General features: G+C 33.7%; 39 protein-coding genes and 1 tRNA gene (2 of these 40 running past the window's edge). 33 read left to right on the top strand and 7 right to left on the bottom strand.

What is annotated here, in order from left to right; genetic code table 11:
• On the top strand, window positions 1-58 hold the end of the coding sequence (locus AW729_RS01665; protein WP_112123451.1) for an RNA-guided endonuclease TnpB family protein. 1055 nt of this gene lie to the left of the window's left edge; only the last 58 of its 1113 coding nucleotides appear in the window; its start codon lies off the left edge, out of view; it ends in the stop codon at window positions 56-58.
• Window positions 59-383: 325 nt separating this feature from the next.
• Here AW729_RS01665 and AW729_RS01670 read toward each other — a convergent pair whose 3' ends face one another.
• Entirely contained in the window at window positions 384-569 is a 186-nt protein-coding gene (locus tag AW729_RS01670; protein ID WP_162685727.1) for a tyrosine-type recombinase/integrase, read from the bottom strand.
• Window positions 570-1721: 1152 nt separating this feature from the next.
• On the opposite strand from AW729_RS01670, the gene AW729_RS11380 reads away from it, so the two are divergent.
• From AW729_RS11380 to budA, 4 genes are all read left to right on the top strand, one after another.
• Window positions 1722-1943, top strand: coding sequence for a hypothetical protein (locus AW729_RS11380; protein ID WP_204355187.1), 222 nt, complete (start codon window positions 1722-1724; stop codon window positions 1941-1943).
• A gap of 485 nt (window positions 1944-2428) precedes the next feature.
• A complete protein-coding gene (locus AW729_RS11620) occupies window positions 2429-2551 on the top strand; it encodes a hypothetical protein (RefSeq protein WP_257791406.1) in 123 nt (40 codons plus the stop codon).
• Window positions 2548-2673 (top strand): hypothetical protein, encoded by a 126-nt coding sequence (locus tag AW729_RS11625; protein WP_257791407.1) that lies wholly within the window; start codon window positions 2548-2550, stop codon window positions 2671-2673. The genes AW729_RS11620 and AW729_RS11625 overlap by 4 nt, the downstream gene beginning before the upstream one ends.
• Before the next feature lie 439 nt (window positions 2674-3112).
• Window positions 3113-3913 (top strand): acetolactate decarboxylase, encoded by an 801-nt coding sequence (gene budA / locus AW729_RS01680; protein WP_112123453.1) that lies wholly within the window; start codon window positions 3113-3115, stop codon window positions 3911-3913.
• A 302-nt stretch (window positions 3914-4215) separates the two neighbouring features.
• On the opposite strand, the gene AW729_RS01685 is transcribed toward budA, so the two are convergent.
• A complete protein-coding gene (locus AW729_RS01685) occupies window positions 4216-5964 on the bottom strand; it encodes a hypothetical protein (RefSeq protein ID WP_112123454.1) in 1749 nt (582 codons plus the stop codon).
• Between the two features lie 759 nt (window positions 5965-6723).
• Between AW729_RS01685 and AW729_RS01690 the strand changes: the two genes are divergently transcribed.
• Window positions 6724-7029 carry a nucleotidyltransferase domain-containing protein gene (locus AW729_RS01690; protein ID WP_112123455.1) on the top strand — a complete coding sequence of 102 codons (306 nt, stop codon included), beginning with the start codon at window positions 6724-6726 and terminating at the stop codon, window positions 7027-7029.
• On the top strand, window positions 7022-7390 hold the full coding sequence (locus tag AW729_RS01695; RefSeq protein ID WP_162685728.1) for a HEPN domain-containing protein: 369 nt from the start codon (window positions 7022-7024) through the stop codon (window positions 7388-7390). The genes AW729_RS01690 and AW729_RS01695 overlap by 8 nt, the downstream gene beginning before the upstream one ends.
• A gap of 1064 nt (window positions 7391-8454) precedes the next feature.
• Here AW729_RS01695 and AW729_RS01700 read toward each other — a convergent pair.
• Complete coding sequence (locus AW729_RS01700; protein ID WP_112123457.1) at window positions 8455-9273, bottom strand: DUF4013 domain-containing protein; 819 nt, start codon at window positions 9271-9273, stop codon at window positions 8455-8457.
• A gap of 174 nt (window positions 9274-9447) precedes the next feature.
• On the opposite strand from AW729_RS01700, the gene AW729_RS01705 reads away from it, so the two are divergent.
• From AW729_RS01705 to AW729_RS01715, 3 genes are all read left to right on the top strand, one after another.
• A complete protein-coding gene (locus tag AW729_RS01705; RefSeq protein WP_112123458.1) occupies window positions 9448-11178 on the top strand; it encodes an Eco57I restriction-modification methylase domain-containing protein in 1731 nt (576 codons plus the stop codon).
• A 74-nt stretch (window positions 11179-11252) separates the two neighbouring features.
• Window positions 11253-14351, top strand: coding sequence for a helicase-related protein (locus AW729_RS01710; protein ID WP_112123459.1), 3099 nt, complete (start codon window positions 11253-11255; stop codon window positions 14349-14351).
• Window positions 14352-14353: 2 nt separating this feature from the next.
• Window positions 14354-15643 (top strand): hypothetical protein, encoded by a 1290-nt coding sequence (locus tag AW729_RS01715; RefSeq protein WP_112123460.1) that lies wholly within the window; start codon window positions 14354-14356, stop codon window positions 15641-15643.
• Window positions 15644-15810: 167 nt separating this feature from the next.
• On the opposite strand, the gene AW729_RS01720 is transcribed toward AW729_RS01715, so the two are convergent.
• On the bottom strand, window positions 15811-19032 hold the full coding sequence (locus AW729_RS01720) for a C1 family peptidase (RefSeq protein ID WP_112123461.1): 3222 nt from the start codon (window positions 19030-19032) through the stop codon (window positions 15811-15813).
• A 164-nt stretch (window positions 19033-19196) separates the two neighbouring features.
• Here AW729_RS01720 and nudC point away from each other — a divergent pair, with 164 nt between their 5' ends.
• The 15 genes from nudC (at window position 19197) to rpsB (ending at window position 28036) form a co-directional block, all read left to right on the top strand.
• Entirely contained in the window at window positions 19197-20006 is an 810-nt protein-coding gene (gene nudC / locus AW729_RS01725) for an NAD(+) diphosphatase (RefSeq protein ID WP_112123462.1), read from the top strand.
• A 121-nt stretch (window positions 20007-20127) separates the two neighbouring features.
• Window positions 20128-21093, top strand: a complete 966-nt coding sequence (locus AW729_RS01730) for an RNA-guided pseudouridylation complex pseudouridine synthase subunit Cbf5 (RefSeq protein WP_112123463.1) — start codon at window positions 20128-20130, stop codon at window positions 21091-21093.
• 321 nt (window positions 21094-21414) lie between these two features.
• Window positions 21415-21498 (top strand) — tRNA-Ser (locus tag AW729_RS01735).
• A 321-nt stretch (window positions 21499-21819) separates the two neighbouring features.
• Window positions 21820-22272 (top strand): 30S ribosomal protein S13, encoded by a 453-nt coding sequence (locus AW729_RS01740; protein ID WP_112123464.1) that lies wholly within the window; start codon window positions 21820-21822, stop codon window positions 22270-22272.
• Between the two features lie 28 nt (window positions 22273-22300).
• Window positions 22301-22840 carry a 30S ribosomal protein S4 gene (locus AW729_RS01745; protein WP_112123465.1) on the top strand — a complete coding sequence of 180 codons (540 nt, stop codon included), beginning with the start codon at window positions 22301-22303 and terminating at the stop codon, window positions 22838-22840.
• A gap of 41 nt (window positions 22841-22881) precedes the next feature.
• On the top strand, window positions 22882-23274 hold the full coding sequence (locus AW729_RS01750; protein WP_112123466.1) for a 30S ribosomal protein S11: 393 nt from the start codon (window positions 22882-22884) through the stop codon (window positions 23272-23274).
• Between the two features lie 23 nt (window positions 23275-23297).
• Entirely contained in the window at window positions 23298-24098 is an 801-nt protein-coding gene (locus AW729_RS01755) for a DNA-directed RNA polymerase subunit D (RefSeq protein ID WP_112123467.1), read from the top strand.
• Window positions 24099-24103: 5 nt separating this feature from the next.
• The gene (locus tag AW729_RS01760; RefSeq protein WP_112123468.1) at window positions 24104-24463 is read left to right on the top strand and encodes a 50S ribosomal protein L18e; all 360 of its coding nucleotides are present in this window, start codon (window positions 24104-24106) and stop codon (window positions 24461-24463) included.
• 10 nt (window positions 24464-24473) lie between these two features.
• Window positions 24474-24902: a 50S ribosomal protein L13 gene (locus AW729_RS01765; protein WP_112123469.1), complete on the top strand. Its 429-nt coding sequence runs from the start codon at window positions 24474-24476 to the stop codon at window positions 24900-24902.
• Between the two features lie 22 nt (window positions 24903-24924).
• Complete coding sequence (locus AW729_RS01770) at window positions 24925-25326, top strand: 30S ribosomal protein S9 (RefSeq protein WP_112123470.1); 402 nt, start codon at window positions 24925-24927, stop codon at window positions 25324-25326.
• 4 nt (window positions 25327-25330) lie between these two features.
• Entirely contained in the window at window positions 25331-25498 is a 168-nt protein-coding gene (locus AW729_RS01775; RefSeq protein WP_112123471.1) for a DNA-directed RNA polymerase subunit N, read from the top strand.
• 140 nt (window positions 25499-25638) lie between these two features.
• Window positions 25639-25824 carry a DNA-directed RNA polymerase subunit K gene (locus AW729_RS01780; protein ID WP_112123472.1) on the top strand — a complete coding sequence of 62 codons (186 nt, stop codon included), beginning with the start codon at window positions 25639-25641 and terminating at the stop codon, window positions 25822-25824.
• 119 nt (window positions 25825-25943) lie between these two features.
• Complete coding sequence (gene eno / locus AW729_RS01785) at window positions 25944-27188, top strand: phosphopyruvate hydratase (protein WP_112123473.1); 1245 nt, start codon at window positions 25944-25946, stop codon at window positions 27186-27188.
• Window positions 27189-27199: 11 nt separating this feature from the next.
• The gene (locus AW729_RS01790; RefSeq protein WP_112123474.1) at window positions 27200-27385 is read left to right on the top strand and encodes a 4Fe-4S binding protein; all 186 of its coding nucleotides are present in this window, start codon (window positions 27200-27202) and stop codon (window positions 27383-27385) included.
• A gap of 54 nt (window positions 27386-27439) precedes the next feature.
• The gene (gene rpsB / locus AW729_RS01795; RefSeq protein WP_112123475.1) at window positions 27440-28036 is read left to right on the top strand and encodes a 30S ribosomal protein S2; all 597 of its coding nucleotides are present in this window, start codon (window positions 27440-27442) and stop codon (window positions 28034-28036) included.
• A 136-nt stretch (window positions 28037-28172) separates the two neighbouring features.
• On the opposite strand, the gene AW729_RS01800 is transcribed toward rpsB, so the two are convergent.
• The 3 genes from AW729_RS01800 to AW729_RS01810 form a co-directional block, all read right to left on the bottom strand.
• Entirely contained in the window at window positions 28173-29012 is an 840-nt protein-coding gene (locus AW729_RS01800; RefSeq protein ID WP_112123476.1) for an MEMO1 family protein, read from the bottom strand.
• A gap of 80 nt (window positions 29013-29092) precedes the next feature.
• Window positions 29093-29641, bottom strand: a complete 549-nt coding sequence (locus AW729_RS01805) for a manganese efflux pump MntP family protein (RefSeq protein WP_112123477.1) — start codon at window positions 29639-29641, stop codon at window positions 29093-29095.
• Between the two features lie 169 nt (window positions 29642-29810).
• Window positions 29811-30446 (bottom strand): DUF2225 domain-containing protein, encoded by a 636-nt coding sequence (locus AW729_RS01810; protein WP_112123478.1) that lies wholly within the window; start codon window positions 30444-30446, stop codon window positions 29811-29813.
• Between the two features lie 415 nt (window positions 30447-30861).
• On the opposite strand from AW729_RS01810, the gene AW729_RS01815 reads away from it, so the two are divergent.
• The 8 genes from AW729_RS01815 to idsA form a co-directional block, all read left to right on the top strand.
• Window positions 30862-46434: a non-ribosomal peptide synthetase gene (locus tag AW729_RS01815; RefSeq protein WP_112123479.1), complete on the top strand. Its 15573-nt coding sequence runs from the start codon at window positions 30862-30864 to the stop codon at window positions 46432-46434.
• An 18-nt stretch (window positions 46435-46452) separates the two neighbouring features.
• Entirely contained in the window at window positions 46453-48135 is a 1683-nt protein-coding gene (locus AW729_RS01820; RefSeq protein ID WP_162685729.1) for an MATE family efflux transporter, read from the top strand.
• Window positions 48136-48361: 226 nt separating this feature from the next.
• Window positions 48362-51901 carry a DEAD/DEAH box helicase gene (locus AW729_RS01825; RefSeq protein WP_112123481.1) on the top strand — a complete coding sequence of 1180 codons (3540 nt, stop codon included), beginning with the start codon at window positions 48362-48364 and terminating at the stop codon, window positions 51899-51901.
• A 793-nt stretch (window positions 51902-52694) separates the two neighbouring features.
• On the top strand, window positions 52695-53666 hold the full coding sequence (gene mvk, locus AW729_RS01830; protein ID WP_112123482.1) for a mevalonate kinase: 972 nt from the start codon (window positions 52695-52697) through the stop codon (window positions 53664-53666).
• Window positions 53667-53675: 9 nt separating this feature from the next.
• A complete protein-coding gene (locus AW729_RS01835) occupies window positions 53676-54464 on the top strand; it encodes an isopentenyl phosphate kinase (RefSeq protein ID WP_112123483.1) in 789 nt (262 codons plus the stop codon).
• A gap of 52 nt (window positions 54465-54516) precedes the next feature.
• Window positions 54517-55566 (top strand): type 2 isopentenyl-diphosphate Delta-isomerase, encoded by a 1050-nt coding sequence (fni, locus tag AW729_RS01840; protein WP_112123484.1) that lies wholly within the window; start codon window positions 54517-54519, stop codon window positions 55564-55566.
• 1 nt (window position 55567) lies between these two features.
• Entirely contained in the window at window positions 55568-56911 is a 1344-nt protein-coding gene (locus tag AW729_RS01845; protein ID WP_112123485.1) for an RNase J family beta-CASP ribonuclease, read from the top strand.
• A gap of 5 nt (window positions 56912-56916) precedes the next feature.
• Window positions 56917-57671 carry the 5' portion of a short chain isoprenyl diphosphate synthase IdsA gene (gene idsA, locus AW729_RS01850; protein WP_112123486.1) on the top strand. Its footprint extends 232 nt past the window's final position, so the window shows 755 of its 987 coding nt (coding positions 1-755); the start codon lies at window positions 56917-56919; the stop codon falls past the right edge of the window.

The raw sequence follows: 57671 nt of genomic DNA on the forward strand, positions 1-57671 counted from the left end.
TGCTGCTAAAAATATACATCAGGAAGGATTAAAAATAATTAATCAAATACAATATTGATTACTATATTTATTTATATGAACCGAGGGTTTCCCGGGGATCGCCTGTACCACTTACTATGCTGCGTTGGCGGCAATTAGGCAGGAATCAAATGACAAATACAATTACTCAATATGAGTGAGAATTGTATATTGATGAAGAAAGGATAATATTGAAATAGAATATATTCCCTCTGTAAAAAATTATATTTGAGTTATTACTCATACTTCACTCAAAGCAAGGTTTTCTACAGAGCCTGTATTTGATATAACTTAATACAGACTAAGAAATAATTAGTTTGATGTGGAGATTAGACTTCTCCACAACACATTTTATTTTGATTTATTTATATTGTTTCTAGTTTTTTGAATCTTTCGATTACTTCTTTTTCTTTTAAATTTGTGTATATCTGTGTTGTTTGTATGTTTTCATGTCCTAGAAATTCTTTTACATAGTTTATTTCATTGTTTTTTAGTGCTTCTATTGCAAATATGTGTCGTAGTTGTGTGGTTTCAGATTTTCCGAATAGCACTGGTATTTTTTTATTATTTTTATTTGATGAATTTATTTGAGATAAGTATATATATTAATAAATTAGATAATATTAACCATACTAATGACTTTCAGATAAATGGTGGAAAGCATAGTAATTAAGTGGAATGTCTATGTTAGAATCTATTTATAGATTCTTATAACATGGCATTTAAAAAAATATAATTTTTTACTTTTATTTAGTAATTATAATTTTTAGATAAGTATATATACTTATTAATTAAATATTATTAACCATACTATTGACTTCAGTAGGTGGGGTCAACATAGTATTTAAGGTGTAAAAAATGTTTTTTATGAATCTTTAATTAGATTCATTTAAGAATAACATTTTTTTAGATTAAAATTATTTTTAACATTATTTTTAACATCAAATTTTAACAATTTAAGGTTATTATTTATTTTTTCAAAAATTATTAGTACTATTTATTAAAAAAGTAATACTGTAGGTTAATGATAATCATCTTTTGTTTTTAATATAATATTAATACACCTTAATTATATTTTAAACATCTTTCACAGACTATTAAGGAGGTGAAATATGTTTGATCCCACCTATCAAGTTTTGACATTAACATTAATGTTACTTGAAATTTTAAAGGAAATAATTTCTTTATACAAAATATTGAAAGAATAACCTCTCCTATTCTTTAACTAAAAAATAGTCAAACGACACAGGATTCTGATTATATCTACACTTCATATAGTAACTACAACTATTATTTTTTACAAATTTTTTATTCTTGCATTATCTTTCTATTTTTTATATTTATTATATTTGTTCGAATATTATATTAATATACGACAAAACAACACAAAACACACCCACAAAATAAACAAATCACCAAAAACATACCCCACAACACAAATCATAGAAAAAAATGCATGACATTTAACTATAAAAGAACAAAAAGATATCCATGATTCTTATTTAATAAATAAACAAGTTCCCTCTATCCTTCCTGTATTTGCATATGCTTATAAAAAGTAAATATAAATCAAATCAGTTATTTATAGAAGAAATATTAAAAAAATAGTTTTAAAGAATAAGTAGGTTATATCATCATAATTGTTGCACACTCTCAAAATAGTTAGAAAAAGTTTTAATGAAAAATTAAACGATTCTAAGGATATGCCTAAGATTGTAACTGTTGTTGATGAAAAAAGTATAGAACGTTATGGTGGAAAACATATGTTAATTGCCCCACCATTGGATTATAATAGTTTAATGAGCGAAATACCTGAGGGTAAGGTAATCACGATTACTCAGATAAGACAATATTTGGCAGATAAGTATGATGCTGATTTTACCTGCCCATTAACTGTGGGAATTTTTATTAGTTTGGCTCTCTAGCTAGTAATGAAAGATCTGCTGATAAGATTCCTTTCTGGAGAACCCTTAAGAAAGATGGTGAATTAAACTCTAAATATCCTGGTGGTATTGAATATCAGAAGGAAATGTTGGAAAAAGAAGGTCATACTTTCATTACTCGTGGTAGAAAGAATATAAGGTATTTTGTAGAGGATATATGAATAGTTACATGAATTTTAATCATTTCAAAAGATTATCAAGTACAATTTTTAAAAAAGTAAAAAAAGAGTTTGATTATTTTAATTCTATTTTTCAATAGGTTTTTTATAGTATAATAGGGCTGCTATACCAACCAGTGCAGCTATTGTTGTAAGTAATCCTGCTTCTGGACCAAAAGCATTAGTCCTAAGAAAAAGTAGTGTGTTTGACTTATTGACATGAATGAAGCAACTTTCAGTCCACTAACATTTAATCCATAGAAGTATGATAGTATAAAGTTCCATGATCCATGGAAAGCACAATCTAAAATGACAATTAAAGTAATAACAGATTACATAAGTGATTCAACCATGAAACTAAAACACCACATGCACACATCAGAAGCACAAGAAAAATACAAAGACAGGATGCCAAATGTAGAACCAAGATGACATACAACAAATACACACTAAAATACAGACAATACCACGTAAAAGGCATAAAAAGTGTAAAAACAGAACAAATACTCATAGCAACAGCACAAAACATGATAAAATTACACAATATGGAATAAAACCTACTAAAAGAAAACACAATATCCATAGAAGGATAAAAACTAAAAATACAAAAAAATAAAAATATAAATATATCCAGGTCAATTCTGACCAATATGACAACCATAACTAACTTTCAAAATGTGATTGTTGCACACCCTCAGATACAAAAAAATACTTTGATAATTCCTTCAGTTACCCCATATTATTTGAAAGGTATGATGATTAACCACCCCAATAATCAGGTACACATTAAATAATAATAATCATATTATATCAATAAAATAAAAACATGCCATCACATCTACATCTCTTTGCTTTTCTATAAATAATTAAAATATTATAGTGACACAAGATGTGAAAACAAAGCCTTCCCAAATCAAATAAAAATATAACCAACAAAACACAAAAATAATTATACAAAATCATTTGTTATTATTTATTGGAGGTATAAATCATATGTTAAATAAAAAATTACTCTTAATTTCAATCTTCATAGCTACTTTATTAACCATAGCAGCCGTTAATGCTGATGAAAAATTATTAATGCCTGATGATAGTATGCATCAAGTATCCCTAATGCAGTCATTCATGCATGGAGCATATGACGGAGTTCTCAGCGTTGGAGAATTAAAATCAAATGGAGATACGGGTCTTGGAACCTTTGAAGGTGTAAACGGTGAAATGATTGTTTTAGATGGAAATGTATATCAGGCACGTGCCGATGGTAGTGTTCACGTCATGCCCGATAATGAAAAAGTACCATTTGCAACGGTAACCCATTTCGACAATGATGCAAATATAAACAATATTTCAGCAAAGAATTTTGATGATTTAACAGGTAAACTAGATAATGAAATTAAGAAATATGGAAAAAACAATATGTATGTTGTTAAAATCAAATGTAACTGTTCCAACATAACAGTTAGAAGTGTTGAAAAACAAGAAAAACCATATAAGGAGTTTACCGAAGTAGCCGCTGTAGATCAAAAAGTATTTAACTACACAAACCAAACAGGAACACTTATTGCAATATATTTCCCGGAATATATGAATGAAATAAATATGCCTGGCTGGCACATCCACTTCTTAAATGACGCCAAAGATAAGGGCGGTCATGTATTAGGATTAACAATCGAAAATGGTACAGGTCAAATGGATGAAATCCATGAATTTGACATGGATTTACCAACAACAGATACCTTTAAAAACATGGATTTTTCAGAGGATATGAGTCAAAAAATCAACAGTGTTGAATAAAAACATAATCCTACTGGAAAATCATAATTAATAGAAAAAATCTAATCCTATTTTGAATTGGTGGATTCTAGGCCGATTCAAACCAATGCAATTAATCCATGATAAAAATTCATATACAGATAGCATACAAGCTATTGTACAGTAATGATAATAATCTCTCCACCAATTATTTTTTTTTGATACAATCAAAAACAGAATTCATCACCTAAAAATACTTCAAAATAAAACTATCCTACCTTAACCTAAAAAAAAATTATATTGGGGGGTGAGAAGTTAAATCAGATGTGTACTGATTCAAGGAGTTATTCTTTCGCAACGGCTAATGTTGCCTCAGCGGTTAATTTTTCACCACTAGTAGGCATGTAAGTAGCTGTAATATTGTAGTTTCCTATTTTCATAGTAGTTGGTATGATGTAATTAACATTTACCTCTCCGTTTACTACTTTACCATAGATTACTTTGCAGTTTGAGTCTTTTACCGTTTTACCATTGATTTTAAATATTACTTTTCCATTATTGATTGTGTTATCGTTTAGTGTTGCTGTTAATGTGATTTCTTCACCAGTGGTTGCTGTAATGTCACTTGTCGTTAATGTTAGCTCTGCAGGTGTTACTTTTATTTCTGTTTTTTCACTGTTTAAGCTTTCAAGTTGGGTTGATCCTGTGTATACTGCCTGTATAGGTGTATTGTTTTTAGTCCAGTCATCTGGTATGGTGTAGTTTTCTATAGTTGCAACTCCGTTAATTACTTTAGCATAGATTACTTTGCCGTTAGAGTTTTTTAGTGTTTTACCGTTTACCTTGAATGTTATTTTTCCTTTGGTGATGTTGGTTGCTAATTCTTCTTCATATTCATTTCCATAGTATATGCTTGCTGTTATTGTGGCAGATTGTCCTAATGTGAATTCGGTTGTATCTACTTTTATAGTGTATTCTTTTGGTGGCATCTGATCTACTTTCAATGCGGTTGTCGTGGTACTGTTAATGTAATTGTCTGTTTTTGTAAATGATGCGGTTATTGTGGTTTCCATTTCATCTGTGAATGTGTATGTGGTTGTTGCCTGTGAATTTTCAACGTTTACTGTATCAATTACTGTTCCATCAGCGAGTGTGAATGTTACTTGTCCTTCATTTATGATACTGTTGTCTTCACTGGTTAAAGTAGCTGTAATAGTTGTAGGTATTGTTACTACTGTATTTATTTCATCCATTGCTATTGTTGTTTTATTCCTGTTTTTAACTAGAGCTTCTGCAGAAGATGATGCGTATGTGTCATCTCCATTATAGGCTGCTATTACATTTATTGGATCTTCTGATTGAATGGCAGTAGGCATAGTCAATGTACCATTTTCATTAGAAATCATAGCAGGATACTGTATTTGGCCTATAGTAAGTGCTATTGGTGCACCAGATACACTGTTTCCATCTTCATCTTTTACCTGTGCTGTAACATTGATTACAGTTCCGCTTGTAATGGAATCCGGTACTGTTATGATTACTTCAGTATTGATTTTTCTAATCTGAGCAGTGTTTTCAGTAGTACTTGACTGGTAGTAATCAGAGGTTAATGTTGCAATAATATTTCCACTGTATTCTGATGTGAATATGTACTGTGTGGTTGCTGTTCCGTCAACGATATCTGCTGTGGCTAATGTATCACCTTGTTCGTTAGTGAATGTGATTAATCCACCATCAATGTTTTCATCATTAATATCTTTAACATGAGCAGTTAATTGTACTTCATCACCTATTCTAGCATTCACTTCATCTACTGCAATATTTGCAACACCAGTCTCAATTGTTAGTGTTGTTATATTACTTTTAATATTATACATCACTTTTCCTTCATACAATACACGTAATGTTGGATTATCCAGCATAGCAGCTGTAATAATAGTTGTTACATTTGCAGTATTATCTGTTACTGGAACTGAAATGTTTTTATCAGCAAATTGGAATGAAATGTTACCTTCATCAACTACATCAGTACTGTTGATTCTGGCGTTTATGGTTATTTGCTCTCCTACTTTGCTGCCACTTATATCACCCAATACAATCCTACCTGTTGATTCAATGGTATTGAAATCTTTAGTATTCTTTTTAGTTTGATATTTTTCTGTTGGATAATACCATACTTTAAGAGTCTTAGCATAAGCATATCCTGTACCTGTAGCCGTATTATATGTGAAATATGTGCTTGCTTGTCCATTATTTAAGGTTAATGTCTCATATGGTAAGTCATCAACCCATATTTCAACATAACCTAAAATAAGCTTTAAATTAAAATTAAACCAACCTGAAATTCAACAGCAACAATATAATTTTACATAATAGTGATACATACTTCTTTTTATTCTTTTATTCATTTTATGATTATATAATCTTGTTTTTTCTATTTTAAACTTTCACTTCTTTCATTTTTATATTTGAATAAATAATTTTTTATAAAGATCTTCTGTCAGTTAATGTGTTTACATTTATTTGTGGGAACAATTTAGAATTGTGTACTCTATCATTAAAAACTTTTTAAATTAGAAGACTATATCAAAAGCAAGAATACACAAACTCGGCAACGAAAAAAAAAACATAGCAATGAATTAAACAACTCCAAAAAAGTAAACAAAAATGAAGATAAAGGAAAACAACTACAAAAACATGCTAAAGAGATTTACAATTTGAGCTTTATGGATAGAATACTTGGAAGATACACTTGAGGATATAAAAAAAATTGAAGATTAATTTTACAATAGGGAAAATTTTTTATCATATTATTGAAATAAAATATTATAAGAATAATATGGTGATTGTTTATGAATAATAGATTAGAAATTGCTTATGAGTTTGCAGAAGCAATCAATTCAGATAAAATCTTAAAAATTATATTATTTGGTTCTGTTGCTCGTGGTGATGATACGGATGATTCTGATATAGATATTTTAATAATATCTGACTATATGAATGAAATCTGGGATGATATTGCCGATTTAATTGGTGAATTTGTTCTTGAAAAACAAGAATTGATTTCTGCTCATATAATGACTACTGACCGATTTAATACAACACAAAATTATTCCTTTTTGTCAAATGTATTGGAGGAGGGAGAAATACTTGTCTGAAATTGATGAATATATGGATAAAGCAAATGATAAATTGATTTCAGCTAAGGCATTGTATGACATTGGACAATTTGCTACTAGTGTCAGTGCATGTTACTATTGTATGTTTAATACCGCTAAAGCATTACTTATTATAAAAGGATTTAAACCTAAAACTCATAAGGGCGTAATTTCATTATTTGGTCAAGAATATGTTTTAAATGACTCTTTTGATAGAAGAATTTCAAAATATTTATCAAGTACACAATCTTTAAGGGAATCTGCTGATTATGAGGCTGTAGATAATATTAATGAAAATATAGCATATGATTCTATTGTTAATGCCGAATTATTTATGAAAGAAGCTAAAAAGTTTTTATAATTACTTTTTAGCAAATTTAATATATTACTCTTTTTGTTTATTTCTCATTTAAGCTTTACAATAATCCCCACTACACATACAATAACAAAGCACTACATAGATGAGAACAGAAAACTCTGGAAATATTTGTACAATAGTTACTGTATATATCATATATTTCTTCTGAAACAATGAGCAACAAAACATAACTCCGAGTTAACAATATCTTTAAAAAACAATCAATAATTAACAGTATTTAAATAAAGCATCAAAATATAATAGTAACAGATAATTAAATTAAATGATAATCTCTAATTAAATATTTTTAAAGAGATACTCATGTCTATTTTCTATCAATTTATGTGTTTACATTTATTTGTGGGAACAATTTAGAATTGTGTGCCCATATACATTTATGATAACCAGACAAATAAGTAACTTAAATAGTCATTTAAGTATAAATAATCGGATTAGATAATTATGATAACTATTTGGATGTTAAATGTGGGTACGATAATGATTTGTGGGAACATTATTTAATTTATTGATACAATTGTAGGAACATTATTAAATCTATCGTTAGGTTCAATGGCAGGATGTATTCCAAATTTTTGTAAAATAGAATACAATAAACTGTGTGAACAAACTGATTTGTGTGTACATATTTTATTCTTTTATGCTGTGGGAACAATGTGGTTTTGTAGGTACATTGCCTTTTGTATGCACATAATAATAAAATGTGTCTCGGTACCATTAACTACTAGTATATGTGTCAAAGATTCATTTAAGAGACTTTGATGATATGATAGTTACAATATAAACTCAAAAATTAATGCACTACTTCAAAACACTGCAATACATGGTAAAATAAATTACCCTGACTATAAAACAAACAGATAATTGAATATTAATTATTTTAACGTAAAAATAGATTACATTAATGCGTGGAATACGTGTTGAAGAAGATTATTATATCCTCAATTGTTCTGCACTCCCAGAATATTCATAAAAAAAGGTGGTTATTTAATTCACTCTCGTGAATCAAATTTTAATTTATTGGATTTTTTCATATTGTTTGCAAGGATTTAGCCTTCATTATATATTAATCCTATGGCCCTGGCCATGAATGTAAGTAGATATGCATCAACTATAAATGATGCAATGATTCTACCTATATATGGAATAAGCGTTATAACACTTGATATAATTCCAATGACTATCACTGTCAGCAATGCGAGTATAATAAATACGATGTAGTTGCTCCAGCCGATACTGTTTATTTTTGATATCACTGCCGGTATATTCAATGCAGCAAGTATATCCTCTGTTTCTGCAAGTATGCCTAGTGATATGTTTGATAACAATGAGAATATCACGTATAGTATGAAACAGAATATTGCCAGTATTCCTATACTGATTACAAAGTCATGTATTAGGTTTTGTGGAATACTTTGAATAACAACTGAATTTGTTGCATTTACTGTAGTGTTGATTGTTGAGTTTGCATTCATTGTGCTGATTGCATTTATGATTTTTCCAAACTTATCAAATACGCCCAATGGGATGGATAGTATCAGTGTTATTAATGCAGGTATAATCAGATATATAAACTGTACTATAATGCTTTTTATACCTAATATCAGGTTTTCAACCGGATCAAGCATTGGTATTTCGGATGAGCCTGAAATGCTTTCTTTTACAATGCTTATGAATATGCCGCCGATAATGATGATTATCAGGATATTGATTAGGTGCATTAATAGATTTACATATGTATTATTGCTGTTTAAGGCAATTTGTTGAACTACACCAGTTAATAGAAATACTATGCATATTATCAGCCAATTTTTCATGTTATCGATAGGATAATGAAGGGCTTCCTTTATTATTTCAATAGCATCCATAGCTTTTACCTCCCTTTAAATGAATTTCTTTACATTTATTATTATGATGTTCATCAATAAAATTATTTTTATAGTTTCTTGCTCAGTCATTAAATAATATATTTCATTTAAAAGATTTGAAATGAAATGCATTTATCAAAATTTTGATTAATGAATAAATATATAAGTATAAGCATGAATCTTAATGAACTGACATATAACACATTTTCAATTGATGACTATGAACGTTTCTTATTGGAAGTATTCAACGTTAACCTGGCCAGTAGGGAGGATGTTTTATATCTGATTGATGATAGTTATCAGTCAAAGATAAATAGCCTCTATTACTATGGCAGCTACATGGATGATGAGTTTAATGATATTGAATTATATGTCATCAGATTAAGAAATATTGATGATTACAGACTACTGGAGGATGTCATATACAATTTATTGTCACTCAATCAGACAAATCATGCATATATAACCGTCTATGCTGATGGCAGTGACAGATGGTTTTATTCATATCTGTATCTGGAGTATGTTGTTGAGGATAACAAGCTTGTTAACCGTAAGTCTAGGATTGACGACTTTATTCATTGGTGCGGATTTATATCCAGTGAAAATCTACTATCTGATTTCTTGTCTATTAAAATATCGGATGATAAGTTAAGGGGACTGCTGAAAAATAAGCATGAATCCCAATTGATACTGTCATTAAATGATATTATAGAAAAACTCGACGCTTATCAGGAAAATACTACGGGTGAGTTTGACTCATACCAGTTGGTTATAAGACTCTTACTTGGCATAATCAACAAATCCCCTCCCAGGGGTGCATTGGCAAGAAAGGTCTATGACAGGATAGTGGATGTTCAAAAGTCAACCGATGAGACAATCGACGTCAACACCATATATGAATTTTACAACTATCTGAACAGTCAGGAATCTATTTCAAAAAGCCATGTAAAATCTGTCTGTGAGGATACATTAATCGAGTACTTGACAAGAAACACCCTCATTTCCAGGGAGGATATTATTGCTTATGTCAAGTATGCCTACGACAATAGAAAATTGATACACAAACATATAGGTGAGGCCATCCGTAATGGGGGAAGAGCATATACTAACATGAAAGTGCCGTTATCGGTAATCTATAATATAGATTCGATAAGCACTTTACTTGATGAAATACAGATACTTGATTTTTCAATCAATTCATCAATCACCATAAACACGTTAATCTACATATTAACCAAGCTCAAATACGTAAACCGGGTAATGCAGGGATATTTCAATCCAAGTATGGATGAATTATTCAACCGCACCATAAAGGACAATGTTCACATGATTACACTCAACAAGCAGTCAATCACAACTGCAAAGACATTGCTAAATGATGACATAAACATCCATTATACCGATGCGTTGAATCTATATCCGGAATACCCCTACATTATAAGTCAGCTGGATAATGTGAATCCTGGCATGACAAAATCCGAGTCAATAAACGAAATAGTCACAAAGTATAATAAAACACACATGCACAGCAAGATGAACATGTACTTTGAAGATAACTTCAAACAAAAACACGGATATAAACCATTGATATACCAACTTGACTTTAAGCAGGTATTTGCAGACAATCATAAATTCGACATAATCATATCAAACATAGAACATGTAACTCTAACCGGTAAAAAGGATATGAAAAAACAACTCAACAGATACTCACTATATGACAACAATCAAAGATATGAATACTACTATATAGAAAAGGCATTGGATATAATAGACGATAATGGAGTAATATCCCTAATAATATCCGATGACTATAAAAGCGATGATGATAAAAGGGTATGCAAGCTATTAAGAAAGCATACCATACTGCAAACGGACAATCAAAAATTAATATATGCCAAATGATAATCAAAAAATAAGGATGACCGTGAAAAAAAAAACACTAACATGAACAAAAAAAAATATGGGAGAAAACAGACATGTCAAACTCAAAACTTGTAATAGATGAATATTCAAGCAACCTAAAGGAAAAAATCAATGGACTTTTAAGCTATACAGACCTGTTTGATTGTATGATTGGATACTTCTATGTGACAGGTTTTTCAAAATACGTCTATAACCTCAATGCTACAGACAAAATAAGAATACTCATAGGAACAGGACTCAAGGATGAATACAGGATACTAAACAACAACGGATTCAAACAGCTCTCATCCAAACAGATCAAACATAACCTAAGGGAAAATATAAAAAAGGAATTTGAAAACTCCGACAACACCTATGAAATAGAAACGGCGGTAAAGGAATTTCTTACATGGCTTGATGAGGATAAAATCGAAATAAGAGTATACAACAAGAGAATACTATCGCCAAAGATGTACATCCTAAGCCTTGATAATGGACAGGGCCGTGTAATAACAGGCTCCACCAACATAACAAACACAAAAGAGGAAGACTTCGAGGTGAATGTTGAACTGACCAGCCATGAAGACTATACCCGCAGCCTCGAGAAATTCAACCATTTATGGGATAACGCAATCGACGTCAAGGACGAATACACAGATACCATAAACAACCACACATGGATAAACGATGACATAACACCATATGAGCTATACCTGAAATTTCTCTACGAATACTTCTATGAACAAATCGATACCGACCAGATAGACTTCGATGAAAGTGCACATCCAGCCAACTTCAAGATGCTTGAATACCAAAAGCACGCCGTAATCCAGGCAAAGGATATCATCAACCAGCACGGCGGCGTATTTTTATCAGACGTGGTGGGACTGGGAAAAACATATATGGGAGCACTATTATTAAAGCAGCTAAGGGGAAAAAGCATAATCATAGCACCACCCACACTGGTAGACAAGTCAAACCCCGGAGGATGGGAACAGGTACTCAAGGACTTTGACGTCAACTATTACTGCCAGTCACGTGGAAAACTCGAGGATATACTTGATAACTTCGATAAAAGCGAGTATAATAATGTATTGATAGACGAGTCACACTACTTCAGAAACGAAAACACACAAAGATATGAACTGTTGCATAAAATCTGTGAAAACAAGAACGTAATACTGATATCCGCAACACCATACAATAACTCACCGAGTGACATCCTGGCACAGATAAAGCTATTTCAAAACTCACATGACTCAACCATACCCAATGTAAGAGATATAGAGCATTACTTCAGCCTAATCAGAAGAAGACTGGATAAGTATGACATGCAGACAGACAGGGAGGAATATGAAGCCGAAAACAAGAGGGTAACCAAGCAAATCAGGGAAGACATACTCAAGTACCTGATGGTCAGAAGAACAAGACATGACATTGACAAGTACTACAAGAAAGACCTTAAGAAGCATAGCCTGGAGTTTCCAGTTGTAAACGAGCCAATACTCAAATATTATTCATTCGATAAAAACCTGAGCAAAAAGTATGACAATACTCTAAAAATCATAACCGAAGAGCTAACCTACGCCAAGTACACTCCATTGTCCACAAAGTATCTCATCCACCCAGAAGACACACATGATGACGTGTCAATGGGCGGATTTATCAAGGCATTACTGTTTAAAAGGCTTGAAAGCAGTCTTTATGCATTCAACAAGTCCATAGATAACTGTATAAGAACACATAAACAGACAATCGACACCCTGAAGGATATGAATGTATATTACATATCAAATAATTACAACAAGAACATCTATCAGATGATAGAAAATGAGGATCTAGACCAGATAGAGGATAACATAAACAAGGGAAATATCAGACAGATACACATCGAGGAGTTTTCAAACCAATTTTTAAGAGATCTTCAATCAGACTATGAATCATTCAAAAAAATCAGGAATATATGGAGGGACGTTGATGACTATCCGAAAGAACAGCTTTTGATAAATCTCTTAAACAAGCAATTGAAAAACAGGAAGATAATAATATTCACCGAGTTTGTAGATACCGCAAACTATCTGTATAATACAATCAAAGACAAGTGTACCGAGAAGGTACTGATGTTTACTGGTAAATCATCAAGACGTCACCAGCAAAAGGTAATCGATAACTTTGACGCCAACAAGTCAAAGAATAAACAGCATAACGACTATAACATACTCATATCAACAGATGTGCTTAGCCATGGAGTAAACCTGCACAGATCAAACATCATCATAAACTATGACATACCATGGAATCCTACAAGAATCATGCAGAGAATAGGAAGGGTTCAGAGGCTTGGAACAGAATTCGATGACATAAACATATACAATTTCTTCCCCGTAGATGAGATTGAAAACACCATAAACCTGAAGCAAACCGCCCAGAACAAGATAAACGCCTTCATACAGCTGTTAGGTACCGATGCAAAGTATCTGACCAATGAACAGATAAAGACACATGATCTGTTCAAGAAAATCAACGAGGACATGTATGATGATGAGGGGGATAATCAACTGCAGTATCTCATGCAAATACGTCAGATAAGGGATGAGGAACCTGAACTGTATGAACGGATAAAAAAGATTGCACCGAAGACCAAGATATCAAGAAAATCTGATAGGTATGAACTGATAACACTCATGAAATCCGACAACCTGAAAAGCATCATACGATCAACCAAGACTAGTGTTGATGAAATAGACTTCTTTGAGGCGATAAGTTATCTGAAGGCCCAGCCAAGTGAAGTGGGGATGAGTACTAACATAGACTACTATGAACTTTTGGATAAGGCATATGATGAGTTTACAAAACAAATACATAAAAAGACCATAGTACGACCTACAAGAAATGAACTTAAACTACAGGAATACATTAAATTTGCACTTCAGGACAAATCACTCACGACAAACAAGCAAATAGACCTGCTTGACGTGTTGAATGTGATAAAGCAGGGAAAACTCACAAAAAAAGAGGTCAGCACAATAAAAAACAATATTGAAAACAACAATATCACCACCGAGAACATCATAAGGGAAGTTGAAAAAATAGATACCACAAAAAGTAATGAAAATAAGTACACCTACACAGACAAGCAGATAGTATTATCCGAGTACTTCAGGGATGATTAGATATGAACTGTCAGATATGTAACAAAGAGTCAAAAGACAAGTACTGTGATGAATGCAAGCACATAAGATGTGTCTACACAATACATAAGTTAAGCGAAAAGATATCATTAAACGAGAAATTCAATACAAACACGCTGATAATAAAAAAGCTTAAGAATATAGAAAGATATGACCTGGAACTACTCACCGATAATGGCATATTAACCAGGGACAGATTAAACAACTATCAATGGGCAGGTATTGAATCCATAAATCAATACCTTGACAAATATGACAAGTCCGGTAAAAAGATTACAATAAAGGATGATAAAAAAGATGTGATACCATCACTGGATAAGGTAGTCCTGTTTTTGGAAAAAAACTATAATATTACAGATACCTTCGATATCGATAAGCTTTCAGGTCAGTTAAGTACAAGTAAAAATCAGACAAAAAAGATAATAGAAAAGCTGGCGGCCCAAAATCTTATAAAAAAATCATTCTATGGAAACTACAAGCTAAACTATCATCAAATCATAAAGTATAAACAATCACAGAATATACAGGAAGATAAGATAAAGACCTTATCCGGCCTTAAGGAAGTATCACAGGATAAAAAATCAACGACCACGATTACAGGTAAAAAAAGCAGCACAAAAGGTAAGAAAACTACTAAAAAAACGGGAAATAAAAAATCCATAAAAAAATCGGACAACAGGAATAAATCAGGACAAAAAAACCGCAGTGATTCAAAGAATAAGGTCATATCCATGGTGGAATTATCCAAGGAGAATAATTTAATCCCGACTATCAGAGACTTCATCAACAGTCAGCTGATAATACTGCCACATAATATAGCAGATAATGATTTGACACTGGATGAATTGTATCATGAATTTAGGGATTATACAAGTAATGATATTCAACGTGAAGACTTCGACAAATACTTCCACAGGATAATAAACACATATCCTCATATAAGACATAAGAATCTTGATGATACTGTAAAGTACAACATTAAAAGCAGAAAGACTCCAAGGATAATAATGGATAATCTGCAGAAAAACAATCAGAAATTCAGATACAACAGCCACAGCCGCATCCGGCTTAAGGACAATACGCTTGAAGTTGATACGTACATCCATGGGGATGAACTGGCACAGTTATATAATCTGATAATATATACCCAGGAAAACATAACTGATTATCGATACAGTCTAAAGGATGATATGATACATGTTGAAATAACATATGATTTAACTGATGAGAATCCCGACTTATGGCTTAAGTTTTTAAAGTCATACAACCTATAATATCCATATAATATATTTGAAATGTTAAAAGTGCATATGATTAATTAATGATTCTCATCAAAAATTTATAAAAAATAGTATAGGGATAGTTTTAAATAAAACATCCCTTGCAGATTGACTCTCATTAATGAGGTGGGTATGAGTACTTTCCAAACAAAATATCCTATTTAACCTTTTATAACTTTCAACGTGGTATTTGCTTCAATCCTATCATACTCCCCACTGATTAATACTGCCGTAATGGTATAGGTTTTAGCCTTCAGATACTCTGGAATAGTATAATAGATGCTAGCAACGTTATCTGTTATGTCACCATAGACTACCTTGCCGTTGTCGTCCTTGATTGTTTTACCGTTTAGCTTAAAGAGTACCTTTCCATTATTGATTGCATCATCATAGGTAATGGTAGCTTCCAGTCTTATGGTTGAACCAGTAGCAGAATCGGTTAATGGAGTAATGCTTATCTCTGGATTTTTCTTAGGGATAACTATGGTCATGCTATTGTTGGCCGTCTGGTAATTGGATGAACCTGAGTATGTTGCAGAAACAATCAGGCTTTTAGTGTTGTTATCCTTTAATACATAATTGATTGATGCCACGTTATCGGTAACCTTGATATAGATTACCTTACCGTTGTCGTCCTTGATTGTTTTACCGTTAACCTTGAAGACAATCTTTCCGGTATTTATCCGACTTGAATCTTCATCTTTTAGTTCCGCCTTTAACAGGATATTGTCATCAGATATCTCATATGATAACAGTATGTCACACTCTTTTTTCGCAGTAGTTACGATTTTTACCGTAATGCTTTGCTCCAACGGACCATAGCCCTCCTGATAGTATACTGCTGTAATGTTGTTTAATCCCACCGGAAGTGCCTTCTTGATGATTGCACACCCATTGATTATATCGGCAGTTATTTCTTCACCTGCTATTATGAATGACACATTGCCTTCACTAATATTGTTTCCATATTGATCAAATACGTGAGCCGTTATTTCACACGGATTTTTGTTGTTGGCTGTCAGGTTCAATGACGCCTTCACGTTCTGTGTAAACGCTTTTACCGATGCCACCTGTGATGAATATGTATGGCCGGGATATGTTCCCTTAAGCTCATATAAGTCATACCATGTAATTCCATCAAGACTTACAAATGAAACGTCTTCGCCGTATAATAACTTTTTAAGACTGAAAATCTCCGAAATCGGAATTCCCACATCCTCGATGGTTGTAATCTTAAACATTACCTCTAATACATCATCCTTGTGTAATAATACCTTATCATCAAGATATATCGTATGGTATCCCATAGGACTTACAGCTTCTTTGACAATCTTCAATTCATTGTTTACAAATACAGATAGGGTATAATTTGTTTCCTCGTTGAAGCTGGTAGATACGGCTTCAAGATATTCATCGGATCTGATTGTGTATTTGTTCTTATACCATGCCGTCTTGTTTGGATAATAGAAGTAATCAGTTATACCGCTAATATCATATTGATAACTGTTGTCAAGGACTACCTCATCATTAAACGAGAAGGTGTATATATCGTTTCCGATTGCATGATATAAATCATAGTATGACACGTAATAATATCCGTCCATACCTGAATTTGTTCCCCAACTGTTTTTAATAATCCATGCCCCGTCACCGCCAGGAGTGAACCGGAAGTTATTTCGGGAGTAGTTATCATCCCATCCTACAATACATATTGCATGGTTAACGTTGGTATTGCGATTACAGTAGTAGTTTCCATCCATTTCAAGTCCATGTTCCCATGCAATTGTAGTACCTACACAGCCATAGGTCATCAGGGCCTTTTTGATATTGTCATTATCAGTGTAATTCTTTCTTGTAATCTTTATAATATCCTGTATGTGGAATGAACTGTTCAATACCGGTGATAAGATTGAATACGCTCTGTATCTGTCCTCTTCTTCCATAACAGGACCTAGCCAGCCGGTCAGGTATCCCAGTGACATGCCGTTGTTTCCACCTCCATTGACTTCAAAACTCCAGCCGTAATCGGAGTATTGAGCCATGATATTTTTCATGTTCTCTTCGGAAAAATCATATGTGATATTCGTCGCCTTAAGAAGGCATGACTCGAGTGTGGCAATGGTTGCAAAGGCCCAACAGTTGCCGTCAGGTCCCTGATCTTTAACCGGTGTCACATAACCTAGCTGTCTTAAGTCAAATGAATCGGGCAATGTATCGTTAAATGTATAGTTAAATGATACAGGGGTATAATTTCCGTTGGCAATAAACATGTTAGGCTTATCCAGTTCATACACATCAGATGATGTATGGTCAATGAATGTATTGTCCTCAATCAAATTGCCTGTTGAATTGCAGCTGACGGTATAAATCACGGCATCTGCACTATTGTTTCTGAAGGTATTGTTATAGATTCTTGACGGATTTGCCTCATCAATATACAATGCTGAACCTACACCGGCATTATTGTATTCGAATATGCTGCCCTCTACCTTTATGCTACCATAGATTGAATAAAGTGATCCTCCATAGTATTTTGCACTGTTGTTTCTGAATGTTACGTTGCTTAATTGTGTTGTAGTTGTTAATGATGCTATTGCACCGCCGATGTTATTTGAATGATTATCCGTAAATAACGTATTGGATATGTTAAGCAAACTGTTTCTTGCCAGTATGCCGGCTCCATCTAATCCGGAACATCCATCAAACAATGAATTGTTGATGTAAAGTCTGGTATTGTCGGCATATATTGCCCCGCCAACTTCATTGCTGCAGTTGATAAATGAAACATTATCCAGGTTCATGTTATTGCTCTGGGAATTGATGTACTTTGACGTATCCCTGAATACGCTATTGTTGATGTACAGGCTTCCCGTATTTTTAATTGCACAGTTGGCCAACGTCAGATTACATATCTTTAAGTTGCTGTTAACATTATTCAATGTACTGTCCATGATGACCGCGTCAATGGATTGACCGATAAATGTAATGTTTTTAACGGTCAATGCTGAATTCAACTTATATTCACCATCCGCCAGGTGGATATTGTTATTATTACCTATTCTCTGAGTGGTTAACATTTTATAGGGGTTTTGTCTTGAACCGTTACCATTGTCATGGGCAAGTGACGAATCAAAGTACAGGTCATTTTGATTCGATTCATCCGTTAGTGTGGATTCAATTGAAATGCCAACTGCAGGTTTATCCTCATCAACCACTTCATGAGATACTATTTTGTTTGAATCAACATAATTGGATTCAATATTATCCTGACTTTCAATCAATGAATTATCATATATGCTTTCACCATCACTCGTGGCCATACAAAATGGTAGGAGCAATAGGAAAAACAATAATAAAATCATTATTCTTTCAATTTTAAACATAATAGCACAGCCTATTATTTTATTAGTATTATTTTTATATATTAATGATTAGTTATATGTTTATTTTAGGATTTATATCCTATTATTATTAATACTATGATAATACTTTTAATTATCACGGCAATCAAATAAATTAAAAAATGATAAGGAAGATATATATTATTATGATAGAAGAATCCCTATACAAATATTATGACATTGACTTTAAAAGCGATTACTCATCCACGGGTGAGGCATACTACTTTATATTCAATAACGATAGACAGTTATACCTTAATGAAGAAGATAACCTGGGTCTATTAAATGATGAGGATGTCAAGGAATTTGACTTTGACTTCAAGTTTTATATAGGTAAGTTTATGGACGAGGACTGCTATGTATGTAATGTTGACTTGGAAGATGATAAATTTCACACCTTATTTGAGGTATATGACTTGAATCACCCATTGTACCTGATGAGTGCAAGGGCTGTACTTGTCAGGGATTGGTATATCAGTCACAGATACTGTGGAAGATGCGGATCAAAAAATGAAGTTGATAGAAAGGATATGATGATGAAATGTCCCGAATGCGGTCAGGTACATTACTCCAGAATCGCACCGGCCATAATAGTGGCAATATCCAAGGATGATAGGCTTCTCATGGCAAGACACAGCTATCATGAGAAAATCAGATATGCATTGATAGCGGGATTTGTCGAAGCCGGTGAAAGTATAGAGGAAGCGGTTGTAAGGGAAGTACATGAAGAAGTGGGCATCAACATCAAAAACGTAAAGTACATGAGAAGTCAGTCATGGCCATTTCCCAATTCACTTATGCTGGGCTTTACCGCAGAGTATGACAGCGGCCAGATAGAAGTTGACGGTGATGAAATACTTAAGGCGAAATGGTTTAAAAAGGATGAAATCATAGCATACGACTCAGACATCAGCATATCTGCATGGCTGGTTGAAAACTTCATCAGAACCCATTAATGTTATAATTATCAGATAAATATTTCTTTAATCACAACCAAATAACACTAAAATAATACATATGTATAAAAATTACCGATTACAAATATAATATAGTATAAATATGGGATATGATTATCTTATGAATGACTATGAATATAACTGTGAATGTGATACTGACTATAACTATGGCTGCAGGCCAGAGGAAAGAAGTATAACAGAACATATCGACAAGGGCATCTTCAACATCGATAAGCCGGCCGGTCCAACTTCTCATGAGGTGGACTTGTGGGTTAAGAATATCATGGATGTTGAAAAGACAGGTCATGGCGGAACACTTGATCCAAAGGTTACCGGTGTGCTTCCTGTAGCGTTAAATCAGGCAACAAGGGCATTGTCATTACTGTTGCTTCTTCCGAAGGAATATGTATGTCTTATGCATATACATAAGCCAACACAGCCAGAGGACATCATAAGTGTATTCAATGAATTTACGGGTAAGATTTATCAGATGCCGCCTGTCAAGTCTGCCGTTAAAAGGCAGCTGAGGGTACGTAGTATATATGATGTTGAAATACTTGAAATTGAAAATAATCAGGACGTACTCTTCAGGGTTAAATGTGAAAGCGGTACATATATACGTAAGTACTGTCATGACATTGGTGAAGTGCTGGGCTGTGGAGCACACATGGCCGAGTTACGCCGTACCGTAAGCGGTACATTTACTGAGAATGACTCATTGACGACCCTGCAGGATGTGACTGACGCATATTATTTCTATAAAAACTGTGGTGATGAGCATATATTGCGTGAATTGATTCATCCAATGGAGTATACGACGAAGAACCTTAAAAAAATCTACGTTAAGGACTCCGCCGTTGATGCAATTTGTCATGGTGCCAACTTGGCTAGTAGTGGTATCGTCAAGTTGAATAAGGACATTAATAAAAATAATACTATTTGCCTGATGACTCTTAAGGATGAACTTCTTGCAATAGGTGAATCATTATATTCGGCTGATGAAATATTGTCATCAACTACGAAATATGTGGTTAAAATCCAAAAGGTTTTTATACTACCTAAAACATATCCTAAAATGTGGAAGTAATAACATAGGAAAAAAATAATAAAAAATATTTTTTTTAATATATTATTCTTCAAACAAATACATAAGATTTTTTTATTAACTGTAGAACCTGTTAATCTTCGAGTTAATGGGCGAGGTCTAATATTTAGATGTTGTTTCAATAAACGGAATAATGTCGTATTTTTGCATAGATTAGCTTTGGCTATGTAAAATTTTTCATGAAATTATATAGTAGTGATATTGCTCTCTCAAATTCTATGGTTAATAGTATTTGGAGAATTATATTAAGAATGTAGATATTATTATTTAATCTACAAGGATAATTAAAGCATTTTAATAAATGCCGAGATAGTCTAGCTTGGTAAGGCGCAAGACTGGAAATCTTGTGGGCATCCGCCCTCCTGGGTTCAAATCCCAGTCTCGGCGCTTATAATTATCTTTTAGATAAATATCTTAAAAAAAATAATTTCATTTAAAAAAAATTACTTTTTTTGAACAATTATTTATTATTTTAAATCAACAAACTAAAACAAAAGGTTATTGTTTTTACTAGATTATTCAGAATTAGATTTAACAATATTAAATAATAATTTTTTAAGATTCTAAAAATGATTATAAAATTCAAAGCTTATTTTTCCTATTATTTATGTTATACATGTTATGACATATGATAGAATTACTTCAAAACACATTAGAATAATCTAGCTTTTTTATATAATAAACAAAATTCAAATATGGAGAATTTATATGGCTGAACAAGAATTTAAACATATGGTTCGTATAACTCGTAAAGACGTTGACGGAAACAAAACAATAGTTACAGCTTTAACTGAAATCAAAGGAGTCGGAAAAGCATTTGCACTTGCAATATGTAAAGTACTCGACCTAAATCAAGAAGATCAAATAGGTTACATTGATGAAGATTCAGTTAACAAAATCGAGGAAGTTATTGAAAACCCACAGGAATTCGGAATTCCTGAATGGTTATTAAACAGAAGACTCGATTATGAAACTGGCGAAACTAAACACTTAATTGAATCAGATTTAAACATGACATTACGTGATGATTTAAACAGAATGAAAAAGATTAGAAGTTACAAAGGTAAAAGACACGAAGTTGGTCTTCCAGTACGTGGTCAAAGAACTAAATCTACATTTAGACATGGTTCATCTGTCGGTGTAAGTAGATCAAGAGGATAAATAAATTAAATATTAAGGAGAGTTGATTATGGGACATCCAAAAAAACCACGAAAACAATATGACACTCCATCACACCCATGGAATGCAGACCGTATTAAAGAAGAAAACAGATTAGCAGCAAAATACGGATTAAAAAACAAAAAAGAAATCTGGAAAGCAGACTCTAAAGTAAAAAGATTCAGAAGAGATGCTCGTATTCTATTAGGTATGGATCCAGAAGAAGCTAAAGTTGAAACAGAACAATTATTAAACCATCTTGTAAGAACAGGTATCTTATCACCTAACGCTAAACTTGAAGAAGTATTAGACTTAAACGTAGAAGATGTTCTAAGAAGAAGATTACAAAGTTTAGTACACAAAAGAGGTTTAAGTAGTACAGCTGCTGAAGCAAGACAATTTGTTGTACATGGTCACATTACATTAAACGGTAAAAAAATCAATGCACCTGGACACATTGTTGACAAAGCAGATGAAGAAAATATAGGCTTCTACCCAGGTTCACCTGTTGCTAAGGAAATAAACAGCGAAGAAAATACTGAAGAATCAGTTGAAGAAGTAGAAGAATAAACCTACAATGTAGATGAATATAAATAATTATAGGTGATAATATGGCAGAAAAAGAGAAATGGGGTGTAGCTCACGTTTACTCATCTTTTAACAACACTATAATAACTGTAACCGACATAACCGGTGCTGAAACAATTACCCAATGGTCTGGTGGAAAAGTAGTTAGATCAGACAGACAAGAATCATCACCATTTGCTGCTATGGAAGCAGCTAACCGTGTTGCAGATGATATTAAAGAAAAAGGAATTGCTGGACTTCACATAAAAGTACGAGCTTCTGGAGGAAATGGTCCTAGAACACCTGGACCTGGTGCTCAAGCAACAATAAGGGCATTAGCAAGAGCTGGTATTAAAATTGGTAAAATTGAAGATGTAACTCCTATACCTCACGATGGTACTGGTAGACCTGGTGGTAAAAGAGGTAGAAGAGTATAAGTATTTTATAAAAGGGTCATAGTATGAATATAGAAATTGTAGAAAAGGATAATGAAAAAGCCGTATTTATAATAGATGGTGTAGATGATACATTTATAAATACAATCAGAAGAATATGCCTTGTGGAAATTCCTACACTTGCAATTGAAGATGTTAACATATTCAAAAATGATGCTAAAATGTTTGATGAAGTATTAGCACATAGGCTTGGATTAATACCATTAACAACTGACTTGGAATCATATGTCATGCCTTCAGAGTGTGACTGTGAATCAGGATGTTCCAGTTGTAAAGTGTCTTTTTTATTAAAAGAGAAAGGTCCTAAAATAGTATATTCAAAAGATCTAAAATCTGACGACCCAGCTGTACAACCAGTTTATGATACAATACCAATAGTAAAACTTCAGGAAAATGAAGAAGTAGAACTAGAAGCTATAGCAGAATTAGGTTTAGGATCCGAACATGCAAAATGGCAGGCAACTACAACCTGTGGTTACAGATACTATCCAAAGATAGAAATTGACAATGAAAAATGTAACGACTTGGAATCATATGTTGAAGAATGTCCTAGAGGCGTATTACAAGTGGAAGACGATGAACTTGTAGCTAAAAATGAATTCAACTGTTCTACATGCAGAACATGTCAAAGATTATCTGAAAAAGATGACAATGCAATAGTGGTTGATTTTGTAGAGGGCAAATATGTTTTCAACATGGAAACAGACGGATCATTAACACCTGAGACAATTCTTACAATAGCTTGTGATATACTATCAGAAAAAGCAGATAAACTCATAAATTTTGTTATGAATGAGGAGGAATAAGTAAAATGAAACTTACAAAAACTAACCCAAATACTTTAAATTTAATTGAATCCCTCACCAAACAATCATCTGCAGAAGATGCTCCTATATGGAAAGCTGTTGCTAACGAGCTCAAAAAAGCTAATAGAAAAACAAAAGAAGTAAATCTATACCATATAGAAAAATATTCTGAAAACGATGAAACAGTACTTGTACCTACAAAAGTTTTAGGTGAAGGACAAATAACAAAAAGCATTACCGTAGCAGCATTCAAATTTTCTAACGAAGCAGTAAATAAAATTACAGCTGCTGGTGGAAAATGCTTAACAATCGATGAATTAATGGCAGAAAATCCTAAAGGATCTAATGTAAAAATCTTAAAATAGGTGAATGATAATGGTAACTATAATAGACGCTCAAGGACTCGTACTAGGTAGACTTGCAAGTACAGTTAGTAAAAGACTCTTAAACGGAGAAGAAATCACTATCATTAATGCTGAAAAAATCATCATATCTGGTAATAAGGATTTTATCTACGCTAGATACAAACAAAGAGTAGATAGAGCAAGTATTTCAAACCCTAGAGACTTAGGTCCTAAATACCCACGTAGACCAGATGATATCTTCAGAAGAACTGTTAGAGGAATGATTCCTTACAGAAAAGCACACGGAAGAGCAGCATATAAAAACTTAAAAGTCAATGTTGGAGTTCCTAAAGAATTAGAAGGACAAGAAGTAGAAGTTGTTGAAAAAGCACAACCTAAAAACATCCACAAGAGCATGGAATTAGGTACAGTTTCAAAATTATTAGGTGCTAAATTTTAAATAAAATAATGGTCGTGTAAATATGAGTAAAGTAGTACATACTAGTGGAAAAAGAAAAACAGCTATTGCTAGAGGTACTGTAAAAGAAGGTACTGGAAGAGTACGTGTAAACCGTAAACCGGTAGAATTATACAGCCCTGAATTAGCAAGATTAAAAATTCAAGAACCATTAGAATTAGCAGGAGATGTAGCAGAATCTGTAGATATCAACATAAGAGTTGTTGGTGGAGGAGTAATGGCACAAGCTGAAGCTGCTCGTATGGTAATTGCTAAAGGTTTAGTAGAATTTACCAGTGATGTAAAACTCAAAGATAAATATGTTCAATATGACAGAACAATGTTAGTTGGAGATCCTCGTCGTTCAGAACCTAAAAAATACGGTGGTCCTGGAGCCAGAGCAAAAAACCAAAAAAGTTACAGGTAGGCTTATGTTACTCGTAAGATGTTTTTCATGCGGAAAAGTTATATCAGCAAGTTATGATGAATTCAAGGAACGGACCCAGAAGGGAGAAGATCCTGGAGACGTTCTGGATGATTTGGGAATTCACAAATATTGTTGTAGGAGAATGTTCATTTCACACATTGATGTATGGTAATGAATATCGTAAACTAATTTGGAGCTAAATATAGTAGTTAAACTATTAATCTCTCCTTCTTCTATATCTTATTTAAGATATTTGAGGATTTTAGTTTTAATGGAAAATTAGTATAAATTATATCAGGAAAGTAGATTAAAATGCAATCTAGAAAAGATACAAGATTCGAAAAAGCTAGATTAATTGGTTCACGTGCATTACAGATATCAATGGGTGCAACACCATTAGTTGATTTTGACGTTAATGAAGATTCAATTAAAATAGCTATACGAGAATATGAGGAAGGAGTACTTCCATTGGATGCAGTAGTTATTCAGAATGACTAATTTACAGCAGAATATTCTGAGTATAGAAGATGACTTTCTTATTTATACACTTATAGGATATAAAAACATAGCCCTTTAATCGAACAACTATTTCTACATTTTAAGAAGAGGTGTTTTTTATGGATAGTGTAATCGAAGACGTAAGATTAAGAAAAATTATAGATAGTAGAGGAAATCCAACAGTTGAAGCTGATGTGTTGACATGGAACGGATTTGGACGTGCAGCAGCACCTAGTGGAGCAAGTACAGGAATTAACGAAGTAGCATCATTCCCTGAAGGTGGAGTAGATCAGGTTATTAATGAAGTCGAAGATCTAATTTCATCCGAAATTATAGGAATGGAAGCAGAAGACCTAAGAGAAATAGACAACGTATTAAAAGAAATTGATGGAACAGATAATTTTTCAACAATTGGTGGAAATACAGCAGTTGCAGTTTCAATGGCTACAGCAAAAGCCGGAGCATCAAGTTACAACCTCCCATTATATAAGTTCTTGGGTGGAATAATGCCTACATCAATCCCATTCCCATTGGGAAATATGATTAACGGTGGAGCACATGCAGGTAAGAATGCACCTGATATACAGGAATTCTTAGTTATTCCTGTAGGGGCAAGTAACATAACAGAAGCCATAACCACTAACATCAAGGTTCACAGAAAAATCAAATCCAAAATACAAGAAAAGGATGATACATTTACCGGTGGAAAAGGAGACGAAGGTGGATGGGCACCTAACTTAACCAACGAGGAAGCTCTTGAAATACAAACCTCATCATGTGAAGAAGTTAGTGATGAAACAGGAGTACTTGTAAGGCCAGGTTTAGATGTTGCTTCAAGTGAATTCTGGAATGAAGAAGAACAAAAATATGTATATGAAAGAGAAGGTGTATCTAGATCTATAGAAGAACAGATAGATTACATCGCAGATTTAGTGGATACATATAAATTCTTCTATGTAGAAGATCCAATTCAAGAAAATGATTTTGAAGCATTTGCTGAATTAACCAAAAAATCAGGTAAAGACTGTTTAATATGTGGAGATGACTTATTTGTAACAAATGCCAAAATACTGGCTGAAGGTATTAAGGCTAATGCAGGTAACTCACTTATCATTAAACCAAATCAGATTGGTACTTTAACTGATACCTACAACACTATTCAATTAGCAAAATCTAATAACTATGTACCAGTTGTTTCACACAGATCTGGAGAAACTACTGATGAAACTATTGCACATTTAGCTGTAGCTTTCCAGGCACCAGTTATTAAGACTGGAGCTGCAGGTGGAGAAAGAATAGCTAAACTTAATGAGTTAGTCAGAATCGAAGAGGAATTATCCAATCCGCAAATGGCAGAATTATAATTGGAGTTTATATGAACATTAATATTAATTATGATGATTGTATAGGATATGGATGTCTGGAATGCCTTGACATATGTCCAAAGACGGTATTTGATATAGAGGATAAACAGTTGATTGTCAAAGCCGACAGCAGTTGCTGTGGATGTAGGGTGTGTATGGATGTCTGTCCAACAAGTGCAATCCTTATTGAATATTAATCATATACTATTTAAAAAAAACGGTAATATTATATAAAAATAAGAGGTAAAAACATGTCAGAATTATTAATACCTTTAGATAAGTACCTTGCAGCAGGTTTACATATAGGTACTCAACAAAAAACCAAAGATATGGAAAAATACATATACAGAGTAAGAGCAGACGGACTTCATGTTTTAGATGTTAAAAGCAGTAATGATAAAATAATTGTAGCTGCTAAATTATTATCAAAATATGACCCTGATGACATTCTCGTAGTATCAACAAGACAATACGGTCAGGCACCTGTTAAAAAATTCGGTGAATTAACAGGTACAAAAACCATACCAGGTAGATTCATACCAGGTACATTAACTAATCCTAATTATTCTAAATTCATAGAACCAAAAGTATTAGTTGTAACCGATCCAAGATCAGACTCACAGGCAGTTGTCGAAGCAAGACAAAACGGTATTCCTGTAGTAGCATTATGTGATACAGAAAACCTTTTAAGCAATGTTGATATAGCTATACCTGTAAACAACAAAGGTAGAAAAGCTATTGCTTTAGTATACTGGTTACTTGCTAGACAAGTGTTAAGAAACAGAGGAGTCTTATCAAGTGATGAAGAATTTGATGTAGAATCTACTGATTTCGAATTAAAAATATAATTAAAATAAGTGGATAAGAAGATATTGCATCTTCTTTAATATTTATTTCTTTTTTTCAAATTTATTTTGAATATTTAACCTTCCCATTTTGAATGGATTATTACGATACTTTTTTTGTTGATTGTTTGGTGTTTGTTTATCTTATCATTGCAGATGTATAACCAACAACACTGTCATAGTCGCCCGATACATCTCCACTATTGGAGTATTTGAGTATATATGATTTTTTTGCACCGATTAGTTTTGAGTACTCTATGGCGGTTATCGTCGGCCCGTAGCCGCACATTGTTATGTCATATTCCACAATCTGTTTAAACAACTCATCACTGTCCATGTTTTCAATGGCCTTCATTACCTTGCTATCGTAGAATTTGGCAGTATCAGCATCCTCGTAGTGGGTCAGGTCGGTACTTGCTATGATGATGATTTTTCTGTCCAGTTGTTTTGATGCTTCATGGATGCTTCGTGCCAGGTCTTTACATAGTTGTGGATGCTGGTATTTTATGATTATTGGAACTATCTTAAAATCTTGATTTTTTCTATTTGCAATATATTGAAGGAAGGGTAATTCTACTTCAATGCTATGTTCACGAATGTGGGCTGATTCATCAAGTGTGCAATTTAAGTCAACTTCATTCAATTTATTGATAAATTCAACATCAACATCTATATCACCCAGTGGTGTATTCCACTTTTTGCTAGTTGAGAGTGATAACCTATCCCCGATACCAGTATGATTAGGCCCGATAATGACGAACGTCTCAGGCAAATCATCCTTGGCTAATTCATTGAATGCATAACAAGCCGTTCTGCCTGAGTAAACATAACCCGCATGGGGAACAACTATTGATTTGATGGTAGCCTCATCGCTTATACTTTCATCATTTATGCTATCTATCATGGATTCAATATTTCTTGTCAATAAACTTTCATCAGATTCATAAAACAATCCTGCAACACATGTCTGTCTAATCATAAAAATCACCGTTAACGATATTATTATAATATATAGCAATACATTTAAAAAATTTTTCACCAAAAAAAAGTAGTAGGATGTTAAAATCCTAACAAAATCTTTATACCAATTAATATCAGTATTACTCCACCAAGTATTAAAAACTTATCTCCAAAGTAATCTCCCAGTTTTCTGCCAATCAATATGCCTGCAATACTAAACAGGAATGCAACAACACCAATGACAGTACAAGGTATTAAAATATTGGTATTAAGCAGTGCAAATGTAATGCCCACTGCAAATGCATCAATACTGGTAGCTATGGCAAGAAGAGTAACCTCCTTGAATGAAAACTCGTCACTGATATCCTCATCGTCACCTTGAATGCTTTCTCTAATCATATTTACTCCAATAATCAAAAGAAGTATGAAAGCTATCCATGGGGCAACGCTTGTTACAAATGCCGTAATTGTTTCACCGGCAAAATATCCTATAACCGGCATGAATGCCTGAAATACACCAAAGAATAATCCGTAATATAACATTTGGCTGGTATTCATATCCTTCTGGGTAAAGCCCTTAGTCAATGAAACGCTAAAGGCATCCATGGCAAGTGCCACCGCTATTAAAAATACTGATAGAAATTCCATAATACAACCTGTTTTAATTATGAGTATATTTATGTTATCATATCATATTAAAAATTATTATAAAAAGTCAGTATAAGTTAGAATGGATTGAATTGCAGTATATGATTTATTCTATGATATGAAAGAAAAAGTCCATCTTTTTCAAAAAAAGTAAAATTTAAAAGTTTTATCATACATCATCAAGGCTATAACATTCACTATCCTTTTGACGTGCTTTTTCAACCTGAAATCTGATAATACTATTCAATTGGGAATCATCCAATGATAAATCATTATATTCTTCAATCAGCCGGTCAAATTCACCGCTGCGTCTAAGAAGGTCTGCTTTCATTACTTTTAAATCAATAGAATCAATTTCATACGATTCGATTATATTGTCAGTCAATTTTACAGCTGTCTTTCTTGCAAGCTTTGAATTTTCATCATCCCAAGCATCATCACATGCCCATGCACAGTGTAGTATTGCAAAAAATGCATCCACATCATTCCCTTTTTTTCTTTCAATCAAGTACTGCTTATAAAACAGATTTGCAATATTGGATTTGAATTCTATACCATCACATGTCCTATATTTATCAGTCTTTAAGAAATCATCATCTATTATTAGTTCTTTATCAACTCTACTGGCTACATATCCACAGTGGGGACATTCATTAATCCACATGCCTATTGTTGATCTAAACATTTCTGATGGTCTGGTGTCCAAATCGTTATGTCCAAATTGATTACTGCTCATTATTATTCTTTGTGTTGTCATATTATTGCATACGGAGCATTTAACATCAATTTCATTTATTGTTGTCATATTTATCACCTATCAATTAATTATTGATTTGATAATCATTTAATTTATAATTGTTAAAGTATTTTCTTTTAGCACTACAGATACCAACCTTGAGGATAATAAGTATGGGTAGGTAAGAATGTATGTGGGGGTGCTTTTGAATAGATATTCTATCAGATATTAGCATTTATTGTCGTTTTAAATCCTATATTCCCATTGAATCCTTGACATAGTTCTTAATTGTTTTTTATATTCTCTAGTCTTTGGGAATATTAAAAAAGATTTATCGGTCTTTAAAAATGTAAATATTTCACGATAATGAATCTTGGATAATATTTGGTATTATTTTAGAGAAATATTTCCTATAGAAAAATTTTAATAATATTTAAACCATAGATATTATTATTATAAATTATTATATATAGAGCGATTTACTATGAGTTTTGAAAATATTGAAAATTTTAACAAATACTTTTATAATCAAATTTCTGATTTTAATGATTCAACCATACTCACTCCTAATTTAATGGGAAATAAGGAAGATATAAAAATATTAGAAGCAAGTATTGATATTATTAATCAATATGATGAGTTTTGTAATGAAAATTCCATTACACAGAAAGACCTACTTTTATCCGCAGTTTCTATGGCATTAAATAAATTTAATTTTTCACATGAAACATTATTATATCATGGAAATAACATACCTTTTGCTATAAAATCTGAAAACAGACAAATTAGTATTAAGGAATATCTTGACATGATTCATACTGATTTTAAATATAATTTAAAATATGAAAATGAATCCGCAAAAGAATTATTGGATGAAAACAATTTAAAACCAGAATTATACATTAATTTTAACAGCACTGACAATGAATGGGAATATCAAAACCAATTTAACATCATATCAGATGATGAAAAAATAACAATAACCTTTTTATATAATGAAGAACTTTATTCAAAAGATTATGCAGAATTATTCTTAAAAAGTATTGAAACAATATTAAATCAATTAATATCCTGTGATATCAGTAAAACACGTATATGTGATATCAGTCTTAGTGATGAAACAGAAGATGTCAAATTTAAGGATGTTGAACTACCATTTTTACATAAACGTTTTGAAAGACAAGTATCCCAAACTCCTAATAATATCGCTCTTGTCTCAAACAATAAAAGATTAACATATCAGGAACTCAATGATAAAGCCAATCGTATAGCAAACGGTCTTATTAAACAGGGCGTCAAAGCAGGAAGTAATGTTCTCATAATGTTAAATAGGGATGAAAATCTAATAGCTGGAATTCTAGGTATCTTGAAGGCAGGATGTGCCTATATTCCAATTGATCCGGAATATCCTGACGAAAGAATCAGGTACATCTACCAGGACAGTCAAGCCGAATATATCATATCCGATGCTTCAACTGAAAACTCCATCGATATTGAAGAGTTATTAAAACAAGAAGATATCAACAATCCTGATGTTAAAATAGATTCTGATGACATGGCTTATATAATATATACCTCCGGTTCAACAGGAAATCCTAAAGGTGTAAAAGGAAGCCATAAAAATATTACGAGCGTTTTTTCAGAAGATGAAAATAATGAAATATTTAATGAATACGTTAAAATGAACAGAAATCTTTCAATTTCCACGGTATCATTTGTCGCATTTTTAGTTGATTTCATGAGCCTGACATTTGGAACTACATTGATACTTGCAAATGATGATGAAATAGAAAATATAGAAGCACTGGTCCGATTGATGCAAAATGAAAAACCTGATGCTCTTACATTTATAACACCTTCCCGTCTTAAACAATATCTGGAGGAGGAATCATTCACAAAAGAACTCTCTTCAATAGACTATATTACTATAGGGGGAGAAATGGTTACAAAAGAAGTTTTATCCAAATTAGCATATGATAAAACCAGTGTCTATATTGGTTACGGATCCACGGAAACCTCTGGATTTGCAACAATAAAGAAAATAACAACCTTAAATGATGATTTGACCATTGGAAAATCAGTGCATAATGTAACTACTGATGTTAGGGATGTGGATGGTAAGATACTGCCTCAGAAAGTGATGGGTGAACTCTATATTGGTGGAAATAATATTGCTAAAGGATATTATAATTTAGATGATGATTCATTCTTAAATATAAATAATATCTCTTACTATAAAACCGGAGATTATGCAATAAAAACACCTGATGGTGAAATCAAATTAAAAGGTAGGATAGATAATCAGATTAAGCTTAGAGGATTAAGAATAGAATTAGGGGAAGTGGAATCCAATATCTCCCAATATCCTAACATAAAGGAAAATGTTGTAGTAATTAAAAAGATTAACAACGAAGACCATCTGTGCACTTATTTCACCGCAGAAGATGAAATCAATACCAAGGATTTAAAGGAATTTTTAAAAGAAAGGTTAACCAGGTATATGGTTCCGTCAGTGTTTATGCAACTGGATGAAATGCCAAAAACACCAAATGGAAAAGTAAGCATTAAAGATCTTCCCAAGCCAAAACTTGATTTTGAATTGATTGCACCGGAAACCAAAACAGAAAAGGCATTATTTGAAATAGCATCATCTATTTCAAAAACCACTGAATTTGGTATAACAGATGATTTATATGCTATTGGATTTACCTCATTAACATTGATGAAATTTAATGCAGCAATATATAAGAAAACGAATATTAATTTAAATATATCCAAGTTAATTGATAATCCAACAATAAGAGATATTGCCAATTTAATTGACAATTCAGAATCATCTGATTATAATAGGATTATTGAGGATTCTAGAAATTCAATGTATATTCCTTTGACTGCCAATCAGTTGGGAGTATACTATGAATGTGCTCAAAATCCTGATGAAGCACAATATAATCTTCCAAGCCTGATTAAATTTGACAAATCAGTTGTCGCCGATAAATTAAGGGATGCAGTTATCAAAACAATCAATGCCTATCCTTACCTTAAAACAAGGATTGTCATGCATGGTGATAAATTAATGCATAAACGTGATGATTCAATTGCTGTTGATGATATACCTATTATTAAACAACCATGTATTACTGATGAAGAAATTCAAAAGACTAATTCTAAAAAGTTTGACTTGTTGGGTGGTCAGTTATTCCGTGCTAAAATATATGATACTGATGATGAAGTCATACTGTTTTTTGATATTCATCACCTGATAACAGATGGTGAATCCATTGATAAATTATTCAGAAACTTTGCATATGCATATGAAGGAAAGGAAATTGAAAGTGAATTATTTGATGGATATGCAGATGCATTGCTTGAAGCAGAAAGTGAAGGTAGTGATGAGTATGTGGCTTCTGAAAATTATTTCCATGATTTATTAACTCAGGAAGTTGATTCAACAGTTTTAACTCCTAACTTAAATGGAAATCCTGACAATGGAAAATTAAGGTCAGTTTCTAAATATATTAATCCAAAGTTGATAAGGGATTTCTGTGCTTCTGAAAGAATCAGTCCAAATGTTCTGTTTATGGCAAGTATCATATTGAATTTAAACAAGTACACATTCACTGATAAAACATTGATAACAACCATATTTAATGGTAGAACAAATTCCAATTACTTTAATACACAGGCATTTTTAGTAAAAACTTTACCGATATTATCAATCAATGAAGACAGGAACATTTCCATTAGAAAATTATTAAATCAGACTGATAATATTTGGAAAGAATGTATCAAGCATTCCAATTATCCCTACACAAAAATCTCAGAAGAGTTTGGACTAAAACCGGAGTTCATGTATACATACAGTAATCGTGATGAAAAAATCATCACCATAAATGATAAGAAGTATCATTACACTCATCTGGAAACCCTTGAAACCAATTATAAAATAACATTCAACATAAATGAAAGTGAAGACAATATTGAATTGTCCATATTATATAATAATCAGTTATACACTGAAAAGTACATAAAAGTCTTCCTTAACGGTGTTTTAACTATTATTAATCAGTTTATTGCCAATGATATTGATAATTTAACAATCAATGAAATAGAATTATATAAACATTATGAATTGCAGACATTTACTCCAGTGGATACTCCATTAATACACAAACGCTTTGAAAAGCAGGTTGAAGAAAGCCCTGACAATACAGCTCTTGTAGCAGGGGATGTAACGTTAACTTACGAAGAGCTTAACAAAAAGGCCAACCGTATAGCTAATGCATTAATCAAAAAAGGAATAAAAGCAAAAAGTAATGTTCTGGTAATGCTTCACAGAAACAGTAACCTAATAGCGTCAATTCTAGGTATATGGAAGGCTGGATGTGTATATATTCCTATAGATCTTGAATATCCGAAAGACAGGATAGAATACATCTATAATAACAGTCAGGCAGAATACATTATTTCAGATGTCGATGATGGCAATTCATTGAATGTAAACGAATTGCTTGAAGAATCCGATACATCAAATCCTGAGGTTATGTTATCATCGGATGATTTGGCTTATATGATTTACACTTCAGGTTCTACAGGAAATCCTAAGGGAGTGATGATATCACACGAAAACCTAGGTAATCTACTAGAAAATCTTAAGCCACAATACAATCGAGTGTTAAGTATTATAACTGTATCATTTGACCCATCGATTTTAGATATATTTTCACCATTAATCACTGGATTAAAACTGATACTTGCTAATGATATTCAAGTCAAAAACATACTAGAATTAATCAAGTTAATTAATGATGAAAAGCCGGATATTTTGGTTCTTACACCATCAAGGCTGGCATCATACCTGGAAGTACCTGAGTTTTGTGAAGCAATCAAACGCCTAAAATGCTTGTTCCTTGGTGGAGAGCAATTTTCAACCAAGGTATATGAAACATTCAGGAAGTACTCTGATGCTGTTGTATACAACATTTACGGTCCAACTGAAACCACAATTGCTTCAAACATGAAAGAGATAACAGATGTAAACGATATAACAGTAGGTCATCCGTTACATAACTATGTTACTGACGTACGTGATATAGATGGAAAACTATTGCCTCCAGGAGTTATGGGGGAATTGTATATCGGTGGAGTTGGTGTAGGTAAGGGTTACTACAACATGCCCGATAAGACAGAGGAAGTATTTGTAACAATTAATGATATACCATACTACCGCAGTGGTGACTATGCAATAGAACTGCCAAATGGTGAAATTGACATACAGGGAAGAATAGATAACCAGATAAAGCTAAGAGGACTAAGAATTGAAATAGGTGAAATAGAATCAAGCATCAACAAATACCCATCAGTAAGACAGGCAGTTGTCGTTATCCGGAAGATATCCAACAATGACCACTTATGTGCATATTACACTGCAGATGAAGAATTGGAAACGGGTGAATTAAAAGAGTTTTTAAAGGACAAGTTAACAAAATACATGATACCTACAGCTTATATGCAGCTTGATGAGATGCCACAAACACCGAATGGTAAGACGGATATAAAGGCATTGCCTGAACCGATACTTTATATGGAATATATGGAAGCTCAGGGAAAAACAGAACAACAGCTATTTGAAATGGCAGCTGAACTCATAAACACGGACCAATTTGGAGTTACCGATGATTTGTATTCCGTTGGGTTTACATCATTGATACTCATGAAATATAACTCGCTAATCTATGCACAGATGGGTGTAAACATTGATATATCCGTATTGTTTAATAATCCAACAATCAGAAAACTTGCCACGCAAATCGATGGAAGCGTTGAAGATAATACTATAAATGAAAGCATTGAAATGGCAAAAAGCATTGATTTATTCCCGCTTACAGAAAACCAGTTAGGAGTATATTATGAATGTATGCAAAGTCCTGATGAAATAAAATATACCATGCCAATAGTCATAAGATTTGACAGTCAAATAGATGCACATAAATTAAAGGATGCTATAATCAGGACTGTTGAGGCTCATCCATACCTAAAAACGAGGATTATAACTACAGATTCCGGCATACTAAGACAAAAAAGAAATGATGATGCTGAAATTGATGAAATAGAAATTGTCAGTGTTGATTCAATAAATGACAGTCAAATAATAGAAAATGATGTGAGGGTATTCAAGTTTGGTGATGAACAACTATTCAGGTTTAAGATTTATCAGACACCTGATGAGGTAGTATTGTTCAGTGATTTCCATCATATAATTACCGATGGTGTATCACAAATCAACCTATTTGCCGACATAGCAAGAGCCTATGAAGGTAAGCAATTGTCACACGAAATTGTAGATGGATACGCTTATAGTCTTATCGAGGAGAATACTAAGGATAGTGAAAGATATCTTAAATCCAAGGAATTCTTTGATGAAAAACTGTCACAGGAGATTGACTCCACAATACTCACACCAAACCTTAACGGAAATCCGGATGAAGGTCAACTGAAAACGGTCGTTTACAATATAAATCCAAAAGATATAGAGGATTTCTGTAACGCTAACACATTTAGTAAAAATTCATTATTCCTATCAGCACTTTCACTGACATTAAACAAATACACCTTCAGCGATAAAACATTAATAACCACTATATTTAATGGAAGATCAAATTCCTACCACTATAACACACAAGGATATTTGGTAAAAACACTTCCATTAATATTCAATAATGAAAACAGGCAAGTTACAATAAAAGAATTTATCAATACTATTGAGGATACATGGAATGATACAATCAGTCATAGTGAATATCCATATACAAGTATTGCAGATAGTTACCAATTAAAACCTGAATTCTTTTTCTCATATCAGGAATTCTATGAATCAGAGGAGCTAAATATAAACGGTAATTCATATCAAACAAAAGAATTAACTATTGATGCAGAAATGGAACAGTATAAGATTTATTTTGATATTTTCATCTATAAAGACAACATAGAATTTAAAATAGAGTATAATGATGAGTTATATACTAAAGAATATATACAAAAATTCTTAGATTCTATGAACAATGTATTAAATCAATTTATTGGATGTGATATTAATAAGTTCATGATTTGTGATGTGGAATTGGAAACAAAACATGAAATGCCAACATTTGCACCGGTGGATACTCCATTTTTACATAAACGCTTTGAAAAGCAGGTTGAAGAAAACCCTGATTACATAGCTCTTGTAGCAGAGGATGCAACGTTAACTGCCGAAGAGCTTAACAAAAAGGCCAACCGTATAGCCAATGCATTAATCAAAAAAGGAATAAAAGCAAAAAGTAATGTTCTGATAATGCTTCACAGAAACAGTGACCTAATAGCGTCAATTCTAGGTATATTGAAGGCTGGATGTGCATATATTCCTATTGACCTTGAATATCCGAAGGACAGGATAGAATACATCTATGATAACAGTCAGGCAGAATACATTATTTCGGATGTGGATGATGGCAATTCATTGAATGTAAACGAATTGCTTGAAGAATCCGATACATCAAATCCTGAGGTTATGTTATCACCGGATGATTTGGCATATATGATTTACACCTCAGGCTCTACAGGAAATCCTAAGGGAGTGATGATATCACACGAAAACATATGTAACCAGGTGGAAAATCCTAAGTCACAATACAATAGGTTGTTATGTCTTACAACAGTATCATTTGACGTATCGGTTGATGACATATTAACATCATTATCCAATGGATTGAAACTGATACTTGCCAGTGATACTCAAATCAAAAACATACCCGAATTGATTCAGTTAATTAATGATGAAAAACCGGATATTTTGGATCTTACACCATCAAGACTGGCATCATACCTGGAAGTACCTGAGTTTTGTGAAGCAATCAAATGCCTAAAATGCCTGTTCCTTGGTGGAGAGCAATTTTCAACCAAGGTATATGAAAACTTCAGGAAATACTCTGATGCCGTTGTATACAACAGTTATGGTCCAACCGAAACCACAATCACTTCAAACAACAAAATGGTAACAGATGTGGATGATATAACCGTAGGTTATCCGTTACATAATTATGTTACTGATGTAAGGGATATAGATGGAAAATTATTGCCATATGGAGTCATGGGGGAATTGTACATCGGTGGAGTTGGTGTAGGTAAGGGTTACTACAACATGCCCGATAAGACAGAGGAAGTATTCGTCACAATTAATGATATACCATACTACCGCAGTGGTGACTATGCAATAGAACTGCCTGATGGTGAAATTGACATACAGGGAAGAATAGATAACCAGATAAAGCTAAGAGGACTAAGAATTGAAATAGGTGAAATAGAATCAAGCATCAACAAATACCCATCAGTAAGACAGGCGGTTGTTGTAATAAAACAAATACATAACAACGACCACCTATGTGCATATTACACTGCTGATGATGAAGTCGAGCCTGGATTATTGAAGAAATTTTTAAAGGACAAGTTAACAAAATACATGATACCTACAGCTTATATGCAGCTTGATGAGATGCCACAAACACCGAACGGTAAGACCGATATAAAGGCATTGCCTGAACCAAAACTTAACCTGGAATATGTCGAAGCTCAGGGAAAAACAGAACAACAGCTATTTGAAATGGCAGCTGAACTCATAAACACGGATCAATTCGGAGTTACCGATGATTTGTATTCCGTTGGGTTTACATCATTGATACTCATGAAATATAACTCGCTAATCTATGCACAGATGGGTGTAAACATTGATATATCCGTATTATTCAATGATCCAACAATCAGAAAACTTGCCACGCAAATCGATGGAAGCAGTCAAGATGTTGATTTGGCTGAAACTATCGAACTTGCCAAAACAATGGATTGTTTCCCACTTACAGAAAACCAGTTAGGAGTATACTATGAATGTATGCAAAATCCTGATGAAATAAGATACACCCTACCGGCCGTCATAAGATTTGACAGTCAAATAGATGCACATAAATTAAAGGATGCTGTAATCCGTACTGTTGAGGCTCATTCATACCTTAAAACGAGGATTATAACTACAGATTCTGGTCTACTAAGACAAAAAAGAAATGATGACGCTCAAATTGATGAAATAGAAATTGTCAGTGTTGATTCAATAAGTGACAGTCAAATAATAGAAAACGATGTTAGGGTATTCAAGTTTGGTGATGAACAACTATTCAGGTTTAAGATTTATCAGACACCTGATGAGGTAGTATTATTCAGTGATATCCATCATATAATTACCGATGGAGTGTCACAAATCAACCTATTTGCCGACATAGCAAGAGCCTATGAAGGTAAGCAATTGTCACAGGAAATTGTAGATGGATACGCTTATAGTCTTATCGAGGAGGAAAATAAAGATAGTGATAGATATCTTAAATCCAAGGAATTCTTTGATGATAAGCTGTCACAGGAGATTGAATCCACAATACTCACACCAAACCTTAACGGAAATCCGGATGAAGGTCAACTCAAAACGGTCATTGACGATTTTAATTCAGATAAAATCAATGAATTATGTGCAAAGTACTCATTAAGTAAGAATGCAGTCATATTATCTGCCCTTACCTTAACGTTAAACAAGTACACGTTCAGTGATAAAACATTCATTACCACCATATTCAATGGAAGATCCAATCCATATTACTATGACACACAGGGATTTTTAGTAAAAACACTTCCATTAATATTCAATAATGAAGATAGGCAAGTTCCAATTAAAGAGTTTATCAATGACATCAATGATGTATGGAAGGATACAATAACCCATACCGAATATCCATACACAAACATTGCAGACAGTTACCAATTAAAACCTGAATTCTTCTTCTCATATCAGGAATTCTATGATACGGATGGTATAATAATCAATGAAAAAACTTATCATGATTATGATTTGGCCGATGATAACATCGTGACAACTGAATATAAAGTCAATATGGATATATATGTATTTGAAAACAAACTTGAATTCCTACTTGGCTATAATGACCAATTATACAGTGAAGATTATATTAAAACATTTATAAATTCAATGAAATTTGTTTTAGAACAATACGTTGACATGAATATAGAACAAGAAAGAATTTGTGATGTTGAATTGAATAGTGTTAGTAAGCAACCGACATTTACGCCTGTTGAAACTCCATTTATACATAAAAGATTCGAAAAACAAGTTGAAACCAAGCCTGATGACGTTGCAATAGTTTCAAATGGAGACGAATACACTTATAAACAGTTAAATGAATTAAGCAATAAGATTGCCAATGGATTAATCAGTCGTGGAGTCAAGCCAAAGCATAATATTCTAATAATGCTTCCACGAACAATTGACCTGATAGCATCAATCATTGGTGTTTTAAAGGCTGGCTGTGGATTTATCCCACTGGACATGGAATATCCTAAGGAAAGAATAGAATACATATATGAAAACAGTCAAGCTGATTATATAATAGCTAATGAAAGCTATCAAAATGCATTGGACATCAAGGATTTACTCGAGCAAGAAAATACAGAAAATCCAAATGTGGAATTATCACCATCCGATACTGCATACATGATTTACACCTCGGGTTCTACAGGTAAGCCTAAGGGGGTTATGATTGGTCATGAAAATGCATGTAACCAGGTTGAAGTAAATCCAAAAGCAGAATATGACAATCTCTTAAGTATTGCAACCATTGCATTTGACACATCATTGGAGGACATCTTGACCGGTATAACCAATGGTATCAAAATAATCTTTGCCAATGACTCTGAAATCAAGAATGTAGTCGATTTAACCAAACTGATCAAGCAAGAAAAACCTGAGGTTATGGAATTTACACCTTCAAGATTACTGTCATACCTTGAAGTAGAGGAGTTCTGTGAGGTCATATCCTGTGCTAAATGTATCGTAATGGGTGGGGAACAGTTCTCGTCCAAGGCATTTAATGCAGTCAAGGAATACACCGATGCTAAGGTATATAACAGTTATGGTCCAACAGAGGCGACAATAGCTTCAAACTATAAGCAAATAACCGATCCAGACAACATTACAATAGGTAAGGCTTTACATAACTATGTAACAGAAGTTAGGGATATTGATGGAAAACTTCTTCCACAGGGAGTGATGGGAGAGTTATACATCGGTGGTGTTGGTGTAGGAAAAGGTTACTATAACATGCCTGACAAAACTCAAGAAGTATACCTTTGGATAAATGACATTCCATACTACCGTAGCGGTGACTATGCAATAGAACTGCCTGATGGTGAAATAGACATTAAGGGAAGAATAGACAATCAAATCAAACTAAGAGGTCTTAGAATAGAAATCGGTGAAATAGAATCAAACATTTCCAGATTCCCAAATATCAAACAGAACATAGTTGTAATCAAGCAAATAAATGGCAGTGAGCATTTATGCACCTACTTTACATCAGAGGTTGATATTGATACAAGACTCTTAAAACGTTATCTTGAAAGCAAGCTAACCAAATATATGGTACCATCAGTATTTATGCAAATAGATGAAATGCCACAAACACCTAACGGTAAAACGGACATCAAGGCATTACCTGAACCTTCACTTGGACTTAATTATGTTGAACCTGAAACCGAAACCGAGAAGAAACTCTACAAACTGGTCTCATCAATTACAAACGTGGAACAATTCGGTATAACAGATGACCTATACACGTTGGGATTCACTTCATTAACATTGATGAAACTGAATTCATTAATATACAATGAAACTGACGTGAACATTGAAATAACAGATTTATTCAATAGTCCTAGCATTCAAAGTCTTTCGGATAAGATAGACAATAATATAGATACGCAAATTGATATTCCTGAGATTATTGAAACCGCACGTTCAATGGATTTATTCCCATTAACAGCTAACCAGTTGGGTATATACTATGAATGTATGCAAACAGAAGAAATCAAGTATACGATGCCTTCTGCCATTAGATTTGGTGGTGATATTGATGCAGATAAACTTAAGCAGGCAATCATTGATACAATTGAGGAACATCCATATCTTAAAACAAGAATAATTACGACAGCAGATGGTCAGCTAAGACAGAAACGATGTGATGATGCTGTAATTGACGAAATTGAAATAGTGGAAATTGATTCAATAACCAATAAAGAGATGATGGAAAATGACATCAAATACATTCCATTGGATGATAATCAGCTCTTCAGATTCAAAATCTATAAGACTCCTAGTGAAACTGTTCTCTTCAGTGACATTCATCATATAATTACAGATGGCGTATCTCAGAATCTTCTATTCGAGGATATAATAAGTGCATATAACGGTGGAAAAATAAGTAAGGAGACGGTTGACGGATATGCTTACAGTCTGATTGAAGAAAAACTCAGTGAAAATGAAGTTTCAAAAGAGTATTATAAAAACAAATTTGCACAGGGATTTGAATCCACGGTCTTAACTCCAAACTTAAATGGTAATCCTGATGAGGCCAAGATTAAACTCATAGAGGAAAGAATCAGTTCCGACTTCGTAAGATTATTCTGTAAGGATCATTCAATAAGTCCAAACGTATTGTTCATGACTGCTACAATACTTGCCTTAAACAAGTTCACATTCAGCGACAAGACATTGTTGACGACAATATTCAACGGCAGGTCCAATTCCAACTACTACAATACTCAGGGAATGCTTGTTAAAACGTTACCAATAATGGTAAGTAGCCATGACAGGGAGATGATGGTTGAGGACTTCATTAAATTGGTTGATAAGACTTGGAAGAATTCATTGGTTCACAGCAATTATCCATACACTAAGCTTTCAGAACAATATCACCTAAAACCTGAATTCTTCTATGCATATCATGGAAAATTTGAGACCGATAATCTTGAACTTGAGGGAAACACTTATGCTATGGAAGAACTTGACGGTACCGTTGCAACAGATTATAAAATCAACCTTGACATATTTGATGATGGAGATACAATTGGATTGATTCTTGAATATAATGATCAGCTATACACCAAGGATTATGTAGCCGAATTCCTGAATGCGATTAAATACATATTGGTACAGTTCTTTGTAAATGATATGGATAAGTTAAGAATCAATGAAATTGAACTTGCCGATGATTTTGCATTGCATGAATTTGAAGAGGTGTCAAATCCATTCTTGCATAAGCGTTTTGAGGCACATGTTCTAACCAGTCCTGACAAAACGGCCCTTGTTGCAAGTGACGAATCATTAACATACGACCAACTTAATAGAAAGGCAAATCGTATAGCCAATGGATTGATTGACAGGGGTGTTAAAGCTGGAAGCAATATACTGATTATGCTTCCACGTACAAGTGACCTGATAGCTTCAATTATCGGTGTATTAAAAGCAGGTTGTGCATTCATACCTCTTGATTTAAAGTTCCCGAAAGAAAGGATAGAGTACATCTATGAAAACAGTCAAGCGGATTATATAATTAATGTAGATGGTATTGAACCAAATTCATTATCTGTCAAACAATTACTCTTGGAAGATAATGAGGAAAATCCAAACGTTGAAATTACACCGGATGACTTATCATACATGATTTATACCTCCGGTTCAACAGGTAATCCTAAAGGTGTAATGATATCACACGAAAATGCATGTAACCAGGTAGCATCAAATCCTAAATGCAGATACAATAACCTGTTAAGTATTGCAACAATAGCATTCGACACATCACTTGAGGACATATTGACAGGAATAACAAACGGTATTAAAATAATATTTGCAAATGATGATGAAATAAAAAGCATCGTGGAGCTAATCAGACTCATCAAACGTGAAAAACCTGAAGTAATGGAATTTACTCCTTCAAGATTACTGTCCTATCTTGAATTTGATGAGTTCTGCGAAGTCATATCATGTGCCAAATGTATAGTAATGGGTGGAGAACAGTTCTCTGCCAAGGCATTTGAGGAAGTTAAAAAATATTGTGACGCTGCAATATACAACAGTTATGGTCCAACAGAGGCAACGATAGCATCCAACTACAAAGAAATCACAGATCCAAATTACATCACAGTAGGTCCGGCCTTAACAAACTACATAACAGAGGTTAGGGACATCGATGGAAAACTTCTACCAAAAGGAGTTATGGGAGAGTTGTATATCGGTGGAGTTGGTGTAGGAAAAGGTTACTACAATATGCCTGAGAAAACAAGAGAGGTATACCTGAGGATAAACAACATCCCATACTACCGTAGCGGAGACTATGCAATAGAGCTACCGGATGGGGACATTGACATTAAGGGAAGAATAGACAATCAAATCAAACTCAGGGGACTGAGAATAGAAATCGGTGAAATAGAATCAAACATATCAGACTATCCTAACATTAAACAAAACACAGTAGTCATCAAGAAAATCAGAAACAATGAACATCTATGTGCATACTACACTGCAGAAGAAGAAATCAACAAGGATGACCTTAAATCATACCTAAGCCAAAGACTAACTCAATATATGGTTCCTACGGTATTTATGCAAATAGATGAAATGCCACAGACACCAAACGGTAAAACAGATACCAAAGCATTACCGGAACCTAAACTGGAATTAAACTATGTTCCACCAAAAAACAAACTTGAGCAAAGCATATGTGCCATATATTCATCCATATTGGATATTGAAGTGGTGGGAGCAGAAGATAACTTCTTTGAAATAGGTGGAACATCTCTCATAGCATCAAAACTCATCATTGAACTGCTTAAACAGGATTTTGACGTCAAATATGATGACATATTCAGAAACCAGACACCAAGAAAACTCGCCAGTTTCCTCTCCGGTGATGAAATATCCGAAGATTTGGATGTTGAGATTATAGAAAACTATGATTATACCAAAATCAACGAACTGCTTGCAAACAATACATTTGAAAACTTTGCAAATGGCAGGAATCGCGATATAGGAAACGTATTATTAACCGGAGTTACCGGTTTTCTAGGTATTCACGTGTTATATGAATACATCAAGAATGAAGATGGAATCATATATTGTATGCTAAGAAAAGGTTACTTTGACAGCTGTGAAGAACGCTTCATTGACATGATGAACTACTACTTCGAAGAAGACTTCAGTGACCTTATCGGTTCACGCATAATATTGACTGAAGGTGACATAACAAGCTTGGATGACTTTAAGAAATTAAACGAATGCCCAATCGATACAATCATCAACTGTGCAGCAATAGTAAAACACTACACCCACGATGACTATATCTTCAGGGTAAACGTCGATGGAGTAATCAATGGACTTGAATTTGCAGAAGCAAATAATATAGCATATGTTCAAATATCAACTACAAGTGTATTGGACGAATACACAGAAGATATGAATATTGATGATGTGCATTGTGATGAAAAAACATTATATTGGGGACAGGACTTGTCAAACAAGTACCTCAACAGTAAATTCCTTGCAGAAAGGTTAGTGCTTGAAAAGGCATTATCCGGTCTAACGGTAAAAGTCATCAGGGTAGGAAACCTTATGGCAAGATACTCGGATGGAGTATTCCAGAAAAACTATGATACGAACGCTTTTCTTAATAACATAAAGGCAATCAAAAACCTAAAGGCAACAATTCCAGCCATATCCGGTGAAATTGTTGAACTGAGTCCGATTGATTATGTTGCAAAAGCCACCCTTTCATTGTCAAAAACTCCAATGGAATCCGTGGTATTCCACGCCGTAAGCGATAAGTTTATTCCTATTAAAAAAATACTGGATGTCTTAAATTCATTTGGCTATCCTATCAAAGAGGTTAACATAGATGAATTCAGAAAAATCTATGAACAAAACATGGATGAAAATATTCAGGGAATCATCACGGCTGATTTAACCATTGACGACTTTGACTTTGAATATGATGATGAGAACGATGCGGGTAATCTTGTATTGATGGATCAGACACTTGATGTTCTTTATTCATTAGGATTCAAGTGGCCGGAATGTGATGACGGTTACATTGAGAAATTTATAAAATATTTAAATGAGGTACATTATTTTGATTAATAAATGGTGGTGAAAAACATGAATTTTAAAATAGCTGACAGTAAGTTTAAAGAATTATTATTGCCATCACTACTGATAGTCATGGCATTAAACATTAGTTCGGTAGTGGATTCATTCTTTTTAGGTACATTTATCGGACCTAATGCCGTAGCTGCAATAGAATTATTAGAACCATTGGTTTTATTGATGACAGTCTTTGAATGGTTATTTGGATTGGGTGGTCAAATATTATCATTGAATAAAAAATCCGAATTTGATGTTGACGGCAGCAACCGATACTTTACAATAGCAATCTTTTTGAGTTTTGTCGCCTCAGTCATAATGGCTATGGTTTGCATATTCTTTACGGATCCATTATCAAAGATATTAGGTGCATCCAGTGTTACAAAACCTTTGGTAATACAATATTTCACGTTCCTGTATGGATGTTTTATAGTGGCAACCGTATCTGGTGTAATAACTCAATATATTCGTGTAGACGGCATGCCAAACTTTGCATCAGTAGTTATTGTTGTAGCTAACGTAATAAACATCATATTGGATTATGTGTTCTTGTCATACTTTAAAATGGGCATGTCTTCAGCATCACTGGCATCCCTTATTGGATATACCGTTGCTCTTGCATTGTGTCTATATTACATCAGGTCTCCTAAAAGAACATTCAGATTTGTTCGTGCAGCATTTGAAATTAAGACCTTTCTTAAGTCCTCTTGGAAAATAATTAAAATAGGATTCCCGGGTGCAAGTGTAGGTATCTTCGATGTGATATTTGTATATGTTATAAACTTGTTCCTGGCAGCCACTTTGGGTGATGTAGGTTTAACCACTTACATGCTATGTGTGGACTTGCTGGTAATAGCAAGCATAGTTAATGTTGGGGTATCTGAAACACTGACTTCCATAGTTCCAATATACTATTCAAAACATGACTATGTGAATTTAAATCATCTGATTAGGACTTCACTCTTAATCAGTATAACCTGTGCGACAGCAATTATATTAATCATATGGATATGGCCTCAAGGATTCCTGGCAATGTATAACTTTAACCAGATTGAAATCGCAGATTTCGTCACACATGCTGTTAAGTTATATTCATTTTTCATACTATTGTCCATAGTGCCTAACATGTTGGTATTCTATTATGAGGCTATTGAAAGATCTGTCTTATCAACAGTGCTTTCACTGCTGTTTGCATTGGTCTTACCATTAGCTTCAGTTTATGGATTATATAATATTATGGGTTCGGATGGAATATGGATTGCTTTTTCAGTGGCATGTATTCTTTCAACTATCTTCATTGTAATAACCGTTAAGGTTATTCAAAGAAGGGAAGATAAATATGAGGGATTGTTCTTCATCGAAAAAGATTTGGTGCATAAAACCAAGAACTTTGTATTGACAAACAATGATATGGATGCAAGAAAAGAATGTATAAGTCACTTAAAAAGTTTAGATGCATCAGATGAGTTTTGTGTGAATGTTGAAAAGATTTTCAATGTTATCTTTGATACTAATGGGCCTGGTACCTACATGGAAATATTGGTTATAGATTATGATGACAACATCCACCTCGACATCAAATACGATGGAAATCTAGAGAATCTTGAACATATAAAAAATGTATTTCCTGAGGGAATGCTTAAATATGCTGAAATATTGGGCTTTAACAATATTGAGTATGTGATGGATAAGGTTTAATTACTTAATTCACCCCATTGTTTTCTTTTTTTTAAATATTCTTCTTTTTAACAGTTTTTAATATTCAATGAATAAAAAAACCTTTTTATGAAATTAAATATAATTAAGGACACCTGTTGATAAAATATTTCAAGTTTTGATTTTTCACTAAAATGGTAAAACATTTATTTCTAAAAATTCATATATAACTAAAAAGGGGTACAAAAAATATGGAGAATTTGATAATATGGAATATGGAGTCAGCAATTGGGGTAATGAATGGTTAAACGCCTTAAATGGTGTTGACTTGACCAACCGTTTGCCCCGCGGTAAAAGTTATGCAAATACAGGTAAGGTATATGATATAAAAATCGACGACAACAAGGTAACTTCCAAGGTTAAAGGAAGATACAGTGATCATTATGATACTCGGATAACATTCGACACATTTAACGACAAAGAAAAAGAGATAATCCTGGAAACAATCAAGCAATCACCTTCATTATTATCCGCATTGCTTAACCATCAATTGCCATTGGATCTTCATGAAATACTTCTTGAAAAGGGCGTCAATCCATTTCCAACATCCGTTGATGACATCCGTTGTCACTGCAGCTGCCCTGATTATGCCTATATCTGCAAGCACGTGGCAGGATTGCTCTACATGGTTACCCATGAGGTTGACAAGGATCCGTTTTTGGTTTTTAAGTTACAGGACTGTGACTTGCTTGATCTTCTTGACTATGACTCTACCAGCGACAATATCAAATCAATAGATGACCTATTTACATATACTGATAATCAGACAAGTATATTGAAGGATGATATTGACTTTTCATTGATTTCCGATTTGTCAAACAATATTTTAGCACTTCTTAAAGAAAAGCCATTGTTTTATGAAAAAGATTTTAAGGATATCTTTGAAAACCTCATCAAGACAAAATCCAGATATGCTAAACGGGAAATAGACAATTATCATAGAAACTTTTACGGATTCAATATATTCAACATTATAGAAGATCCATCCGATAAAAGACCAAAATACGAGGAGGACTATCCTGAATGGTTCGAACGACAGTTTATTGAAAAATGGAATAAGCCAAATCAATGGGAAGTCTTCAACATAGAAATCAATGACGAATATAATATCGACAGCATTTACACGGCAGGTCATAGTCCATTTGATGAGAATCCAACACTTGAATATTTATTATCATTCTTTGTGGAGTTATCAGAAAGTCCCATCGATAAGTATAATCAGGATATACAATTTTATCACCTGTTATATCAGTTTACAGTTGAACTTATTAAAAAGCATGCATTGACTCCCGAGTTATTTGTCAGTAACGGTCAATATCATATACGCTGGATTCCGGCTATATTTGACAAGACAATCAAAGAAGTGATTGACAAGCTGGTACAATTATGTCCATATGATCTATTGTATTATAATGATAAAAACCTATCTAAAACCGATCAGATATTGGCCATAGTAAGCTTATTTGCTGCGGCATTTGATGAATACTTCCTCAGGTGGGGTATCACTAAGAAACTGGAAAAGAATTGTCAATACAATGCATTTAACCTATTTTTGGGCAAACCCCAATACTTTGATAAGTTCTCCGAGCAGGGCTATGAAAAGCTTATTAATCAGTGGCTTTCAAGCTTTGTATTATCATATAGGGATTATGACTTGTATCTTGTCATAGAGGAGGAATTTGACAGGTATACAGTTGAAGTAAAGGTCAGCGTCGATGGTGGAGAAATGATTAACATCAATAGATTTATCGACCAATCAAAGAACACTAACTTAAAGCTTCAATTGATAAGCGATACCTATATCATCAATGAATTATTCCCCCAGGTCAATCAGTCAATTGATTTAAATGAAAACATGGAGCTTGATATTGATGAGTTCTCCGAATTCTTCCTAAATACGCTGCCACTATTTGAAGTAATAGGCATAACAATAATACTGCCTAAAAATCTTCAGAAGATATTCAGGCCAAAACTCAAACTGGACATTGCGGGAAGTAAAAATGAAAAAGGATACCTTAGATTCACAGACATTGTCAAATTCGACTGGAAGATACATATCGGTGAGAGCATATACGATATCAACGAATTCAAGAAAATGGCCGAAAAGTCACGTGGACTGGTAAAATTAAACAATCAATATGTAATACTGGATGAAGATGAGACAAAGAAACTAATCAAGGACATTGAAAAGTTACCGGAAAAACTCAACAAGCACGAATTAACCAAGGCACTATTATCCGGTGAATACAAGGACGCCGAAGTTGAAATTGATGAAAACCTAACAAGAATGCTCGATAACATAGGCAAATATGAAAAATGCGAAATACCGGACAGTGTCACTGCAAATCTAAGAAATTACCAGAAAAACGGTTATTCATGGCTGGTCCAGAACATCAACACGGGCTTCGGATCCATACTTGCCGATGATATGGGACTTGGTAAAACACTTCAAACGCTCACAGCAATACAACACTTCAAGGATGAAGGATACCTTGACAAACAAAAGGTACTTGTGGTAGCACCGACAAGCCTTTTGACCAATTGGCAGGAAGAAATCCGGAAATTCACGCCAGATTTGACATCATACATATTCCATGGAACTAAAAGAAAGTTTCCAAAACAGGAATATGACATCTACCTGACATCCTACGGCGTAATTAGAAAGGATGTCGAGAAGTTCAACAAAAAGAAATGGTTTATCACAATCATTGACGAGGCACAAAACATTAAAAACCCTGATACCAAGCAGACAAGGGCAGTCAAGAAGATAAAGGCCAAACATAAAATAGCACTATCCGGTACACCCGTAGAAAACAGGTTATCAGAGTACTGGAGCATATTTGACTTTATTAACAAGGGATATTTAAGCACATTAAAACAGTTTCGACAAAATTACATACTGCCAATAGAAAAGGAAAAAAATCACGACACGCTGGAAAACTTCAAACAAATCACACAGCCATTCATACTCAGAAGACTAAAAAGCGACAAGAATATCATTAAGGACTTGCCTGACAAGATAACCAATGACATATACTGTGACCTTTCAAAACAGCAGGTATCATTATACAAGGAAATACTTGACACATCAATGGATGAAGTTGATGCAAACGAGGGAATAAAGAGAAAAGGACTGGTACTTAAACTGATAACATCACTAAAGCAGGTATGTAATCATCCCTCACAATATAGCAAATCCAAAAGCTACAACGTCGATGACTCAGGTAAGATGCAGGCACTGATGAGCATCCTCGAAAACATACTGGAATCAAATGAAAAGGTACTGATATTCACACAGTATGTACAGATGGGCAGTATCATGAAAAAATTGGTGGAGGATAAGTTCAATGAGGAGGTACTCTTCCTGCATGGTTCGCTTTCACGTAAAAAACGTGACGAACTGGTCAAGAGATTCCAGAAAAACACTCAGAGCAAGATATTCATCATTTCACTTAAGGCCGGTGGTACGGGATTAAATCTGACAGCCGCCAGCAATGTCATACACTATGATTTATGGTGGAATCCCGCCGTTGAAAATCAGGCAACCGACAGGGCATATCGTATAGGACAAAAGGATAATGTAATGGTATACCGCTTTATAACGAAGGGTACCTTTGAGGAAAAAATCAACCAGATGATACATGACAAAAAGGAACTTGCCCAGTTAACCGTTGGTACAGGTGAACAGTTCATTACTGAAATGAATGATAAACAGTTAAGGGACATGTTCAAATTAAGAAAAACATAAACAAAACGGGATATTAATGCAGAAAAGCAATACTCACCATAGAAATTGTAAAGAAAATCCTGTAACAACACATTCTACCATAACAGACAACGATAAAGTCATTAGTAATGGCAAATGGTCTTAAAGATAAACCATAAAGAGTCCGGGACATTAGGCAAGATAATTATTCAAGTAGTTAACAATCAGGTAATGTTAACTACACACATGCTATAAGGATAACTTTTATAACATTACTTTTACGTTCATATCTGGTGATTACGACCGTTGGAGGATAGCATCTACATTGACGATATATCAATAAACTAATTTATGAAGGATTATCCTTCATTCTTTCTATCTTTTATATTTATTTCAAAATTTTCATGACAATATTTCGATATCATTTTTAAAATATTTTTATCAAATTTCCATTAAAATAGTAATCTTTATTAAATACCTTTTAAATATATAATATTAACAGATTCTCATTTGATAAATAATTGTATATTATTTATTTTTTCCATTATAGTATAAGCGTTTTCTATACTTTGAGAATCATTTAAGGGGTATCTATTATACTGGTTATGTATATTAGATAAGGTTTTGTATTTAGATTAAATAATTCATGTGTTATGGATATGAAAGAGAAAAGTATTCTATCATATGAACTTAATTTATTAAAAGGCTTTTTTTATATTCTCATTTAATGCTTTTTTAGTTAATATACAGGTATTTAACTGGAGATTATATTAAAAATATCTTTATTTAAACATCTACTTACATTACTTATTCCTATGACTATGGAGAGTAATTAATGAAGATTAAATCATTTGCACCAGGAAAAATAATATTATTCGGTGAACATTCAGTTGTACATAACAGGCCCGCCATTGCCGCAGCAATAAACAGGGGTGTTGATGTAGAGCTCACGCCAAGAAATGATAACATTGTTCATGTAATAGTACCGGCTATCGGCTATGACGAAAAACATGAATTAACTAATTCTCGATTAAATTACTTAATTGATAGTCATAAAAAGATGATTACTGACTACATTTATGAGGTTATTAACTTATTTGAATTTCAAAGCGGTTTTGACATCAAAGTGGATATCAACATGTACCTGGGCGTAGGTCTTGGCTCATCAGCGGCTGTAACGGTTTCAACACTTAAGGCCGTGTCAATGTATGCCGACAAGGACTACACCAAGGATGAACTGGCAGGTATTGCCCGTTCCATTGAAATTAAAATACAGGGAGCGGCCAGTCCCATAGACACATCCATGAGTACATATGGTGGTATAATATATATTGACAACGAATTTAACCTACATAGCGTAAACGTCAATATGAAGTTGCCATTAATAGTTCAAAACTGCCAGATAAGTGGTAATACAGGAAAATTAGTTGAATCTGTTAGACAAAAATATGAAAAATATCCTAACATTGTAGGAAAAATATTTGATGCAATGGAACAGATAGCAGTTGATGCAAAAAAGGCATTGGAAGAGGGTAACAATGAGCATTTAAGCAATTATATGAATCTCAATCAGGGATTGCTTGATTCAATCGGCGTAAATACTCTTGAATTGTCCGAGATGGTATACACCATTAGAAGTCATGGTGCAAAAGGATCCAAGCTTACTGGCAGTGGCGGTGGAGGATGTATTATAGCATTCTGTCCGGACAATATCGATGAGGTATATGATTCATTGGATGATAATTATCCAAAGTTCAAGTGTGAATTATCAACTGAAGGAGTAGAAGCATCAATTATCAAAGATTAAGGGTTTTATATGATAATACTTAAACTAGGTGGCAGTGCATTAACCATTAAGGATGCGGATAAGCCAACTATAGATGATGTTAACTTAGATAGAATAGCTACAGAAGTAGCAAGTTATAATCAGGATATGATTATAGTTCATGGTGCCGGGTCATTCGGACATATCCATGCCAGGAAGTATGCTATTGGTGATAGGATACTTGGTGATGATGACAAATCCAACAAGACTATGGGATTGTGTCTGACACAGGCATCAGTACAGCTATTGAATTATAAGGTAATAAGTAAACTGCACGAAAAGAATATCCCGGCTGTCGGGATAAAACCGTCAACATTTATTGTAAACAAGGATAAAAGAATAGATGAATGTGACACTAATCTAATAAGAAAATATCTTGATGACGGATTTGTACCGGTATTATATGGGGATGCCGTACTTGATAAGAATGATGAAATTAGATATTCCATATTATCAGGTGATCAGATTATAACATATCTGGCAAAAAAACTGAACACGGATCGTGTAATATTATCATCAGATGTCGATGGAATATATACAGACAATCCAAAGACAAATCCTGACGCTAAGTTAATTGATATAGTAACAAAAGACACGCCTTTGACAACAACCAGTAATGATAATCAGGCAGACGTTACTGGAGGTATGGCAGGTAAGATTAGAGAACTGCTGGAGTTAGCCGAATATGGCATTGAATCACAGATTATCAACGCTGAAAAGGAAGGTAATATAAAGCTAGCCGTATCCGGCAGACAAGTTAAAGGTACAATAATCAAATAATCATTTTTTTAATTTCATACTCAAATAAATAAACTAAAAAGGGAGGTAGTATATGATATCTGATAGAAAATTGGAACACTTGGAAATCTGTAAAAACTATGATGTCGAACATCACAGGACTACCGGATTTGAAGATGTGGAACTTGTTCACAGATCACTGCCGGAAGTCGATTTTGATGAAATTGATACAAGCATAGAATTTCTGGGTAAAAAATTGGATTCACCACTGATAATATCAGCAATAACCGGTGGACACTCAGCAAGCAAAGAAATAAATGAAAGTTTAGCTATTGCATCCGAGAAAACCAATATTGCTATGGGTGTAGGCAGCCAAAGAGCGGGAATAACAAATCCTGAACTGACAGATACATTCACTGTTGTTAGGGATATGGCACCACATGCAACTATCATAGGTAACATCGGAGCACCACAGGTTGAATATGCAGGCAGTGCAATTGACATGCTTGACTGTGACATACTGGCAATACACCTGAATCCATTACAGGAGATAATACAGCCTGAAGGGGATATAAACGCCAAGGGGTTTATTGATGACATAAAAGAGATAACGCAAACAGTCGATATTCCAATCATGGCAAAGGAAACAGGTGCCGGTATATCCAAAAAGGATGCACAGATACTTGAAAAAATAGGAATCGACGCTATAGACATTGAAGGTGTTGGTGGAACCAGCTGGTCGGCAGTTGAAACATACAGGGCAGAAAATCCTAACTTGGGAAACCTATTCTGGGATTGGGGTATAACCACGGCCGTAAGTACTGTAGAAGTAGTAGAAAGTACAGACCTGCCGGTAATATCATCCGGTGGTATACGAAACGGATTAGAGGCCGCCAAGGCAATAAGTCTTGGAGCCAGTGGTGTAGGTATGGCATTACCGTTTTTAAAGCATGCCTATAATGGACCTGAATATGTGGAAGAGAAAATCAATCAGTTTACCAATGAACTTAAAACGGCAATGTTTCTGGTAGGAGCAGAAAACATCAAACAATTACAGGAAAAAAGACTGATAATTACCGGAAAAACACGAGAAATATTAACAGAACTCGGTATAGACACTAAAAAATATGCAAGGAGGATATAATTTGACAATAGAAGTAATAGCAGTTGGAGGATATGAAGAGATAGGAAAGAATATGACTGCAGTAAAAGTAAACGATGACGTGGTCATATTTGATATGGGTATACACCTAGACAGATTACACATACATGAAGATACTGACATAGCAAGAATGCACAGTTTGGATTTAATCGAAAGAGGAGTAATCCCCGATGATACATTGATGCGTGATGTTGACGGAAAGGTACGTGCAATCGTATGTACACACGGTCACCTTGACCACATAGGTGCAATTGCAAAACTGGCACACAGATATGAGGCACCAATTATTGCAAGTCCATATACACTAGCATTAATCGAGAAAACCATCCAGGGCGAACGTAAATTCAAGGTAAACAATCCATTAAAGTCAGTTAACCCTGGTGAAAAAATACAGATATCACCAAATCTGACCCTGGAATTTGTAAGGACAACACACAGTATACCACACACAATAACAGCAGCATTACATACCCCTGAAGGAGTAATAATATATGCAAACGACTTCAAATTCGACAATCATCAGATGGTTTCACCACCACCTGACTATAGAAGATTCAGGGAATTAGGTAAAAAAGGAGTAAAGGTTGCAATACTTGATACAACCAACATCAAGGAAAAGCAGCAAAGCAAAACATACTCTGAAAGAATAGCAAGAGACTTACTCAAGGACGTTCTAAAAGGACCACTTGAAGAAAGAAAAGGATTGATTGTCACAACATTCTCCAGTCACATCGAAAGAATACAGGCAATAACAAAAATAGCTGAAAGAAGCAGAAGAAAAATCATGCTTCTGGGCAGATCAATGGAAAGATACTGTTCAATAGCAGAGTCAATGGGTATACTAAACCTGCCAAGAAACGTAAGCGTATACGGAAATTCAAAGTCCATCAACAAGGCATTGGCACGTGCTAATGAAAACAGGACAAAATACATGCTAATAGTAACGGGCCATCAGGGAGAACCTGATGCATTACTACCTAGAATAGCAGCCAATAAGACAAACTTTGAAATCAAACCGGGAGATAATGTAATATTCTCAGCTACCACAATTCCTAATCCTATAAACATAGCAAATAGGAATTTACTTGACAGACGTCTAAAAGAAAGAGGTGCAAGAATATATAATAATGTCCACGTATCCGGTCACGCCGGACCAGAGGATATGAGAGACTTTATTAGAATGCTGCAGCCACAACACTTGATACCGGCACACGGTGACTTAAGCCACCTTTCAGCATTCGTAGAATTAGCAGAAGAAGAAGGATATAAATTAGGAAATGATGTTCACATACTAAGAAATGGACAAGCACAAGTATTTAATAGGTGATTATAATGTCAGATGTAATGGAAATATTAAAAAAATATTCAGTAGATGTAGATAAAGAAATCGAATTAGCATTAAGTACACTAGAACCGGACACTTTAAAGGATTCATCAGCTCATCTAATTAAAGCCGGTGGAAAAAAATTCAGGCCTGCATTGGTTGTATTAAGCTGTCAGGCAGTCGGTGGTCAAACAGACAAGGCACTTAAGACAGCAGCTGCACTGGAATTAATCCATACTTTCAGTCTCATACATGATGACATAATGGATAATGATGATACACGTCGTGGCATGAAAGCCGTACATAAAATATGGGGAGAACCACTTGCAATACTCGCCGGAGACACATTATTTGCAAAGGCATATGAAACAATCATCAAAACAGCCGATGATAACATAGCATATGAAAGAGTTATAGATGCACTACGTGTACTGGTTGATTCATGCATTAAAATATGTGAAGGTCAAGCACTTGACATGGCATTTGAAGATACCTTCGAGGTAACCAAGGATGAATACATGAACATGATCTATAAGAAAACTGGTGCATTAATTACCGGTGCCACAACAGCAGGTGCAATAATCGGTGGAGCAACATCTGACCAAATCAAGGCATTAGATACCTATGGTAGAAAAATCGGCCTTGCATTCCAAATTCAGGATGACTACATAGACCTTACCGGTGATGAATCAATCGGTAAACCAGTAGGCAGTGACCTGGTAGAGGGTAAAAAAACATTAATGGTTGTATTTGCATTAGAAAA

It is taken from the genome of Methanosphaera sp. BMS, from assembly GCF_003268005.1.
Classification (GTDB): Archaea; Methanobacteriota; Methanobacteria; order Methanobacteriales; family Methanobacteriaceae; genus Methanosphaera.

Coding starts and splice junctions, on each gene's coding strand:
- AW729_RS01775 (WP_112123471.1), top strand. CDS start 25,331: ATGTTACTCGTAAGATGTTTTTCATGCGGAAAAGTTATATCAGCAAGT.
- AW729_RS01800 (WP_112123476.1), bottom strand. CDS start 29,012: ATGATTAGACAGACATGTGTTGCAGGATTGTTTTATGAATCTGATGAA.
- AW729_RS01710 (WP_112123459.1), top strand. CDS start 11,253: ATGTCAAACTCAAAACTTGTAATAGATGAATATTCAAGCAACCTAAAG.
- AW729_RS01770 (WP_112123470.1), top strand. CDS start 24,925: ATGAGTAAAGTAGTACATACTAGTGGAAAAAGAAAAACAGCTATTGCT.
- AW729_RS01810 (WP_112123478.1), bottom strand. CDS start 30,446: ATGACAACAATAAATGAAATTGATGTTAAATGCTCCGTATGCAATAAT.
- AW729_RS01765 (WP_112123469.1), top strand. CDS start 24,474: ATGGTAACTATAATAGACGCTCAAGGACTCGTACTAGGTAGACTTGCA.
- AW729_RS01760 (WP_112123468.1), top strand. CDS start 24,104: ATGAAACTTACAAAAACTAACCCAAATACTTTAAATTTAATTGAATCC.
- budA (WP_112123453.1), top strand. CDS start 3,113: ATGTTAAATAAAAAATTACTCTTAATTTCAATCTTCATAGCTACTTTA.
- AW729_RS01815 (WP_112123479.1), top strand. CDS start 30,862: ATGAGTTTTGAAAATATTGAAAATTTTAACAAATACTTTTATAATCAA.
- AW729_RS01705 (WP_112123458.1), top strand. CDS start 9,448: ATGAATCTTAATGAACTGACATATAACACATTTTCAATTGATGACTAT.
- AW729_RS01820 (WP_162685729.1), top strand. CDS start 46,453: ATGAATTTTAAAATAGCTGACAGTAAGTTTAAAGAATTATTATTGCCA.
- nudC (WP_112123462.1), top strand. CDS start 19,197: ATGATAGAAGAATCCCTATACAAATATTATGACATTGACTTTAAAAGC.
- mvk (WP_112123482.1), top strand. CDS start 52,695: ATGAAGATTAAATCATTTGCACCAGGAAAAATAATATTATTCGGTGAA.
- eno (WP_112123473.1), top strand. CDS start 25,944: ATGGATAGTGTAATCGAAGACGTAAGATTAAGAAAAATTATAGATAGT.
- AW729_RS11380 (WP_204355187.1), top strand. CDS start 1,722: ATGCCTAAGATTGTAACTGTTGTTGATGAAAAAAGTATAGAACGTTAT.
- AW729_RS01700 (WP_112123457.1), bottom strand. CDS start 9,273: ATGGATGCTATTGAAATAATAAAGGAAGCCCTTCATTATCCTATCGAT.
- AW729_RS11625 (WP_257791407.1), top strand. CDS start 2,548: ATGACATACAACAAATACACACTAAAATACAGACAATACCACGTAAAA.
- AW729_RS01730 (WP_112123463.1), top strand. CDS start 20,128: ATGAATGACTATGAATATAACTGTGAATGTGATACTGACTATAACTAT.
- AW729_RS01715 (WP_112123460.1), top strand. CDS start 14,354: ATGAACTGTCAGATATGTAACAAAGAGTCAAAAGACAAGTACTGTGAT.
- fni (WP_112123484.1), top strand. CDS start 54,517: ATGATATCTGATAGAAAATTGGAACACTTGGAAATCTGTAAAAACTAT.
- rpsB (WP_112123475.1), top strand. CDS start 27,440: ATGTCAGAATTATTAATACCTTTAGATAAGTACCTTGCAGCAGGTTTA.
- AW729_RS01720 (WP_112123461.1), bottom strand. CDS start 19,032: ATGTTTAAAATTGAAAGAATAATGATTTTATTATTGTTTTTCCTATTG.
- AW729_RS01755 (WP_112123467.1), top strand. CDS start 23,298: ATGAATATAGAAATTGTAGAAAAGGATAATGAAAAAGCCGTATTTATA.
- AW729_RS01790 (WP_112123474.1), top strand. CDS start 27,200: ATGAACATTAATATTAATTATGATGATTGTATAGGATATGGATGTCTG.
- AW729_RS01825 (WP_112123481.1), top strand. CDS start 48,362: ATGGAATATGGAGTCAGCAATTGGGGTAATGAATGGTTAAACGCCTTA.
- AW729_RS01690 (WP_112123455.1), top strand. CDS start 6,724: ATGAATAATAGATTAGAAATTGCTTATGAGTTTGCAGAAGCAATCAAT.
- AW729_RS01835 (WP_112123483.1), top strand. CDS start 53,676: ATGATAATACTTAAACTAGGTGGCAGTGCATTAACCATTAAGGATGCG.
- AW729_RS01805 (WP_112123477.1), bottom strand. CDS start 29,641: ATGGAATTTCTATCAGTATTTTTAATAGCGGTGGCACTTGCCATGGAT.
- AW729_RS01750 (WP_112123466.1), top strand. CDS start 22,882: ATGGCAGAAAAAGAGAAATGGGGTGTAGCTCACGTTTACTCATCTTTT.
- AW729_RS11620 (WP_257791406.1), top strand. CDS start 2,429: ATGACAATTAAAGTAATAACAGATTACATAAGTGATTCAACCATGAAA.
- AW729_RS01745 (WP_112123465.1), top strand. CDS start 22,301: ATGGGACATCCAAAAAAACCACGAAAACAATATGACACTCCATCACAC.
- AW729_RS01740 (WP_112123464.1), top strand. CDS start 21,820: ATGGCTGAACAAGAATTTAAACATATGGTTCGTATAACTCGTAAAGAC.
- AW729_RS01780 (WP_112123472.1), top strand. CDS start 25,639: ATGCAATCTAGAAAAGATACAAGATTCGAAAAAGCTAGATTAATTGGT.